At 56.5% G+C, this 56,500-nt stretch carries 56 protein-coding genes (2 of these 56 only partly in view); 21 read left to right on the forward strand and 35 right to left on the reverse strand.

Annotated features, from left to right (window positions below):
- From J0X12_RS11950 to J0X12_RS11960, 3 genes are all read left to right on the forward strand, one after another.
- Positions 1–1,045: the 3' portion of a permease gene (locus tag J0X12_RS11950; protein ID WP_207046035.1), read on the forward strand. 8 nt of this gene lie to the left of the window's left edge; the window shows 1,045 of its 1,053 coding nt (coding positions 9–1,053); its start codon lies beyond the left edge, outside the window; its stop codon occupies positions 1,043–1,045.
- Between the two features lie 217 nt (positions 1,046–1,262).
- Entirely contained in the window at positions 1,263–1,631 is a 369-nt protein-coding gene (locus J0X12_RS11955) for a hypothetical protein (RefSeq protein ID WP_207046037.1), read from the forward strand.
- A 185-nt stretch (positions 1,632–1,816) separates the two neighbouring features.
- Positions 1,817–2,200, forward strand: a complete 384-nt coding sequence (locus J0X12_RS11960) for a VOC family protein (protein ID WP_207046039.1) — start codon at positions 1,817–1,819, stop codon at positions 2,198–2,200.
- A 3-nt stretch (positions 2,201–2,203) separates the two neighbouring features.
- On the opposite strand, the gene pgmG is transcribed toward J0X12_RS11960, so the two are convergent.
- The 5 genes from pgmG to J0X12_RS11985 form a co-directional block, all read right to left on the reverse strand.
- Positions 2,204–3,583, reverse strand: a complete 1,380-nt coding sequence (gene pgmG / locus J0X12_RS11965) for a phosphoglucomutase/phosphomannomutase PgmG (protein WP_207046041.1) — start codon at positions 3,581–3,583, stop codon at positions 2,204–2,206.
- A 34-nt stretch (positions 3,584–3,617) separates the two neighbouring features.
- Positions 3,618–4,925 (reverse strand): UDP-glucose dehydrogenase family protein, encoded by a 1,308-nt coding sequence (locus tag J0X12_RS11970; protein WP_207046043.1) that lies wholly within the window; start codon positions 4,923–4,925, stop codon positions 3,618–3,620.
- A 39-nt stretch (positions 4,926–4,964) separates the two neighbouring features.
- Positions 4,965–5,846, reverse strand: a complete 882-nt coding sequence (galU, locus tag J0X12_RS11975; RefSeq protein ID WP_207046045.1) for a UTP--glucose-1-phosphate uridylyltransferase GalU — start codon at positions 5,844–5,846, stop codon at positions 4,965–4,967.
- A 71-nt stretch (positions 5,847–5,917) separates the two neighbouring features.
- Positions 5,918–6,619: a DnaJ domain-containing protein gene (locus J0X12_RS11980; protein ID WP_207046053.1), complete on the reverse strand. Its 702-nt coding sequence runs from the start codon at positions 6,617–6,619 to the stop codon at positions 5,918–5,920.
- Positions 6,620–6,622: 3 nt separating this feature from the next.
- Positions 6,623–7,330 carry a hypothetical protein gene (locus tag J0X12_RS11985; RefSeq protein ID WP_207046055.1) on the reverse strand — a complete coding sequence of 236 codons (708 nt, stop codon included), beginning with the start codon at positions 7,328–7,330 and terminating at the stop codon, positions 6,623–6,625.
- A 140-nt stretch (positions 7,331–7,470) separates the two neighbouring features.
- Between J0X12_RS11985 and J0X12_RS11990 the strand changes: the two genes are divergently transcribed.
- On the forward strand, positions 7,471–8,742 hold the full coding sequence (locus J0X12_RS11990; RefSeq protein ID WP_207046057.1) for an NAD(P)/FAD-dependent oxidoreductase: 1,272 nt from the start codon (positions 7,471–7,473) through the stop codon (positions 8,740–8,742).
- Positions 8,742–10,070 carry an MATE family efflux transporter gene (locus J0X12_RS11995; protein WP_207046059.1) on the forward strand — a complete coding sequence of 443 codons (1,329 nt, stop codon included), beginning with the start codon at positions 8,742–8,744 and terminating at the stop codon, positions 10,068–10,070. The genes J0X12_RS11990 and J0X12_RS11995 overlap by 1 nt, the downstream gene beginning before the upstream one ends.
- Positions 10,071–10,074: 4 nt before the next feature.
- Here J0X12_RS11995 and J0X12_RS12000 read toward each other — a convergent pair whose 3' ends face one another.
- From J0X12_RS12000 to J0X12_RS12025, 6 genes are all read right to left on the reverse strand, one after another.
- Positions 10,075–11,124, reverse strand: coding sequence for an AbrB family transcriptional regulator (locus J0X12_RS12000; RefSeq protein ID WP_207046061.1), 1,050 nt, complete (start codon positions 11,122–11,124; stop codon positions 10,075–10,077).
- Positions 11,125–11,856: a hypothetical protein gene (locus J0X12_RS12005; RefSeq protein WP_207046063.1), complete on the reverse strand. Its 732-nt coding sequence runs from the start codon at positions 11,854–11,856 to the stop codon at positions 11,125–11,127. It lies immediately after the preceding gene.
- A 9-nt stretch (positions 11,857–11,865) separates the two neighbouring features.
- Positions 11,866–12,633, reverse strand: coding sequence for an SDR family NAD(P)-dependent oxidoreductase (locus J0X12_RS12010; RefSeq protein ID WP_207046066.1), 768 nt, complete (start codon positions 12,631–12,633; stop codon positions 11,866–11,868).
- 86 nt (positions 12,634–12,719) lie between these two features.
- A complete protein-coding gene (locus tag J0X12_RS12015) occupies positions 12,720–13,145 on the reverse strand; it encodes a DUF6691 family protein (RefSeq protein WP_207046068.1) in 426 nt (141 codons plus the stop codon).
- 2 nt (positions 13,146–13,147) lie between these two features.
- Positions 13,148–13,591 carry a YeeE/YedE family protein gene (locus J0X12_RS12020; protein ID WP_207046071.1) on the reverse strand — a complete coding sequence of 148 codons (444 nt, stop codon included), beginning with the start codon at positions 13,589–13,591 and terminating at the stop codon, positions 13,148–13,150.
- 24 nt (positions 13,592–13,615) lie between these two features.
- Entirely contained in the window at positions 13,616–13,909 is a 294-nt protein-coding gene (locus J0X12_RS12025; protein WP_207046073.1) for an ArsR/SmtB family transcription factor, read from the reverse strand.
- Positions 13,910–14,000: 91 nt separating this feature from the next.
- On the opposite strand from J0X12_RS12025, the gene J0X12_RS12030 reads away from it, so the two are divergent.
- The gene (locus tag J0X12_RS12030; RefSeq protein WP_207046075.1) at positions 14,001–14,861 is read left to right on the forward strand and encodes an MBL fold metallo-hydrolase; all 861 of its coding nucleotides are present in this window, start codon (positions 14,001–14,003) and stop codon (positions 14,859–14,861) included.
- Between the two features lie 4 nt (positions 14,862–14,865).
- Here the strand turns inward: J0X12_RS12030 and J0X12_RS12035 are convergent, their stop codons facing one another.
- Positions 14,866–16,173, reverse strand: a complete 1,308-nt coding sequence (locus J0X12_RS12035) for a D-alanyl-D-alanine carboxypeptidase (RefSeq protein ID WP_207046077.1) — start codon at positions 16,171–16,173, stop codon at positions 14,866–14,868.
- Positions 16,174–16,511: 338 nt separating this feature from the next.
- Here J0X12_RS12035 and J0X12_RS12040 point away from each other — a divergent pair, with 338 nt between their 5' ends.
- The 4 genes from J0X12_RS12040 to clpA all read left to right on the forward strand — a co-directional run bounded on the left by J0X12_RS12040 (position 16,512) and on the right by clpA (position 20,930).
- The gene (locus J0X12_RS12040) at positions 16,512–17,198 is read left to right on the forward strand and encodes a hypothetical protein (protein ID WP_207046078.1); all 687 of its coding nucleotides are present in this window, start codon (positions 16,512–16,514) and stop codon (positions 17,196–17,198) included.
- A gap of 240 nt (positions 17,199–17,438) precedes the next feature.
- Positions 17,439–17,999 (forward strand): phasin family protein, encoded by a 561-nt coding sequence (locus J0X12_RS12045; RefSeq protein ID WP_207046080.1) that lies wholly within the window; start codon positions 17,439–17,441, stop codon positions 17,997–17,999.
- 235 nt (positions 18,000–18,234) lie between these two features.
- Complete coding sequence (clpS, locus tag J0X12_RS12050; protein WP_161316273.1) at positions 18,235–18,567, forward strand: ATP-dependent Clp protease adapter ClpS; 333 nt, start codon at positions 18,235–18,237, stop codon at positions 18,565–18,567.
- A 44-nt stretch (positions 18,568–18,611) separates the two neighbouring features.
- Positions 18,612–20,930 (forward strand): ATP-dependent Clp protease ATP-binding subunit ClpA, encoded by a 2,319-nt coding sequence (gene clpA, locus J0X12_RS12055; protein WP_237688148.1) that lies wholly within the window; start codon positions 18,612–18,614, stop codon positions 20,928–20,930.
- A gap of 69 nt (positions 20,931–20,999) precedes the next feature.
- On the opposite strand, the gene J0X12_RS12060 is transcribed toward clpA, so the two are convergent.
- The 4 genes from J0X12_RS12060 to J0X12_RS12075 all read right to left on the reverse strand — a co-directional run bounded on the left by J0X12_RS12060 (position 21,000) and on the right by J0X12_RS12075 (position 25,552).
- Entirely contained in the window at positions 21,000–22,103 is a 1,104-nt protein-coding gene (locus tag J0X12_RS12060) for a ferritin-like domain-containing protein (RefSeq protein WP_207046084.1), read from the reverse strand.
- A gap of 139 nt (positions 22,104–22,242) precedes the next feature.
- Entirely contained in the window at positions 22,243–23,397 is a 1,155-nt protein-coding gene (locus J0X12_RS12065) for a GNAT family N-acetyltransferase (protein WP_207046086.1), read from the reverse strand.
- A gap of 179 nt (positions 23,398–23,576) precedes the next feature.
- On the reverse strand, positions 23,577–24,044 hold the full coding sequence (locus J0X12_RS12070) for a RidA family protein (protein ID WP_207046088.1): 468 nt from the start codon (positions 24,042–24,044) through the stop codon (positions 23,577–23,579).
- 35 nt (positions 24,045–24,079) lie between these two features.
- On the reverse strand, positions 24,080–25,552 hold the full coding sequence (locus J0X12_RS12075) for an aldehyde dehydrogenase family protein (RefSeq protein ID WP_207046090.1): 1,473 nt from the start codon (positions 25,550–25,552) through the stop codon (positions 24,080–24,082).
- Between the two features lie 159 nt (positions 25,553–25,711).
- Between J0X12_RS12075 and J0X12_RS12080 the strand changes: the two genes are divergently transcribed.
- A complete protein-coding gene (locus J0X12_RS12080) occupies positions 25,712–26,974 on the forward strand; it encodes an adenylate/guanylate cyclase domain-containing protein (protein WP_207046092.1) in 1,263 nt (420 codons plus the stop codon).
- Positions 26,975–26,998: 24 nt separating this feature from the next.
- On the opposite strand, the gene J0X12_RS12085 is transcribed toward J0X12_RS12080, so the two are convergent.
- Positions 26,999–27,715, reverse strand: a complete 717-nt coding sequence (locus J0X12_RS12085; RefSeq protein ID WP_207046094.1) for a GGDEF domain-containing protein — start codon at positions 27,713–27,715, stop codon at positions 26,999–27,001.
- 354 nt (positions 27,716–28,069) lie between these two features.
- On the opposite strand from J0X12_RS12085, the gene J0X12_RS12090 reads away from it, so the two are divergent.
- Positions 28,070–28,876, forward strand: coding sequence for an EipB family protein (locus tag J0X12_RS12090; protein ID WP_207046095.1), 807 nt, complete (start codon positions 28,070–28,072; stop codon positions 28,874–28,876).
- Positions 28,877–28,880: 4 nt separating this feature from the next.
- Here J0X12_RS12090 and J0X12_RS12095 read toward each other — a convergent pair whose 3' ends face one another.
- Genes J0X12_RS12095 through J0X12_RS12105 form a run of 3 tightly spaced genes read right to left on the reverse strand, consistent with a single transcriptional unit; the run spans position 28,881 to position 31,123 of the window.
- Positions 28,881–30,164 (reverse strand): DNA polymerase IV, encoded by a 1,284-nt coding sequence (locus J0X12_RS12095; RefSeq protein WP_207046097.1) that lies wholly within the window; start codon positions 30,162–30,164, stop codon positions 28,881–28,883.
- Positions 30,165–30,173: 9 nt separating this feature from the next.
- Positions 30,174–30,845 (reverse strand): hypothetical protein, encoded by a 672-nt coding sequence (locus J0X12_RS12100; protein ID WP_207046099.1) that lies wholly within the window; start codon positions 30,843–30,845, stop codon positions 30,174–30,176.
- A gap of 2 nt (positions 30,846–30,847) precedes the next feature.
- Positions 30,848–31,123, reverse strand: coding sequence for a DUF3572 domain-containing protein (locus J0X12_RS12105; protein WP_207046100.1), 276 nt, complete (start codon positions 31,121–31,123; stop codon positions 30,848–30,850).
- 171 nt (positions 31,124–31,294) lie between these two features.
- Between J0X12_RS12105 and J0X12_RS12110 the strand changes: the two genes are divergently transcribed.
- Both J0X12_RS12110 and J0X12_RS12115 read left to right on the forward strand, forming a co-directional pair.
- Positions 31,295–31,657, forward strand: a complete 363-nt coding sequence (locus J0X12_RS12110; RefSeq protein ID WP_207046102.1) for a response regulator — start codon at positions 31,295–31,297, stop codon at positions 31,655–31,657.
- A gap of 4 nt (positions 31,658–31,661) precedes the next feature.
- Positions 31,662–33,071, forward strand: coding sequence for a PleD family two-component system response regulator (locus J0X12_RS12115; RefSeq protein ID WP_207046103.1), 1,410 nt, complete (start codon positions 31,662–31,664; stop codon positions 33,069–33,071).
- A gap of 68 nt (positions 33,072–33,139) precedes the next feature.
- Here J0X12_RS12115 and rpmG read toward each other — a convergent pair whose 3' ends face one another.
- The 13 genes from rpmG to ruvX all read right to left on the reverse strand — a co-directional run bounded on the left by rpmG (position 33,140) and on the right by ruvX (position 46,866).
- On the reverse strand, positions 33,140–33,307 hold the full coding sequence (gene rpmG, locus J0X12_RS12120; RefSeq protein WP_161337956.1) for a 50S ribosomal protein L33: 168 nt from the start codon (positions 33,305–33,307) through the stop codon (positions 33,140–33,142).
- Positions 33,308–33,419: 112 nt separating this feature from the next.
- Positions 33,420–34,577 (reverse strand): MFS transporter, encoded by a 1,158-nt coding sequence (locus J0X12_RS12125; protein WP_207046104.1) that lies wholly within the window; start codon positions 34,575–34,577, stop codon positions 33,420–33,422.
- Positions 34,570–35,214, reverse strand: coding sequence for an NUDIX hydrolase (locus J0X12_RS12130; protein ID WP_207046105.1), 645 nt, complete (start codon positions 35,212–35,214; stop codon positions 34,570–34,572). The genes J0X12_RS12125 and J0X12_RS12130 overlap by 8 nt, the downstream gene beginning before the upstream one ends.
- 8 nt (positions 35,215–35,222) lie before the next feature.
- Positions 35,223–35,942, reverse strand: coding sequence for an NUDIX hydrolase (locus tag J0X12_RS12135; protein WP_207046106.1), 720 nt, complete (start codon positions 35,940–35,942; stop codon positions 35,223–35,225).
- A 62-nt stretch (positions 35,943–36,004) separates the two neighbouring features.
- Positions 36,005–36,388, reverse strand: a complete 384-nt coding sequence (locus tag J0X12_RS12140) for a DUF983 domain-containing protein (protein ID WP_207046107.1) — start codon at positions 36,386–36,388, stop codon at positions 36,005–36,007.
- A gap of 97 nt (positions 36,389–36,485) precedes the next feature.
- The gene (rnr, locus tag J0X12_RS12145; RefSeq protein WP_207046109.1) at positions 36,486–38,786 is read right to left on the reverse strand and encodes a ribonuclease R; all 2,301 of its coding nucleotides are present in this window, start codon (positions 38,784–38,786) and stop codon (positions 36,486–36,488) included.
- 31 nt (positions 38,787–38,817) lie between these two features.
- Positions 38,818–41,442: a type I DNA topoisomerase gene (gene topA, locus J0X12_RS12150; protein ID WP_207046111.1), complete on the reverse strand. Its 2,625-nt coding sequence runs from the start codon at positions 41,440–41,442 to the stop codon at positions 38,818–38,820.
- Positions 41,443–41,514: 72 nt separating this feature from the next.
- A complete protein-coding gene (dprA, locus tag J0X12_RS12155; protein ID WP_207046119.1) occupies positions 41,515–42,672 on the reverse strand; it encodes a DNA-processing protein DprA in 1,158 nt (385 codons plus the stop codon).
- A gap of 37 nt (positions 42,673–42,709) precedes the next feature.
- Entirely contained in the window at positions 42,710–43,375 is a 666-nt protein-coding gene (locus J0X12_RS12160; protein ID WP_207046120.1) for a hypothetical protein, read from the reverse strand.
- A gap of 76 nt (positions 43,376–43,451) precedes the next feature.
- The gene (plsY, locus tag J0X12_RS12165; protein WP_207046122.1) at positions 43,452–44,105 is read right to left on the reverse strand and encodes a glycerol-3-phosphate 1-O-acyltransferase PlsY; all 654 of its coding nucleotides are present in this window, start codon (positions 44,103–44,105) and stop codon (positions 43,452–43,454) included.
- A 9-nt stretch (positions 44,106–44,114) separates the two neighbouring features.
- A complete protein-coding gene (gene pyrC / locus J0X12_RS12170; protein WP_207046124.1) occupies positions 44,115–45,407 on the reverse strand; it encodes a dihydroorotase in 1,293 nt (430 codons plus the stop codon).
- Positions 45,404–46,351, reverse strand: a complete 948-nt coding sequence (locus tag J0X12_RS12175; RefSeq protein ID WP_207046126.1) for an aspartate carbamoyltransferase catalytic subunit — start codon at positions 46,349–46,351, stop codon at positions 45,404–45,406. Before J0X12_RS12175 ends, pyrC begins: the two co-directional genes overlap by 4 nt.
- 56 nt (positions 46,352–46,407) lie before the next feature.
- On the reverse strand, positions 46,408–46,866 hold the full coding sequence (gene ruvX / locus J0X12_RS12180; RefSeq protein ID WP_207046128.1) for a Holliday junction resolvase RuvX: 459 nt from the start codon (positions 46,864–46,866) through the stop codon (positions 46,408–46,410).
- Positions 46,867–46,971: 105 nt separating this feature from the next.
- Between ruvX and gatC the strand changes: the two genes are divergently transcribed.
- Genes gatC through gatB form a run of 3 tightly spaced genes read left to right on the forward strand, consistent with a single transcriptional unit; the run spans position 46,972 to position 50,194 of the window.
- The gene (gene gatC / locus J0X12_RS12185) at positions 46,972–47,259 is read left to right on the forward strand and encodes an Asp-tRNA(Asn)/Glu-tRNA(Gln) amidotransferase subunit GatC (RefSeq protein ID WP_207046130.1); all 288 of its coding nucleotides are present in this window, start codon (positions 46,972–46,974) and stop codon (positions 47,257–47,259) included.
- Positions 47,259–48,737, forward strand: a complete 1,479-nt coding sequence (gene gatA / locus J0X12_RS12190) for an Asp-tRNA(Asn)/Glu-tRNA(Gln) amidotransferase subunit GatA (RefSeq protein ID WP_207046132.1) — start codon at positions 47,259–47,261, stop codon at positions 48,735–48,737. Before gatC ends, gatA begins: the two co-directional genes overlap by 1 nt.
- 2 nt (positions 48,738–48,739) lie before the next feature.
- Complete coding sequence (gatB, locus tag J0X12_RS12195; protein WP_237688134.1) at positions 48,740–50,194, forward strand: Asp-tRNA(Asn)/Glu-tRNA(Gln) amidotransferase subunit GatB; 1,455 nt, start codon at positions 48,740–48,742, stop codon at positions 50,192–50,194.
- A 306-nt stretch (positions 50,195–50,500) separates the two neighbouring features.
- On the opposite strand, the gene J0X12_RS12200 is transcribed toward gatB, so the two are convergent.
- Positions 50,501–50,818 carry a hypothetical protein gene (locus J0X12_RS12200; protein ID WP_207046134.1) on the reverse strand — a complete coding sequence of 106 codons (318 nt, stop codon included), beginning with the start codon at positions 50,816–50,818 and terminating at the stop codon, positions 50,501–50,503.
- Between the two features lie 108 nt (positions 50,819–50,926).
- On the opposite strand from J0X12_RS12200, the gene recO reads away from it, so the two are divergent.
- The 4 genes from recO (at position 50,927) to J0X12_RS12220 (ending at position 56,348) form a co-directional block, all read left to right on the forward strand.
- A complete protein-coding gene (gene recO / locus J0X12_RS12205; RefSeq protein ID WP_207046136.1) occupies positions 50,927–51,715 on the forward strand; it encodes a DNA repair protein RecO in 789 nt (262 codons plus the stop codon).
- Between the two features lie 42 nt (positions 51,716–51,757).
- Complete coding sequence (parC, locus tag J0X12_RS12210) at positions 51,758–53,986, forward strand: DNA topoisomerase IV subunit A (protein WP_207046138.1); 2,229 nt, start codon at positions 51,758–51,760, stop codon at positions 53,984–53,986.
- A 35-nt stretch (positions 53,987–54,021) separates the two neighbouring features.
- Complete coding sequence (locus J0X12_RS12215) at positions 54,022–55,635, forward strand: AMP-binding protein (protein ID WP_207046140.1); 1,614 nt, start codon at positions 54,022–54,024, stop codon at positions 55,633–55,635.
- A 116-nt stretch (positions 55,636–55,751) separates the two neighbouring features.
- Complete coding sequence (locus J0X12_RS12220) at positions 55,752–56,348, forward strand: biotin transporter BioY (RefSeq protein WP_207046142.1); 597 nt, start codon at positions 55,752–55,754, stop codon at positions 56,346–56,348.
- Between the two features lie 44 nt (positions 56,349–56,392).
- Here the strand turns inward: J0X12_RS12220 and J0X12_RS12225 are convergent, their stop codons facing one another.
- Positions 56,393–56,500, reverse strand: the end of a protein-coding gene (locus tag J0X12_RS12225; RefSeq protein WP_207046144.1) for a TRAP transporter large permease. 1,470 nt of this gene lie beyond the right edge of the window; only the last 108 of its 1,578 coding nucleotides appear in the window; its start codon lies off the right edge, out of view — the gene reads right to left on this strand; it ends in the stop codon at positions 56,393–56,395.

Raw genomic sequence — 56,500 nt, forward strand, 5'->3', positions numbered from 1 at the left:
AAACGAAGCCTTACAGAGCCTCTCCCACAACAGATCCCGTTTATGGGCCCTGTTGAGTGATCGCGTCGTACTTGCGTCGCTTGCGATCGTCTTGCTGTTGGCAATTATCGATCCGAAAAACCTCCCTGTCAGCCTTGCCTTTTTAGGGGACGCGGTGATTGGAATGGCACCTTTCTTCGCCATTGCCATCGGTCTTGCGGCCTATTTTTCGGCAACTGGTGCGGACAACCTGATTGCGCGGGCCTTCGCCGGCTCGCCGACGACGGCGATTGTCGCGGCGTCGATGGTGGGGGCATTGTCTCCCTTCTGTTCCTGCGGGGTTATCCCGTTGGTTGCCTCTCTCCTGGCCGCCGGGGTCCCGCTCGCGCCAGTGATGGCCTTCTGGATTGCCTCCCCGATCATGGATCCGGAAATATTCGTCTTAACCTCCGTCGGGATCGGCTTTGGCTTTGCGGTCGGCAAAACCGCGATCGCCGTCGCGCTCGGCCTGTTTGCCGGGTTCGCGGTGTATCTGTTGCAGCAGCGCGGGTGGGTAGTTAATCCCTTAAAAGGGGAACTATCGGGTTGCCGAAAGAAGATTTCGCTCTCCGGCCCGGTCGATGTTAAGTGGAAATTCTGGCAGGAGTCGGATCGCAGGCGTCAGTTTGCGACCGCCGCAACCTCCAATGGCTGGCTGATCGGACGCTGGCTGATCCTTGCCTTCCTGATTGAGAGCCTGATGGTGACTTACATCCCTACGAGCTTTATCGAGTCCGTTGTTGGCCAGGACAACATCTTCTCCATTCCGCTTGCCGTGCTGATTGGAATTCCGAGTTATCTGAATGGTTATGCCGCTATCCCGCTGGTCAGTGGACTAATTGACCTTGGAATGTCGCAAGGGGCCGCGATGGCCTTCATGACCGCAGGCGCCGTTTCCTCGATCCCGGCGGCAATCGCGGTCTTTGGTCTCGTCAAGAAGCCGGTATTTGCGCTGTATCTTTTCCTTGGTGTATCGGGATCGGTTGTGACCGGTATTGGCTGGCAGTTTTTGAGTGAATCTTTCTAGCGATTCACGCAACACTTTCGGCTCAATCGGACAGAAACCGCATCTTCGATATTCTTTTTATTAGAAAAATATAAAATAAAACAAGGGTCGGTCCTTTTATTAGGGCCGACTAATCGAAAATTAACCTTTCCCCGATACGCTTTTCATCATGGCGACAAGTTTCCTTATTATCCCGCAGGGACGATACAGGGACAATCTCGCAGAAAAGGAGGAGCGTATGTTAAGCTTTATTAACCATACCAGGCATTTTGTCATTCGTTATGCCGGCATGCGCTCTGTCATTTCTTTTGGACTTGCAGTGCTCTTTTCCGCAGCCACGTTGGTTTCATTCCAAGTGACAGACGCAACAGCCCAGAATGTATGCTTTGAGCGAACGGCACTACTAAAGCATTTGAACGGCAAATTTGAAGAGGCGCCGGTTGCAGCGGGTCTTGCTGCGAATGGGAGCGTGCTTGAAGTCTTTTCAAGCCCGGATGGCGTAACCTGGACAATTGTTCTGACCCAGCCAAATGGCGCAACCTGTGTGATGGCGTCTGGTGAATCCTGGGTTGGCGTGAAAAAACCCAAGAAAGGCAAAGTCAGTTAGCCGCATATACATGCTTTAGATAAGCGCGTTGCGTCAGGTAAGGCTTTGTGATGTATATGGTTGAGAAGAGCCGGGTCGGATGATCCGGCTCTTTTTCGTTTATAAATGGGGGCTGTACAGTTTTTGAAAATCTGCGTAGCTTGCGTCCGGGGCTCTCTCTCCATCAAATAAAAAAAGGAAGAAAAATGATCGGTTATATCACCCTGGGAACGAACAACCTTGAAAAGGCAACGGAATTCTATGAAGCCCTGCTCAGCGAAATCGGGGCGAAACGTGTTGTCAACGAAGACCATTTGAAAATGTGGAGTGTTGCGCGCGGTCAGCCGATGCTGGGCGTCATTAAACCTCATAACGGGGAAGCGGCTACTTTTGGCAATGGCACGATGCCCGCGCTGCTGGTTGATAGCACTGAAACAGTTTCAAAAATGCACGCCAAAGCGATTGAGCTTGGTGGAACAAACGAAGGTGCGCCGGGCCCACGTGGCGGCGGCCAGCTCTTTTTCGGGTATTTCCGGGATCCTGAAGGACACAAGATCGCTTTCTATGCGCCGAACAAGGCAAAAGACTGACGCCTAAAAAGTCGGGGCCTCGACATTCGCATTGAGGAGCGCTTGCTGAAGCTGGGATTTTAGGCGGGTCAGGCCCGCCTCATCCTTGGCTTCGCAGCGCGCGACCAGAACCGCCTGGGTATTGGATGCGCGCAATAGCCACCAGCCATCCTCGGTATTTACCCGTACCCCATCAATATCGGCGTAATCCGCACCGGCTGCCGCAAGGGCGTCCTGAATGCGGGTAACGGCGTCAAACTTCTCTTCATCGGGACAGGGAAAACGTAGCTCCGGCGTGTTGATCATTTCCGGCAGTTCATCGCGCATCTGGTCAAGGGATGATTCGCTTGCCCCGACAATATTAAGAAGGCGGAGCGCGACATAAGGCGCATCATCATAGCCGTAATAGTGGTCATTATAGAAGATGTGGCCGCTCATCTCGCCGGCAAGGGGAGCGTTGACTTCCTGCATTTTCGACTTGATCAGCGAATGACCGGTCCGCCACATGATCGGCTCTCCGCCGAGATCGCGCACCGCATCAAAGAGGATCTGGCTTGCCTTGACATCGGCGATAATCGGGGCGCCGGGGCTGTTTGCCAGAATCTCGCGCGAGAGAATAGCCAGAAGTTGATCTCCCCAGAGAATACGGCCCTGGCCGTCGACGACGCCGATCCGGTCACCATCGCCATCAAAGGCGATCCCGAGATCCGCGTTCACACCTTTTACGGTACGGATTAGGTCTTCCAGGTTTTTCGCGACCGTCGGGTCGGGATGGTGGTTCGGGAAACTGCCATCAATTTCATCAAAGAGAAGCAAATGAGTGCCGGGAAGCTTGGCGACTATCCTGCGGAGGGCTTCCCCCGTGACGCCGTTGCCGCAATCCCAGACCACACTCAGATTACGCCCAGGGACGAAATCCTGGAGGAGGCGGGCGACATAGTCTTCCATGATGGGATGATCGATAACGCGTCCCGTGCCTGTTTCAAACGGGCCGGTAGCGCTCAAGCGCCCGAGTTCCTGGATTTGCGCCCCGAAAAAGGATTTGCTGTCCAGCATCATCTTGAAGCCATTATGGCTTGGCGGATTGTGCGATCCGGTGATCATGATACCGCCGCCGGCCTTCAGCGCATAGGTGGCGTAGTAAAGCATCGGGGTCGGGCCCATGCCGATATCGAAGACGTCAATGCCTGTCGACGTCAGGCCCTTTATCAGGGCGGCTTTCAGTTTCGGTGATGTTGTGCGCCCGTCATAACCGACAGCGACGTTCTGGAAACCACCCTGTTTCAATAGCGTCCCGAAAGAACGGCCAATGGCTTCGGCGTCCGCCTCGAACAAGGTTTCATCAATGATCCCCCGAATATCATATTCACGCAAGATGGTCGGGTTAAACTCATGCTTCGTCATTTGTCGATGCTTTCCAGAATATCAATTTCCTCAACTAATTAGGGCGTCCAATACTCCGATAGGTAAACCCTTTTAGAGCCATATCACGAGGATCATAAATATTCCGTAAATCCACCATAACCGGTGTTTTCATCATGGACTTGACCCGTGCAAGATCCAACGCCCGGAATTCATTCCATTCCGTAATAATGACAAGGGCGTTGGCTCCTTCAAGAGTTGCGTAGGAACTTTTGCAAAAATCGATATTCTCCAGCAGTTTGCGCGCCTCCTCCATGCCTTCCGGGTCATAGGCGCGGATGCTTGCGCCCGCCGCGACCAGGGCGGGAAGGATATCAAGGCTCGGGCTTTCGCGCATATCGTCGGTGTCTGGCTTGAAGGTGAGGCCGAGCACGGCAATCTGCTTGCCCGACACAGAACCGCCGCAGGCATCAATGACCCGTGCCGCCATGTCCATTTTGCGTTTCTCATTAATACTGATCACGGTGTCGACAATTCGAAGCGGCGCACCTTCTTCGACAGAGGTCTGGTAAAGTGCGCGCGTGTCCTTGGGAAAACAGGAGCCGCCGAAGCCGGGACCCGGATGCAGGAATTTTGCGCCAATCCGCCGGTCAAGGCCGATCCCGCGGGCGACGTCATGAACATCCGCACCGACTTTCTCGCACAGGTCCGCCATTTCATTGATAAAGGTAATCTTGGTCGCGAGGAAGGCGTTGCCAGCATATTTCGTCAGTTCGGAGCTTTCCAGGCTGGTGAAAACGAGCGGCGTCTGGAAGAGCGAGAGGGGCCGGTAAATCGCTGACATGACCTCTTGCGCTCGCTTTTCCAAGGTGCCGACAATCACCCGATCGGGCCGCATGAAGTCCTCGATTGCGGCACCTTCGCGCAGAAATTCCGGGTTGGAGACAACATCGAAATCCGCATTGGGGTTGGTCTCGCGCAGGATGCGCTCTACCTCGCGCCCCGTTCCAACGGGCACCGTTGATTTTGTCACGACCACCGTATAGCCGGTGAGGGCGGACGCTATCTCTTTCGTGGCGGCATAGACATAGGTCAGGTCGGCCTGGCCATCTCCGCGTCGGCTTGGGGTGCCGACGGCAATAAAGACGGCGTCCGCGCCGGCAACCGCGCTTTGCAGGTCGGTTCCGAATTTGAGATAGCCCGAGCGAGCGTTTTTCTCGATCATCGCCTGAAGACCAGGTTCAAAAATCGGAATATCGCCCGCGTTGAGTTTGTCTATCTTTTCCGCATCCGTATCGATGCAAATCACGTCATGACCGAATTCCGAAAAGCAGGTACCCGAAACCAGCCCGACATAGCCAGTCCCAATTACAGCGATATGCATCGCAAAATCTCCGTTTCGTTAGTCGTGAGATATATTGTATTACAGTTTATCGGCTATTTTTTTGACAATGTTCGTTACGTCGGCCTTCATGTCTTCGCGATTGAGGGCAAAGGCAATATTCGCTTCAAGAAATCCAATTTTATCGCCGCAGTCATACCGCGTCCCTTCAAATTTCATGCCGTTAAAAGGCGCCCTGCCGAGCATGGCGGACAGGGCATCCGTCAGCTGGATCTCATTCCCGGCGCCGCGCGCCTGATTTTCCAGAAGACTGAAGATATTGGGCTCCAGGATATAGCGTCCGATGACTGCGAGATTGGACGGGGCGTTGGCTGGGCTCGGCTTTTCCACCAGGCTCTTGATCTCGATGAGGTTCTCGTGTTCCTTGCCGGGACCCAAGATACCGTAACGTGAGGTATGTTCGTTTGGTACTTCCATCACCGCCAGCATATTGCCGCCGCCAACCTTTTCCCGCGCCGCCGTCATCTGGGCGAGGCAGGGCGTGTCTGCGAGGATCAGGTCATCGGCGAGTATAACGGCGAAGGGTTCATCTCCAACGAGCCGTTTCGCGCACCACACCGCATGGCCGAGACCGAGCGGTTCCTGCTGCCGGATATAGGCGATGGAGCCGGCCTTCGGCACACTGTTCTGTATCTCTTTCAGGACATCATTTTTTTGCCGTTCGATCAGCACGCTTTCAAGTTCGTAGGATCGATCGAAATGATCCTCAATGATGGTCTTGCCGCGCCCGGTGACAAATATAAACTCTTCAATACCGGCGTCGCGCGCTTCTTCCACGGCATACTGGATAAGCGGCTTGTCAACGACGGGAAGCATCTCCTTCGGCATGGCCTTCGTTGCGGGGAGAAATCTTGTTCCGAGTCCCCCGACAGGGAACACGGCCTTACGGACTTTTTTGGGCATACTGATCTGACCTGCTGAATAAACTTTAAAATTTATGACATCTCGGCTGCCGCTAACGCAACCCCTGATTTTCAGCTTTTTAGCAGTACGTCCTTTGCCTCATTGAGTTTGGCGGCCATATAGTCGGAGCCATTATGGTCAGGATGAAACTTTTTCATCAGTCGGCGGTGGGCGGCCTTGATCTCCGAAACCGTAGCATCGCTGCCGAGTTCGAGGATTTCAAACGCCTCCTGGCGGGTCATCGGCCCGCTGCTGCTCGACGCGCGGGTACGTTCTTCCTTTGACTGGCTGTCACCGGCCTCTGTCGTAAAATCTTCATCAAAATTTCGCGCTATATAGCTTTCCAGAATGGCCATGGTCTGCTCGTCCGCCGCGCATTCCTGTTGAAAGTCACCCAACTCGGCGCGGGAGAGGGAAGAAAGTTGGCGCCCTTCGAAGCGCCCCCGCAATATTGTCGCATCCATCTCGCCGGTGTCGTGGTTGAGAGATGCCTGCAGCCAGTCCGTCTCGACATCCGATTTTTGCCCGGTGGAGGGACGGCGGGAACTGAATAACGGCTTGTTGCGGAGAAAAAAGAGTGCGGCGACAACCAGCGGCGGGGCATAGGCGAAGCGACCGGTGAGAATGAAAAAGCCGGCCAGCAAAGAGCAAATGATCACGGCGGAAATGCGCAATGCCTTGATAAGTTTTTTAGGGTCCGCCGTTGCAATGGCCTGGCTACCGACCATCAGGGCCAGCAAGAGCGATACGCCAATGATAAAATAGGCCAGCATGGTCTATTTGATCTGTTTGAGGAGCAATTGTGCCTCGCCGCCGGATTTCTTGCTGAGGTCACTGAGTGCCTTGCGGCCCCCGGCGGCATAAGCCGCGACGGCCCGGAGCAGGTTGCGCAATGTCGCCGCGCTGGCGCTGTCGAAGCGGCAATAGGCCCCGCCGGAGATCCGTGCCATCTGGCGGAAGCAATTCTCCGCGATGGCGTCAAATCCTTCCTGAAACAGGAAAATGGGAACCTTCAGCATTCCGAGCTGCCCGGCGAGGTGACAGAGCTGGTCCGCGTCCTCCTCCATGCAGTCGCCGACATAGACGAGGGCGTTGACCCGCTCTTTTTTTGTCTGTCGCAGAGCATGTTTCAGGACCTTCTCGATCTGTGTATGGCCACCCAGGCAAAACACACGTGACATCGGGCGGATCAGTGCCTGACTGTCGGTCGTCCATTTGGTGGCCTTGAATTCCCCAAACCCCCGGAAAAAAGCAACCTGTAGCTCGAGCCCGCCCATCGATGCGGCCTCTTCGAACATTTCATGCTGGAGATGTGATGCCCTGTCCCAGGTCGGCTGGCGGCTCGCGGTGGCATCTATCGAGAATATTAATCGTCCATTCTTGCCATTAGACGCCCGCACCGGGGTGGCGGCAACCTTTTTCAAAAACTCGGCAACGTCATCCTTGCCGGTTTTTTCATCTGATTTTTCGATATTTTTGGCCAATCCGCGTCTTTCCCCATTTGACGTTCCTTACACTCTAGATAGGTGGTTTTTCGGAAAAATTCAATTCATGGTCAAATAGACTTGCTCTTATGTCTGGGCCCGGCCAAAAATGGAAAAAAGAATGAAAGGAAATATTGCCGATGAAAACTGATCCTTTCTGGTGGGAGTCCGCGAAGCCAGAACCCACGGATATGGCCCTGCCGGAGAGTGTCAGCGATGTGCTGATTATCGGTGGTGGCTATACAGGTCTGTCGGCGGCTCTGACCCTTACTAAGAGGGGGCAGACAGTCACTGTGCTCGATGCGGAAATGCCGGGTTATGGTGCCAGCGGACGCAATGGCGGCATGATCGGCAATCTCCTGAAGCCCGGGCTTTCCGGACTGATCGAAGCTTACGGCGTGGAACGAGGCTGCGCGATCTATAAAGAGGCGCTGGCATCGGTTAAGTTTATTGCCGCGCGGATCGAGGAGGAGGGAATCGACTGTGATCTCGCGTTGAATGGCCGTTTTTATCCCGCGGTTCTGGAAAAGCATTACCGCGCCATGAGCGATGATTTCGCGGTACGGCAGAAGTATCTCGATATTCCCGAAGAGATGGTCGGCCCAGAAGACTATGCAGAGGATGTCGACAGCCCCGGTTACAAGGGTGGCCTCCGCCAGCACCATACAGGCGGGCTGCATCCGGCAAAATATGTGAAGGGCCTGACGCAGGCTGCTCTGCGCTCCGGCGCCCGGATAATCGCGCCGCTGCGGGCGGAGGGAATTATCAAGAGGCCGACAGGTTTCGCCGTTCAGACGGCTCGCGGGGATCTGAACGCCCGGGCGCTGCTGATCGCTACCAACGGCTACGGCGGCGGCCTCTATCCGTTCTTGCAAAAGCGTATCTTTCCTGTCGGGAGCACCATGATCGCGACAGAGGAGTTGTCCGAAAACCTGGTCGCCAGCCTGTTTCCGACAAAACGGATGATTACAGATACGCGCAAGATGCTCAGCTACTACCGTCCCTCACCGGATGGACGCAGGGTGCTGCTCGGCGCCCGCCCGTCCATCTTTCCCGCCACGCCGGAGGTTCAGGCGCGCTCCCTCAAGAAGACGCTGGATTCGATTTTCCCTGCCCTTCGACAGGCGGCGGTCAGCCATGTCTGGACGGGCAATGTCGCCTATAATTTTGCCGCCATGCCCACGATAGGAGAGCATGAAGGGGTGTACTATGCCATGGGCTATTGCGGTTCCGGCGTCGCGATCTCCGGCTATTTCGGGCATAAGGCGGCACTCAAGATTCTTGGTGACCCGGAGGGGGAAACGGCCTTTGACGGCTTGCCACTAGAGGATCGTTTCTACTATAACGGCAGGCCCTGGTTCCTGCCGGTCGCCATGATGGGCTACCGCATTCGCGATTATTTTGGTTTCTGATGACAGCCTCTGCATTTTTCTCGTTACCGAGCCATCGCGAGACATGGCGTCTGGCCTGGCCGATTATTATTTCCAACTCCTCCGTGCCGCTTCTTGGTGCGGTGGATACGGCGGTTGTCGGCCATCTGCCGGAGCCGCATTATATTGGCGCAGTTGCCATCGGCGCGCTTATATTCAGCTTCCTCTATTGGGGCTTCGGGTTTCTCCGCATGGGAACGACGGGATTTGTCGCCCAGGCCTCCGGTGAGGGAGATGCGACAGAAGTCCGTTCGGTGCTTGCCCGCGCGCTCATCATTTCGGCTGTCATTGCGGCAGGTGTTCTGATCATACAGCCTGTCGTTTTGTGGCTCGCCTTGTTGATGATCGACGGGTCGTCCCTCGTTGAGGGTGGGGCAGCGGATTATTTTTATGTGCGTATCTGGGGCGCGCCAGCGGTCCTTGCCAATTATGCGTTGATGGGTTTCTTTATCGGTATCCGCAATACGAAAGCGGCGCTCACCGTACAGATATTCATGAACGGCCTGAATATCATTCTCGACCTGATCTTTGTTATCGGGTTCGGCTGGGACGTCATCGGCGTCGCGGCAGCGACCGCCATATCCGAGACGCTGGCCCTGATACTTGGGCTATTCCTCGTTCGGCGGGAACTGTTGCGGCTCGGCGGGGTGTGGCAACGATCGGCGATTCTTTCCCTGGCAAAGATGACGCGTCTTCTTGCAGTTAACTTCGATATTTTTATTCGCACCATCCTGTTGATTTTCGCCTTTGCCTATTTCACGGCCCAGGCTGCGAAAGAGGGGGATGTCACGCTGGCGGCGGTCGCGGTATTGATGAATTTTATTCATTTCATGGCGTTCGGCCTGGACGGGTTTGCCTTCGCGGCGGAAGGGATGATCGGTACAGCCATCGGGGCGAAGCGGCCCGATAAGCTGCGGGAGATAGTCTATGTCACCGGATTTTGGGCGCTGATCGTTGCTTGCCTGTATGCGCTGGTTTATCTGATTTTCGGTCCCGCCATCATTGATCTACTGACCGGGATCGATGAGGTGAGGGCGCGCGCGACTGAGTTTCTTCCTTGGCTCATTTTCATGCCGCTGGTTGCCATCTGGTCCTATCAGATCGACGGTATCTTCATCGGCGCGGTGCAGTCGAAGGAAATGCGCAATGGCATGATCATTTCCTTCATTGCCTATATGGCGGCGATGCATATTTTTGGGGAGCTGTGGGGGACGCAGGGGCTTTGGGGGGCGCTGGTCGTGTTCTTCGTTGTTCGGGCGGTGACGCTGGCCGTCGTCTATCCGCGCGTGGAACGGCGGGCGAGGGCTTGATAGGCTATTTCGCCTGTTTCGTGAGGATACGTTCAATACCGGTGAAAGCCATCGGCACAAGCGCGATGATCAGGCTGATGCGGATCACATGCATGGTGGAGACGAAAGCGACATCGATCCCGAGGGCGAGGGCAACCAGCGACATCTCCGCAAGCCCCCCCGGACTGAGCGCGAGAATAATCCCGGCGACACTGACACCAATTGTTTCCGCAAAGAAATAAGCAAAGACAGCGGCGATCAGCACCATTAGTGTCGTGGAGACAAAGCTGAGGCCGATAACACGGCGAATGTCGCGAAATCGGGTGCCAAGAAAGCGGGCACCAATCGCTGTACCAATCACTAACTGGGACGCGTAAACCAGAATCATCGGTGGTGAGACGTCTGTGATCCCCGCCATTTGAACGACCGCGGTTGCCAGCAGCGGTCCCATCAGGTGATAGGCAGGCAGGCGGCAGAGATATCCGCCCACATACCCAATCAGGGCGGCAAGCAGGAGCCAGCCGTCCCCCGCAATATCCTGAATTGAGCCGAACAGGGAAACTGTTTGATCCGCGCCAACGAAGCCGACGCCATAACGGAAAATCAAGGGAACGGTCATCACCAGGATCAGGATGCGTGAGGCATGGATCAGGGCGATCGTCGGCCCATGGCCGCCCTTCGCCTCTCCGACCTCATACATCACGTTGAGACCCCCGGGCGCTGCAGAAAAATATGCTGTGACGGGATCGAACTTGCCGATCCGGCGATAGAACAGATAGACAATCCCCATGGACAGGGCGACGCTGACAAGAAGCAGCAGCAGGCCGCCGCTCCATCGTCCCATGGCTGCAAAGGTATCCGTTGAAAACCCGCTGCCGAGCATGACGCCGAGGATGGCGGTCATAATTTTGCGTAAGGTTCCATTGACGGCGAGGTTGACGCCCCGCAACGCGGCAACAGTGGAGAACACCATCGAGCCCAGCATCCAGGCAAGGGGGAGATCGGCGATGAAAAAGAGGGCTCCTCCGATCCCGCCGACGATGAGCGCTAGAATGGTCCGTTTCGTGTCTTGCATTTAGATTGCCTGGTCGAGGAGTGTTGTTATTCCGGGGTGGTCAAAAACCTGCGCGTGGCGGGCAAGGCGGTTGGTTCTTTCCGCCCTTAATTTCGCATCGGTTATATTTTGCCGGATAAAATCATGAAGGTCCATCCCGGGCGCGAAAGTATCGCGAAGGCGCGACTGAATGGCCTGCTGGTCCAGGACCGGGAAGGGGGCGCCCGAGCAGTCAATGCCGCCGAGTGCGACGGGCCTGCCGTCCAGCAAGAGGCTGCCGCGCAGGCTGAGATAGGCATGGACGGTGTCAATCGCGCCATGTTCCGCGCAATGGAGCCCGACCCCCTCCATCCTGACGAAGCGGTAGTTCTGGCCGATGGCTTCAGTCTCATGCATGCGCATAAGCTCTCTCTCGTTCAGCCAGGTGATATGGACATGGGTGACAGCACCCGAAGCTGGGTGCAGGGCCGCGGCGACCGATCCGTAGCCGGAAAAATGCGCGGAGTAGCTACAGCAGATATCATAGAGCTTTGCTGCCGTCACCGGAATGCGATAATCCGGGGACGTGCCGAATTTGCGGAGCAGCTGTACCGGCGATCCGTTGGAGCCGCAGGCAAGCACCGGAATTCTCCCGTCGAAGTCTGTCTCCGGCGGCAGGGCCTGTGCCGCGCCGCCGGAAAAGAGGAAGGAGCCCGCGGGCCTCGGATAGGGATAACCGAGGGCGCGGGCGATATCGTCGGGAAGAGGGGACACTGCCGCTGATCAGGCGCCCAGATGCATGCCGCCATCGACAATGACAATTTCGCCGGTAATCATGTGGCCGCCTTCGGTGAAGCAAAGAACGGCGTCAGCGATATCCTCCGGCTGGCAGACGGCTTTCAGTGGCACATCGCGGACCAGCCTCTTTTTATAGGCGTCATACTTATCCTCGCCATAACCCTGCAAGAGCCAACGGGTTTCGATAAAGCCGGGGCAGATGGAGTTGACCCGGATTTCCGGGCCCATCGTCCGCGCAAGCGCCTTGGTCATTGAGTTGAGCGCCCCCTTGGAGGCAACATAGGCAATACTGGAACCGATACCGTTCGTTCCCGCGACGGAGGAAATCATAACGATGGAGCCCTTGCCGGTTTTCTTCATATAGGGAGCGACGGCGCGGGACATCTGGAACGGACCGATCGTATTGACGCTGTAGATATCATGAAAATCATCGGCGCTCAGTCCGTCGAGATCGCTATGCGCGACGAATTTCGTCTTTCCGGCATTATTGACCAGCACATCGACGCGGCCCCATTTATCCATCGCCGCCTTGGCCATGGCACGGCAGTCGTCGTCCTTCGAAACGTCTCCCTGAAACAAAAGGGTCTCGACGCCTTTGGCGGCACAGGCCGCTTCGGTTTCTTCCGCTTCCTTCAGGCTTTTCGTGTAGTTAATGACGACATTATAGCCTTTTTCGGCGAGGGCGAGGGCAATTGCGGCGCCCGCACCTGTGGCGGACCCGGTAATGATGGCGACTTTATTGGATGATGGCATGATATTTCCCGTTGTTTTTATTTATATCCTGCCGACAGACTAGCCAAGTTTGGCGGTGATATAAATGAGAAAATATCTCCCGCCCGCTAAGCCTCTTTCCTGAAGGTTCCTGTCAGGATCTTGGCGATGACAATGCCCGCCACCATCGCGCCGACGAAAACGAAGATTTTGGGGTTGCCATAAGCAAGGGAGCTTAGCGCCGGACCCGGGCACAGGCCGCCAAGACCCCAACCAAGTCCAAAAAGTACGGCGCCCGAGATCAGGTGTTTGTCAATGTCGTTCCTGGTCGGCAGCTTGAATTCCCTCCCGAAGACGGGCGTCGGTCGCTTCAGGATATATCGGAAACTGATAACACTGACGAGTACGCCGCCGCCCATGACGAAGGCGAGGCTCGGGTCCCAGTTGCCGGTTAAATCCAGAAAACCAATAACCTTTCCGGGGCTGACCATACCGGAAAGTGCAAGGCCGAAGCCGAAGAGAAGGCCGGATATCAGGCTGATGATGTTGAACATGGTTAGCCTCCCAAAACGGTGCGCATGATGAAAACGGTCACAATGGCGACAGCCATGAATATCATTACGGCGGTGAGGGACCGCAACGACAGTCGGCCAAGTCCGCAGATGCCATGGCCGCTGGTGCAGCCTGCCCCGATATACGTGCCACCGCCAACCAGCAGCCCGGCAATAACCAACAGTACAAAATGGGCGTTGTCCGAAAGCTGGTATGGGTTGACATCCAAGAACGTCATGTCACCCCCAAAGACGGGATAGGCAGCGGCCCCGATGAGGAGTCCGGCAATAAACAGGACCCGCCACATGGTGTCGTCTGTTTGCGGTGGAATAAGGTTGGAGAGGATTCCGCTGATGCCGGCGATGCGGCCGGCCATGAGCAGCAGGGTGGAGGCGATCCCGAGAATTATGCCGCCGATCAGTGAACTATAGGGCGTAAAATTTTCCATATTCAAGTCGTCCTTGATCTAATCTTATTTGCAATATAGCGCGTAAAGAACGGAAATGACCTGCTGCGCCTCCTCACCGTGAAGAGAGTAAAAAATCGTCTGTCCCTCCCGCCGTGTTTTGACCAGCCCATCCTTACGAAGCAGGGAAAGCTGCTGCGAAACAGAGGAGGGACGCATGGCCAGCATCTCCGCGAGTTCTGTGACGGAGGCTTCTCCTTCGCTCATCCGGCAAAGCAGCAACAGCCGGGTTTCACTTGAGAGGGCTTTCATCAAGTTGCTCGCCCGTGCGGCGGACGCTTTCATATTTTTTATGTTCATACTTGTATATCTACGAATATATAGATATATTGTCAAGTAGCATGAAAAGTCATAAATATCGACTACGAACACTTCTGCGGGGGCGCGATAAATGAATCCAGATGTAAAAGCCTTTTTCCATAAGCCGACATTCACGGTTAGCTATGTCGTTTCCGACCCAGGCAGCCGGAAGGCCCTCATTATTGACAGCGTGCTGGACTATGCAAATAACTCAGGGCGGACGTCGACGACAGCCGCTGACGAAATTATCGACTTTATTCGGGCGGAAAATCTGGAAGTTGAATGGATCCTAGAAACCCATGTTCATGCAGATCACCTGACGGCGGCCCCCTACCTGCAGGAGAAGCTGGGAGGCGTGATCGGCATTGGCGGCGTGGTGACGTCAATCCAGTCGACATTCAAGAAGGTTTATAATTTCGGGGATGATGTGCCCGAGGACGGCTCGCAGTTTCAGCGTCTTTTTAAGGACGGGGAGACGATCAATGTTGGCGGTATGACTTTGGAAATACTGGAGACGCCGGGCCATACGCCGGCCTGTGTCTCCTATAAAATCGGGGATGCCGTGTTTGTCGGCGATACGTTGTTTATGCCCGACTACGGGACGGCCCGCTGCGATTTTCCGGGGGGCGACGCCCGTACCCTTTATCGCTCGATTAGGAAAATACTCGCCTTTCCGCCGGAAACACGCCTTTTCATGTGCCACGACTACGGACCGAATAACCGCGATTTCGCCTGGGAGACAACAGTCGCGGAGCAGCGTGCAACCAACATCCATATACATGACGGTATTGGCGAAGAGGAATTCGTCAAGATGCGGACGGAACGCGACGCCACGCTATCCATGCCGGTCCTGATTATCCCCTCCATTCAGGTGAATATGCAGGCCGGGCATATGCCCAAGGCGGAAGGGAACGGAGTTTCCTACCTGAAGGTGCCGTTAAACGCCCTGTAAGGGATCAGGAGTTGCTGTTTTGCGCGATATAGTTTGGAAGTCTCAAGTCCGGCGCCACGACAAAGCAGGAGAAGCGACGCTCAGCAAGATTGCTGCAGGCCTCGCGGGCTTCCGCTTCCTCAAATCCAGTGAGCTGAGCCCGGTAGAAGGGCTTGCCGTCGGAGATCGCCTTCTCGATATTAACGCGGCGCCCCACCAGAATGCTGCCAGCCTGAGCGGCGGCCTTGTAGACCTGGTCGCGGGCCGTGGTCATCAGGCTGTAGGCACCGATCTGTATGGCCCAGTCGGTTTTGCCGGTTTGATCCATCTTGTAGGCAGACGGATCAGCGCGCGCGCCCTTGACGACATCAACTGAGCGAACAGGCGAGGAGGAGGTTGCGGCCAATTCTTTTACGATTGGCAGCGGCGCGGGGGCTGCTGAAGCCACCTTGATTTCCGCGGGCTGGCTGTGAGAGGTGCCAAGCGCGATCTGCTGTGGCCTGTCAAGCGGCAGGGGAACGACTGAAGGGTGAATTTGTTCAATCTGGCTAAAGCCTTTATCAAGGAGCGCCGCCATATGAATATCGCGGCTTTTCGCCGAACGGCCGCCGAAGACGACGCCGACCAACCGGTTGCTGCCGCGCTTGGCGGAGGCGACCAGATTGAATCCCGACGCCCGGATATATCCGGTTTTGATGCCGTCCGCACCCTTGTATTTCTTCAAAAGATTGTTGTGGTTCTTAAAGGCCTTGCCTTTGTAGTCAAACTCTTCCAGTGACAGGAAGTGATAATATTGCGGGAAATCATGGATCAGCGCCGCGCCCAGAATGGCCATGTCGCGGGCCGTGCTTTTCTGCCCGCGATTGGGAAGGCCGCTGGCGTTGCGAAAGCTGGTCCGTCTCATGCCGAGACGTTTCGCCTTCTCCGTCATGTCGCGTGCAAAGGCGGCTTCACTTTCGGCCATGCTTTCGGCAAGGACAGTTGCCGCGTCATTCGCCGATTTCGTGATCAGGCCGAACATGGCGTCCTGCACCGTGATCCGGTCCCCTTTTTTGAGGCCGAGCTTTGTTGGTGTCTGCCCTGCCGCACGGGCAGAGACCGGCAGTTTCTGGTCCAGCCGGAGCTTGCCGCGCTTAAGCGCGTCGAAGGTCATGTACAGGGTCATGATCTTGGTCAGGGAGGCAGGATAAAGCCGGTCATCGGCGTTGCGTGCATACAGCACCTCACCGGTGCGGCTGTCCATGACAATCGCGGCGTACCGGGCATGTGCCGCGTCCGGCAATGTCACCATGACTGTGAGGAGAAGGAGGAGACCGCCAACCAGGTGGGACATGGCGCGTCCTGTCGCTAGGGCAAGCAATTTTGTCCGGAAGTTATCCGGGCCGGCACTTGACGTCGCTCTTGTTGAACACTGTACCAACGGCTTACCTATACTACTAACATTACGAATAAGATTACGCGCGAAATTCCCCGCTCCGGAAGGAGTGTAAAAAATTTCGCGAATCATGTCTATCAAATTCCCGATAATTTTTTTGTCTCCGCATCTCAACAAAATAACTTATCCTCTTGAAGTTCGTAACTTATCGCGATTTCGTGTTTTCTGCTTTTATCTTACAGGCGGATGGTTAATATCTGGTAACTTTCGAAATTAAAATTAAACGGAGAGGGTCGATGAACGTCATATCCTCAAGCCTGCGGATCATGTGCCTGTCTATTTTGCTCACCGCCTGTACGGCGGACGGCGGAACAAATAACCCGGTCTTCCGGCCCTTTCAGTGGTATTCCTATGCCAACGGAGATGATATCCGTGCCAACTGCGCGCCAGGGCGCAATGCCCGCTATCGGCTGATCTATAATGCGATTTATGACGAGCAGGTGCGCACCTATGACATTCTCCAGATCGTGACATCGGACTCGGCGACACAGACAACACGCGTATTTCGGGGAGGTATCAGCGTGAACTGGTTGCTGGGGGCGGGAGGATCCGGTCCGGCAGCGACCCATGAAAGCAAGGAGGTTATCAGCCTCAAGGACCTGATCGCGATTGAACAGGCGCTGATCAAGTCCGGATTTGAGAAGCCGGCGATCAAGGGGCAGATCCTCCATTCCGATGAGTTCTACTGGATTGCCATGGTGTGCCGCGACGGGAACTTTAAGTATTACGCCTGGACCGATGACAACGCGGACATCGCCAAGCTGCCGTTCCGCGAGGTCCTTTCGAGAGGGGATAAAACCGGTGTGCCGTTCCAGGAACCCTATGTGCCCGTCGTCTTCGGCCGGTCGTCGCGCTACTATAACGGCGGACGGGACAGCACATACTTCAAGTTGCAGATCGGCGATAACGGCCTGGACCTCTAAAAACGCCCGTCTGGGCCCCATTTATATGTGAAATTTTTGTTGCATTCGCAGAATTCCGCGGAAGAAAACGCCTGAATATTTAAAATATTATATTAAAATCAAATAGTTAAATTATTTCTTCGTTTTTGTTGCAGTGCACAAAAAAGTCATTGACATCCATCAGGTCCTTATTATATACAGGTGACATTGTTGCAGTGCAGCAAATGAAATTTTAAGACGCTAATCAGAAAGGTTAAGTCTATGACTAAGAAAGCAACGACAAACGCAACCGTTGACCCGGCTGTCGTTACGAAGGAAATCGAAGAAATGGTCGCAACCGGCCGCAAGACACTTCAGGATGCCTTCATCAATGGAACTGAAGCTGCCGAAAAGGCATTCAAGTCCAACACAGAAACATTCAAGACCAATTACGAAAAGGCAGTTGCCGAAGGTAAGACCGGTTTTGAAAAAGCTATCAAGAATCTTGAAGGTTCTCAGTTCTATGACAAGAACAGCGCAGAAGCTTTCGTAAAAGCAAGCAACGCAGCCGTCGAGAAAAGCGAAAAAATTGGCGCTGCGATGATCGAATTCGGCACCGACCGTCTGCAGGAAGTTTTCAATGTAACGAAAACGATTGCTGAAACGGAAGATGTAACGAAAGTTGTCGAAATTCAGACTGAGTATGCTCGCAATTCCCTGCAGAGCTACGTGTCTGAAATGGGCAAGTTCAACTCTCTTGTTGCAGATGCTGCTAAGTCAGTTTTCGAGCCTTTTGGTGCACAGTATGCGACCAACCTCGATATATTTTCTAAGCAGGCTTAACGTCAGCTGAGTTATAAAGCGTCTAGAAAAGGCTCGGATTTTTCCGGGCCTTTTTTCGTGTCCAATCGCCTGCCGATCACTTTTTGATAAATTTTTATCTTCGGTAATAATATTTTTTGAATTTCCTGTTAAGATATATACTTAAATAGGTGGGCGTGGCGTTGAACTAAGGCCAGACTGGCGTAGCAAGATGGAGTGACAGAACATTATCATATCTGGTTGGGCAAAAATGAAGATGAGTGGCGACGACAAAAAAGACAATGACGATCAGGGAACGGGGACGGGCCTTGTCACCAAAACAAAGCCCAAAACCAAAAAACCGTCTCTGTGGCGTGTGTTGTTGTTGAACGATGATTATACGCCGATGGAGTTCGTGGTATATGTACTCCAGAAGTTCTTCAATATGGATGAGCAGACCGCTGTACAGGTGATGCTGCATGTTCATCAGAAGGGTGTCGGCAATTGCGGTGTGTTCCCGTATGAGATCGCTGAAACCAAGGTGGCGCAGGTCATTGACTATGCGCGCGAAAATCAACACCCCTTACAATGTACGATGGAGAAAGAATAGTGCCGGGATTTTCCAACTCACTTGAAGAGACTCTACATCGTGCAATGGCGTTGGCGACATCGCGTCGTCATGAATTCGCGATGCTGGAGCATTTGCTGTTTTCTCTGACCGAGGATCAGGACGCGGCCGCCGTGATGCGCGCCTGTAACGTGGATGTTGATCTGCTGCGCCGGGACCTGGAGACATTTATTACCGATGAACTGGATGACCTCGTCATGGACGGGTTCGTTGAGGCGCGCCCGACATTGAGTTTCCAGCGGGTCGTCCAGCGGGCACTGATCAATGTGGAAAGCTCCGGTCGGGAGGAAGTGACAGGCGCCAATGTGCTGGTTGCGATCTTTTCCGAGCGGGAAAGCCACGCAGCCTATTTCCTGCAAAAGCAGGAGATGACCCGCCTCGACGCCATCAGCTATATCAGCCATGGCGTCGCCAAGGCACCGGGCAAGGAAACCGCCCGCGCCATTCGCGGCGTGGACGGGGAGTATAAGGCCGAAAAGGACAATACGCCGCCGCCCGAAGAAAAGGTCGAAAACCTGGAGGCATTGGATGCCTATTGCGTCAATCTGAACGAGAAAGCCGCTGCGGGCAAGATTGACCCGCTGATCGGCCGTACGGAGGAAGTTGAGCGGACAATCCAGGTGCTCTGCCGTCGGTCGAAAAACAATCCGCTGTATGTCGGCGACCCCGGTGTCGGTAAGACCGCCATCGCAGAGGGGCTAGCCCGCCGGATTGTGCATGGCGAAGTGCCAAGCGTGCTGCTGCCCGCCGTTATCTACTCCCTCGACATGGGATCGCTCCTTGCCGGGACGCGGTACCGTGGTGATTTTGAGGAACGGTTGAAAGCGGTGATTTCCGAATTGCAGGGCCTGGATAATGCCATCCTCTTTATCGACGAAATCCATACCATCGTCGGGGCGGGTGCAACAAGTGGTGGGGCGATGGATGCCTCCAACCTCTTGAAGCCGGCACTCGCGAGTGGCGATGTCCGCTGCATCGGGTCGACGACCTACAAGGAATTCCGCAGTCATTTCGAGAAGGACCGCGCCCTGTTGCGCCGGTTCCAGAAAATTGATGTGCGCGAACCCACAGTCGAGGACAGCATCAAAATCCTGAAGGGCCTGAAACCCTATTTCGAGGAGTATCACAAGATCCGCTATACGGCGGAGGCCATCCGCTCGGCCGTGGAACTTTCCGCGCGCTATATCAATGACCGCAAGTTGCCGGACAAGGCGATTGACGTGATCGACGAGGTCGGCGCAGCGCAGATGCTGAAGGCGGAAAGCAAGCGCAAGAAGACCATCGGCGTCAAGGATGTCGAGGCCGTGGTTGCCAAGATCGCGCGCATTCCCCCGAAATCCGTCTCCAAGGAAGATACCGTCAACCTGCGCAAGCTAGATGTTGATCTCCGCCGCGTAGTGTTCGGTCAGGATGCGGCGATTGATGCGCTGGCAAGTTCCATTAAGCTGGCACGTGCGGGCCTTCGCGAGCCTGAAAAGCCCATTGGTTCCTATCTTTTCTCCGGCCCGACCGGCGTCGGCAAGACAGAGGTGGCGCGCCAACTGGCCTCCATTATGGGGCTCAACCTGGTGCGCTTCGATATGTCGGAATATATGGAACGGCATACGGTCAGCCGCCTGATCGGCGCGCCTCCGGGCTATGTCGGCTTTGATCAGGGCGGACTGCTTACGGACGCCATCGATCAGCAGCCGCATTCGGTCCTCCTGCTCGACGAAATCGAGAAGGCCCATCCGGACCTGTTCAACATCCTTCTGCAGGTCATGGATCATGGCAAGCTGACAGATAACAACGGCAAGCAGGTGGACTTCCGCAATGTGGTTCTGATCATGACGACCAATGCGGGCGCTCATGAAATGACCAAACAGGCCATCGGCTTCGGCAATGATGTACGGGAGGGCGAGGATGAAGAGGCGATCAAACGTCTCTTTACGCCGGAATTCCGCAACCGCCTGGATGCGACCATTCCTTTTGCACCGTTACCGCCGGAAATAGTCTCCCGCGTTGTCGAGAAGTTCGTGCTGCAGCTAGAAACACAGTTGCAGGATCGTAACGTCACGATTTCCCTGACGGACACAGCCGCAACCTGGCTGGCCAAGAAGGGGTATGACGTCAACTATGGCGCCCGGCCGCTCGCAAGGGTTATTCAGGAAAGCATCAAGAAGCCGCTGTCCGAAGAACTGCTCTTTGGCAAGCTGGCGAAGGGCGGCCATGTGTCCGTCGGCGTGAAGGCCGGGGAACTAACCTTCAAGATCGAGAGCGCCGCAGAGTCGAACCGGAAGGACGACGCGGACAAAAAGACGAAAAGGAAGGGCTCCAAAAAAGATACGGAGCTGGCCGAGAAGTAGGCGGCTTCACCGGAAACAGGAAAAGGCGGGAATGTTTTCCCGCCTTTTTTGTTTGTTTTACTTATCAGGTTACTTTTGGCCGATGACCCGGCGGCCCGCATTCAGGGTTCGCAGATATTCGATCCCTTCATCGGCAATGGCGTAGCCGACCATATCCTCATTCTCACCGGCCATTTCCTCCATATCCACCCAATGCGAATAGATCGGGCGGGTGCGGTCGGTGATGATCCCCGACTTCAGGAGCGTCTTCACGAGAACACGGAAGATGTTGGTGGATTCCTTTAAGGTGTCGCGGCGGTCTTCATCGGTAAACACTTCGCGGCAGGCATCGCGCACCCACTGCCAGTCGAGCCCGAACTGTTCGTAAATGACTTGCTTCTGGCGGATATTGATGAGGTTGAACAGAACTGTCTCGAAACATTGCGCCGCCCAATCCTCGACGCGGTTATGTTCTTCCGTGTCCAGTTTGGGGATGGTTTTGTCGGCCCAGATCTTGCCGAATTTGTGATGAAAAGCCTCGTCCGTCATCACCAGCTGGGTCAGCCTTTTCAGAAGGGGGTCGTTTGTTTTCGCATGGATATTCGCGAATGCGCCCATGGCGAGTCCCTCGACCAGCATCTGCATGCCGACAAGCTTCTTGTAGACTTCCTCTGCACCGACCAGCTCTTCAAGCAGGTTGCCAAGCGCTTCGCCAACGGGGTAGGGGCGACCCCAGCGGGTGCCGATATAGCGGCTGAAGGCGGTGACGTGGCGGGCTTCCTCGCGGGTCTGGTTGGAGGCATACTCCTGGGCCCCCGGGTCAACCATGATATGGCAAAGGCTGGCGCTCAAGCTGAGCGCGCCCTGTTCCCCATGGAGAATGCTGGAGAGGCTCCAGCGGGTGCTCTCGTTGGCGAGCTTGATTTTCTGCCCTTCATCCAGCTTGTCAGCAACGGCGCTTTGCAGTTCCGGAATGGTTTCCGGCGGCATCAAATATTCCTTGGTGATATCGAAGGGGCTCGAAAAATCGAGATAGGTGGCATCCATCGGGTCCCAGAAATGATCATGCGTCGCGGAGATAATGCCATCGAAGGCGTCCGTGCGCGTCCCATAGCGGTTGACGTCCAGCATGGCCGGAAAGTCGTCACGGCTTACGGTTTCGTAAATCGGGTCACGCGTAATATGGTCGGTCATGTTTGCTCCCTTGCTCCTGTTGTCGGAGGCAGCGTCTTGGCGGCTGTCCTTTACGTTTACGTAAACGTAAATTTGATATACATCAAATCTCGGAAATTTTCAATATTAGATTTCAATTGCCAACGACCTGGACAGGCGACTAGCAGGAAGTCTCGCGACGAAAAGGGGAGTGGCCGGCAAGATAGTTGATCTCGGCTTCAACCTGTTTGGTCTCTGCTTTCAGGTAATCGGCGACCGCGTCATGAAAGCCGGGATCACGCAGCCAGTGGGCGGAGTAGGTCTCCGTCGGCAGATAGCCGCGAGCGAGTTTGTGTGGTCCTTGCGCGCCAGCCTCGACCCGCTTGATGCCATACTGGATTGCATAGTCGATGGCGCGGTAGTAGCAGGTTTCGAAATGCAGGAACCGGTGGTCCTCGATACAGCCCCAATAGCGGCCATAGAGGCAGTCACGGCTTTTCAGGTTTAGGGCCCCGGCAATGTAGCGGCCATCTCGGCTGACGAGGAAGAGGACGACGGCCTCGCCAAGCTGTTCTCCCAGCAGGCTGAAAAACTTGCGGTTCAGATAAGGCGTGCCCCATTTGCGGCTGCCTGTGTCGATATAGAAATTGTAAAAGGCGTCCCAGTGCGCTTCGCCGATATCGTCTCCGGTCAGGATCTCGAACTCCAGGTCGTTATCTGTCGCCCCTTTGCGTTCCTTGCGGATGGCCTTGCGCTTTCGGGACGAAAGCTGGGCGAGGAAATCATCAAAAGTTTCATAACGATCATTCACCCAGTGGAATTGCTCCCCCGTACGGATAAGAAATCCCTCCTGCTCCATTAGTTCATGTTCCGCCGGCTCCAGAAAAGTTGCATGCACGGAGGAGAGGTTGAGCTTCTCGGCGACCTGTTTGGTGCCTTGCAGCAGCAGGCGCTGGTGGGTTTGCCGTTCCGGCCCGTCCGGCACCAGAAGGCGCGGACCTGTAACGGGGGAGAAGGGCACCGAAAGCTGAAGCTTGGGATAATAGCGGCCACCCGCCCGCTCATATGCATGGGCCCAGCTATGGTCGAAGACATATTCTCCCTGGCTGTGGCCTTTCACATACATCGGGGCGACCCCGGCAATCTTGCCCTCAATCTCCAGCGCGAGGTGATACGGCATCCAGCCGCTATCGGCGGATACAGACCCGCTATCCTCCAGCGCTTTCAGGAATTGGTGGGTAACGAAAGGATGATCCGTTGTCAGGCAGGCGTTCCAGTCGGCCTCACTTATCTCGGCGATGGACTGCAGGGTTTTAATCAAGGGTGTGTCAGACATACGGCCCGGAAAACTGTAGTAATAGCGCCACTTCCTACTTTAACAGATATCTTTTTGCGGTGCGGGAAGAATTCAAGGTTTTTCTTGAAGCCTTTCATTTTGAGGGTCCGCCCGCCAGCTGAATTCCGTCTTTGGGCGGACCAATGGGGGAGCGTGTCGTGGGCGCCCCCCAAACCGGGTCAGCTGATTTCAAAGACCGCGTCGACCTCAACGGCGACATTCATCGGCAGGGCATTGGTGCCGACGGCGAAGCGGGCATGACGGCCCTTGTCGCCGAAAACCTCTACCATCAGGTCGGAAGCACCGTTGACGACCTTCGGCTGTTCACCAAAGCCGTCGATGCAATTCACAAACGCGCCCAGCTTGACGCAGCGCACCACCTTGTCGAGATCGCCACCACAGGCGTCTTTCACCTGGGAAATGATATTGAGTGCGCATACCCGCGCGCAGGCCATGGCTTCTTCCGTCGTGAAATCCTTGCCGACCTTGCCCTGAAAGGCGATTTTGCCATCGACAAACGGAACCTGTCCCGAGACAAAGACCAGATTTCCGGTTTTTACGTACGGTACATAATTCGCCGCGGGAGCCGATGCCGCCGGAATTTCGATGCCGAGATCCGCCAGATGTGCGTCAATTTTGCCTGTCATTTTCTACCTCTGTTTTACTGGGTTGGTAACTTGGGTCATCCACCGGGACGACCACCGCCGCCACCGGTAATCCGAATGCCGACATTTTTTGTCTGGACATAATTCAGGAGCGCTTCCTGGCCCTTTTCCCGCCCGTAGCCGGACCGTTTCATGCCGCCGAAGGGCGTCTCGATGCCACCGGCGAACCATTCATTGACAAACACCTGTCCGGCGATCAGGTGATCCGCCGCCCAATGGGCAGTCGCGAGGTCCTTCGTGTAGACGCCGGCACAGAGGCCGTAATCCGTGCCATTGGCGAGCGCAATTGCCTCTTCCGGATCGTCATAGGTGAGGACGGAAAGGACGGGCCCGAAAACCTCTTCGCGCGCAATTGTCATGTCCGGCGTAACATTGGTAAAAACCGTCGGCTCGATAAAATGCCCGGGAAGATCGCTGCATTTGCGCCCGCCGGCCGCGGCTTCCGCCCCGGCCTGTGAGGCAGCGAGGCACATCCCCTCGATCTTGTCGGCTTGTGTGCCGGAGATCACCGGCGTCAGGTCGTGCCCGTCGATACCCGGCCCGATGGAAAGCGATTTCGCCTTCGCGGCCATCTTCTCAACGACTTCCGCCTGAAGTGACGTCGGCACGATCAGCCGCGACTGGGCGGAACAAACCTGTCCGGCATGGCTGAAAATTCCGCTCGCCGTGGAGTTGATGGCCTGATCGATGTCGGCGTCCTTGAACAGGATGCCCGCGGATTTGCCGCCAAGTTCCATGACGCAGGGGATCACCCGTTCTGCCGCCGCGCGGAGGATCGATTGTCCTGTCGCGACCGAGCCGGTAAAGACGATATGGTCGATATCCGGATGGGAGACCAGCGCGGCGCCGCAATCATGCCCATACCCACAGAGTATATTGACGGCGCCTTTCGGGATGCCGGCGCGGTGACAGGCCTCGGCAATGAAATAGGTGGAAACTGGCGAAAGCTCCGGCGATTTCAGGACTACCGTATTGGCGGTCGCGAGGGCACAGGCGACGGATCGCGCGGCAATCTGTAACGGAAAGTTCCAGGGAACGATCTGTGCCGACACGCCGAAGGGGGAGGGGATGGTGTAATCCACATAGTCGGCGCCAAGCGGGATCATCCGTCCTTCCAGCTTGTCGGCAAGGCCGCCGTAATAGGTGAAATAACGCGCTGCGGCCATTGCTTCATTCTTGCCGCCGGCGAGCGTCTTCCCGTTATCAAGGCATTCCGCAAGCGCGATTTCATCCGCCATTTCCGTCATGTGGCGGGCAATTTCAAACATCAGCGCGCCCCGATTCGTCGGGCGCATGTTATAGAGCTCGCGGCTTTCAAAACAGGCGCGTGCGGCGGCAACGGCTTTATCTATATCAGCTTGTTGAGCCCGCGCGACCTCGGCGATGATCTGGCCGGTTGCCGGGTTTTCAATCTCGATCCGCCCGCCCTCCTGGGCGTCGACCCATTCCCCGTTAATGTAGTTCTGCCAGTATTTTTTTATCTCGCTCATGGTCTGCTTTCCTGCAAAAGGCTGTAGGCGATTTCTATCACGGGGATACGCCAAGGGCCAGCCCGGGAGCGCCGTCTCGATAATTTTTTCGCGTTCTACTTTTATCAGTATAAAATTAGCCTATATCAACGGGACCATTCCAACCAGCCAGGTGTATCGATGGGTATTGTAGATAACGTCAGTTTCGAAAATCGCTGTGGCCATTTCAGGGCAGATGATGAAAACGGGGAACTGTTTGCCTGGCTGATTGATGCCGGGTTGACGGGAACCCGCGTTCGGGATCTCTTCACGGAATTCTGTGAACGACTCAATAAGCGCGGGGTTCGGCTCAAGCGGGGAAATATTGCTCTCAGCGCCATCCATCCGCAGGTCAGCGCTTTCATGTATACTTGGCGACGCGGTGAAGGCCTGGTGACCAATACGAACTTCCTGCATTCAGACATTCCGGGGGAGGGTTGGTTCGCCAGCCCCTTCTTCTTCATGCTGACGAACAAGATCCCATTCCTGCACCGGCCTTTGACACAGGGAAGTGAGCTTGATTTTCCGGTATTGGTGGAATTTCGGGATGAGGGGATGACAGACTGGTTCTGTCAAATTTTCGATTTCGGCTGGGGATTTGAAAACCAGAGCCTGGAAACTTCTGCTGGACTGATCACCAGTTGGGCGTCTGACCGGCCCGGAGGCTTCACTGAGGAAGAGTTTCGTATTCTGAGCAAGGCGATCCCGGTTTTCGGACTTGCGGCAAAAGGCATTGCCTCCTTCCGGACCGCCCGTTCGATGCTGGAAACCTATATCGGGCGGGATACCGCGGGTAAGGTCCTCTCCGGCCAGGTTCGGCGCGGCTCCGTTGATAGTATTAATGCTGTGCTTCTTTATGCCGATCTTAAGGGGTTCACAACACTGTCCGATACAATCGAACGAGTAGAGCTTGTAGAAATGCTGGATAGTTATCTGGATCATATGGCGAGCCCGATTGAGGCCGTCGGCGGAGAAATCCTCAAATTTATGGGGGACGGCATTCTCGCGACGTTCGAGCTGACCACGGCGGACGAGCGGTCGGTGCAGGAAATATGCAAAACCGCCCTCGATGTGACCGAGAAGATGAAGGAAGGTGTTGACCGCCTCAATGTAAAGCGGCGTGACATAAGCAAGCCAACGATGGAGCTCGACATCGCCCTGCATGTGGGCGAGGTGATGTATGGCAATGTGGGGTCGGAAACACGTCTCGATTTCACGGTTATCGGACCGGCGGTGAATGAGGTAAGCCGGATTGAAGCGCTTTGTGATGACCTGGGGGCCAACCTGGTCGCGTCGGGTGACTTTGTCCGGACATGTGCAGACGCGGCCGCTTCGCTTCGTTCTTGCGGATTTCACGAGTTGCGCGGCGTCCGCGAACCGATCGAGCTGTTCCGCCGGGATTAATCGGCGAGGCAAAGTTTCACGGGATCAGGAAACCCGCGTTGTCTTTTTATTCGCCTTCTTGTTTTCATACATGGCGTTATCGGCGGCACCTATCAGGTCGCAAAAAGTACTGTCCCCGTTATAGGGAACGACACCCATGCTGGCCTTCAGGGAAATTTTCCGACCGCGCGCCGAAATGGATGTGGCGCTGATTTCACGCTGTATGGCAAGGGCTCGGGCCCGACCGTTTTCGGCATTTGTCCGGGTTAGGACAAAGACGAACTCGTCGCCGCCAATGCGGGCAACGAAATCCGAACCACGGAGGTTCCGCTGGATATTCTCGGCGAATTGCCGGAGCGCAGTGTCCCCGGTGTCATGACCGTACCGGTCGTTGATTTCCTTGAAATCATTAAGGTCGAGGAAGGCAACGATTCCCTCTTCGCCGTGGCGACGTGCCATGGCAAGGGTGCGGGTCATGAAGTCATTCAGGCCGCGGCGGTTATGCAGGCCGGTCAGCTCGTCCGTTGTGGAGAGAGCCTCCAACTCCTGGATCCGTTGCTGCTGCTCGGATATGTGCTGCTCCGCGCTGGCGGCGTAGGCGATGACGCGATTGATCAATTGCCAGTGTTTTGCGGGCGCCTGACGTCTCAGGCTTGTCCTGAGTACCGTGGAGAGATCTTCTAGCTGTGCGCCGATTTCCGCCTCAAAACCCAGCGGATGACCAGTCTGAACTGACGATATATTCGTCATGGGCGATGACATTAATTTATTCTCCTCACTTAAGCCGTTCTGGTCATTCGTTTGCTTTGCAATTCTTCACGACCTGACCGACACAATCCTATTGTTGAAGACTGATGCAGCTAACGTGCCAAAAATTGAGAATTAAAAAATCAATACAAAACAATGGGTTAAATTGGATTATAAAGGTTTTGTTCACATTTTAGGTAAAATTGAGGGGAATTTTATGCCTTTCAGACTGGAATAATTGACCCATATGAACAGAATATTCTGATGTTCCGCGATAAACCTTCACAGTTGTAAATTAGAGGTATATTACTGGTTTCCAGGGACTTTAAGCGGTCTGCGTCACTCCGTTAATATAGGTTAATAGTAAAAATGAATTGGTCAAAAGTTGTACTAGGTCTCTTTGGTATCTGCCTGATCGGCATTGCCGGTATATCTTCTGCTGCGCCGCTGCAATTGACCTCTCATCAAGCCGTATATGACCTGCGTCTGGAAGAACTGAGTGACAATAGCGGCATAGAAGGCGTGCGCGGGCGCATTGTCATGAAGATAGAGCAACAATGCGACGGCCTGATCGTCAATCAACGCATGGTCCTGGAAATGATCAATTTTGAAGGCAACGTCATTGTCTCCGATTACAGCCAGTCGACCTGGGAAGACAACAGCGGCCGCATGATGCGCTTCGATATGTCCAATATGCTGAACGGCCAACTAATCGAAAAATATAGCGGCGTTGCCGAGCACCGTGAAAATGGCACGATTGTCGAATTCAGCGACCCAGATCAGCCCAACATGGAATTGCCGAACGATGTTATCTTTCCGGGCGAACACACCCGCCAGGTCCTGAAGGCTGCCGCCACGGGGAAAAACCTTCTGTCCGCGAAAGTCTATGACGGCAATGGGGAGGATGGGCTGTCTGATACCCTTGCAGTGATTGGCAAGGCGCAGACACTTCTTGCGCCGCCGAAATCGGAAAAGGGTCTGAAAGGGCAGACGTTCTGGCCCCTGCAAATCTCCTTTTTCGATCTGAGTCAGCAGCAGACGGAGCCCGACTATAAAATTGCCATGAAGATCTTCGGCAATGGCGTGGCGACCGACCTGCATCTTGATTACAGCGATTTCTCGCTGCGGGGCGATATCGCGGAATTGACGTTCCTGGCGCCGGAAAAATGTTCCTGATCCTTTAGGGGTCCGTTTTTCGTGTGAGACCGCGGCCCTTGATAATGACCGCGTCACCGAATTTGTCTCTCAGCTTGTCGATCGCGGCCTCAACGTCCTTGTCATGACTGATATTGCCGCTCAGCAGATCCGGCCTGTCTGCGTCGTCCAGGTCACCGAAACTGCTGATGCCGACCCCGATCAGGCGAAAATTATTGCCCGGTGCCGCCTTTTGCAGGAGGGGCGTTACCGCGCGGTAGAGTGTCTCAGCAAGCTGCGTCGGTGAGGACAGGGTGTGGCTGCGGGTCAGGGTCTTGAAGCTCCCTGTTTTTAGCTTGAGGGTGATGGTTTTGCCTGCCTTGTTCGATTTTTTAAGGCGTTTTGAGACCTTTTCGCAGAGGGGCCAGAGCCGGGCCAGCAAAATATCAATATCCGAGATATCCGTACTGAACGTCGTTTCCGCAGAGATGCTTTTGGCGCGGAGGTCGGACTTGACGCGCCGGTCATCCTCACCGCGGGAAAGATGGTAGAGGCGACCCCCCATAACCCCGTAGCGGGCAACCAGTTCCGCTTTTTCCCGGTGTTGTAATTGCCCGATAGTGGTGATGCCCTCCGCGGTGAGTTTGCGCTCCAGGGCCTTGCCGACGCCCCAGATATCGCTGACCGGGCGCGTTCTAAGAAATTCCAGGGCTTCCGACCGGCCGATGACGGCAAATCCGTTTGGCTTATCGAGGTCCGAGGCGAGTTTGGCGAGATACTTGTTGTAGCTGAGTCCGACTGACACCGTAATCCCGATTTTCTGTTCAATCTCCCGGGCGAGCCAGGCCATGGATTGCGCCGCGTTGCGGTGATGCAGTCGTTCGGTGCCGGAGAGGTTGAGGAAGGCCTCGTCAAGGGAAAGCGGCTCCACATCCGGCGTCAGCATATCGAATAGCCCGCGTATCTCGCGGCTGACAGCAGCATATTTTGGGATATCCGGCGGGATAATCAGGGCTTGCGGACAAAGCCCTTTTGCCTTGAAAAGCGGCATAGCGGAGCGCACGCCAGACATGCGGGCGAGGTAGCAGCAGGTGGAAACAACGGCCCGCGGACTGTCATGGCAAATGATGATCGGCTTGGCCTTGAGATCGGGATTATCCCGCTTCTCCACGGCCGCATAAAAGGCATCGCAATCGACATGGGCGATGAAGAGATCGAACAATTCAGCATGGTGGAGTATTCTCGGCGACCGGCAGCCGGGGCAACGCGCCTTGTCGCCAGGTCTGTTATCCTCCAGGATCGTCAGGCAATGGCGACAAAGGCTGGCCATGGCACCCTGTCAGTACTCGCCGGTTTCGATATGCCGGATAATATGGGCGCTGATTTCCGGCCAGTTATAGAGGCGGCTATGACTATGTTCCGCGGGCCCCAGAAGATCGGACAGGCGAGGGTCGGCGATATAATGCAGCCGATGCACATGCGCGGCATGCTCGTTGACCGAACTGTGGTTATGGGGAATATCGTCAATAAAATAGGCCGGGGCTTTCAGCCCTTCGGTCAGGTATCTGACGACCTGTCCCTTGCTGCCGACATTGGCAATTAGAGGGAAATCCATCCCCTTGTCAGACAGGCTGCTTCGCCGCTTGTCGGCATATTTGGGCGGAACATTGCTAAGAACCACAATCTGCGCATGTTCGCTGAGGCTGGCCAGTCCTTCGGCCGCGCCGTCTACAGCGGGAAGAACGGCGCAGCGCTGATCAAAGAAATCGGCCAGAAGCGCCCCGACTTCCGCCGCTTCGATTGGTTCCCTATCGCTGGTGCGACGGATATTGCCGGTCAGCGCGAAAGAGGACCAGTCGAAATAAAGTTCGAGGGATTTGAGGAAGTCCTCAAGGCCGATCATGAAATTAAACAGGACCTCATCGGCATCAGTAATAACCAGCGGACGATCGCGATCGATAGTCAAACCCTGTAACTGGGGACGGACCTCATCGTGGATACCTGTAAACATGCTTAATAGTCCTCTACCGGGGCGCCGGGCAAAAACTGCCGTGCACGCACCGGACTGGTGGCACTCAGGCTTTCCTGGTTGCAAAAATCAATAAGTATTTCTTCGTGGGATAGTAAAAAATCGAGAACACCGGCCAGAATTTCGGGATTATCAGCCGACTGGGCCAGCGTCCCCTGATCTATCCCGGTTTCCGCCAGCATCCAGCCCATTATTTTTTCCTGCCCGGCGATAAATGTCAGCGCCTGTAGCGCAATAATTTCAGATTCTTCGCGATTCATAAGTTTTCTGTGCCTGAAACCATATATGGTAAGAGAAAATTAAACATATATCTGTTTATTGATAAGGAATGATAGTCTCATGTGTTGCAAATTGGAATTCGGAAGCTCTTTTTGAGTCTATTTTAGCCGTCTCACCATGGCGTTTGTACTAGTAAATTGGACGTACTGAAAATGAAGACAGTGTTGATTGTCGAAGATAACGACTTAAATATGAAGCTATTCCATGATCTTCTGGATGCGCATGGTTACAACACCATCCAGACCAAAGATGGAATGGAGGCTTTGAGTCTCGCGCGGGAGCATATGCCGGACCTGATCCTGATGGATATCCAGCTGCCCGAGGTTTCAGGGCTGGAAGTGACGAAATGGATTAAAGAGGATGAGGCGCTGAAGTCAATTCCTGTTATCGCCGTCACCGCTTTTGCAATGAAGGGGGACGAAGAAAAAATTCGCGAGGGGGGGTGTGAGGCCTATGTCGCCAAGCCGATTTCCGTTGAGAATTTCCTGAACACAGTTAAAGAATTTTTGAGCTAGATATATGTCTGCACGCATCCTAGTTGTCGATGATGTTATCCCGAATGTCAAAATACTCGAGGCAAAACTGTCCGTCGAATATTATGACGTGGTGACAGCTAGTAACGGCCCGGATGCGCTGAAAATTGCGCTCGAGGAACAGCCGGACCTCATCCTTCTGGATGTTATGATGCCGCAGATGGACGGATTCGAAGTCTGTCAGCGGTTGAAAGCCGACAAGCTGACGGCGCATATCCCGGTAGTGATGGTCACAGCGCTCAGCGAAGCTGCCGACCGGGTCCAGGGACTGGAATCCGGGGCGGATGACTTCCTGACGAAACCGGTTGACGATCTCGCCCTGTTCGCACGGGTGAAATCGCTCCTGCGCCTGAAAATGATGATGGATGAATTCCGCCTGCGGGAGGAAACCAGCTCGGAAATGGGCGTGATCAGCATGTCCGACCGTAAGGAAGAGGCTATTCAGCGCGCCCGGATCCTGGTCATTGACGATAACGAATATTCCGTCCGCATGATGAAGGAAATCTACGCGGAAACATACGATATCACGCTTGAGCCGAATATGGAGGAAGCGCAGGTTCTGTTGCGCGGCGGTGATTATGATCTCGCCGTTATCAGCCTGGATTCTGCGACGCACGATCCGCTGCGCCTGTGCTCCAAGATCAGGAGCCTGGAAGAGACACGGCAGCTACCGATCCTGACCCTGGTGGATGATTCGGATAAGGACAAGCTCATCAAGGGCATGGATATCGGCATCAATGACTATGTCATGCGTCCGATCGATGCGAATGAGTTGATCGTCCGGACCCGGACTCAGATCCTTCGCAAGCAATATCAGGACCGGCTTCGCCACAATTTCCATCGCAGCATGGAGCTGGCGGTGACCGACAGCCTGACCGGACTCTATAACCGGCGCTATATGTCCAATCACCTTGATGCCATGCTGCAGCGGGCGAAACTGGACTATAAGCCCGTTTGCGCCCTGATCATGGACATCGATTTCTTCAAGCGGGTCAATGATGCGCATGGCCATGATGTCGGGGATGATGTCATCAAGGAATTTTCGAACCGCATTGGCACCAGCGTGCGCGGAATCGACCTTGCCTGCCGGTACGGCGGGGAGGAGTTTGTCGTGATCATGCCGGATACGGATCTTTCCGTCGCAGCGTCTGTCTCCGAACGTCTCCGTCGACAGATAGCGGAGAAGCCGGTCTCCGTGAGAAAGGGATCCCTAGACCTCGAGCTTACCTGTTCTATCGGCGTAACCGTGTCGAAAAAGGGCGAGGAATCTGACAGCCTGCTCAAGCGGGCCGATGAGGCGCTGTACAAGGCGAAAAGGGATGGTCGTAATCGTGTGGTTGTCTCGCCCCCGAGCATCGATCTATTTGAAAGCCAGCCGGGCGTCGCTGCGCGTTAAGAATACCGATTTCCCAACAAAAAAGGCCGCAACAACTTGCGGCCTGTTTTCATTCAGCGTGCAGAAGCCTATTTGATCTTGGCTTCCTTGAATTCCACATGCTTGCGGGCAACGGGATCGTATTTGCGTACGACCATCTTTTCCGTCAGCGTGCGCGGGTTTTTCTTGGTTACATAAAAGAAACCAGTATCCGCGGTGCTTACCAGCCTTATTTTCAATGTTGTCGGCTTAGCCATGTCCGAAACTCCAGTCGTTCCCGCGTCAGGGCGGGCAAAAATAATAATCGAAGCCCGGAAAATACGGATTTAATCAGCGAAGTCAAGCACGCGCTTGGAAAATTCGATTTTTTTAGCCTTTGCGCAACCGGCGCAGGTGATTGGCAGCCACAAAGACGAACAGGAGGCAGGCGGCGGCGAATGTCAGAGGCATGCCGTGTGGCTCGAACATCTCCATCGCCAGGCCTGCGAGAACCGGCCCGAACAGGCTGCCAAGGCCCCAAAGCATGCCGACTGCGGCCGTTGCCATGACCAGGTCGCCACCCTTGAATTGCTGCCCCATGATAACAAGGGCGATGGTGTAGGTGCCGACGACCCCGCCGCCCCAGATGATAAGGAGCGGCCAGAGCAGATAGGGGCTTAACATGACAAGAGGCAGGATCAGCGCGCCGAGCACGCCGATAAGGCCGCAGCCGAGAATCACCTTAGTCCGGTCAAATCGGTCCGCGAGCCAGCCGATCGGGACCTGCAGCAGGATATTGCCGGCAAGCAGGGCGCTGGTCATCAGGACGGCCATTTCAAGCGTCTGCCCGTTCTTGACGCCATAAACGGGCAGCAAAGTCAGTACGGAGCCGTCGAAGAAGGCCACAAGCAAGGTCGCCGCGCTAATCATCGGGGCGATCTTTACGAAGGAGAAGATGGAATAGCTGCTTTTCTCGCCAAGGTCAGGAAACCGGTCGCCGACGATGAAGAATGCAAACCCGGCACTCAGGACGATCAGGCTGGAAACAATGAAGGGCAGGCTTCCTTCCGCGCCAAGGACGTTAATCAGCACCGGTCCAAAGGCGAAACCGCAGGTCATGGCAGAAACGTAGATGGCGATAGTCCGCCCGCGGGTTTTCTCCCGGGCAATCTTGTTCAACCAGGTTTCGCTGATCAGGAACAGCACGGCCATCGACAGGCCGATCATCAGCCGCAGGAAGAACCAGAAATAGATATTGTCCGAGAGGGCGAGGGCCCAGATGGACGCTGCGGCAAGCAGGAGCCCGCCCCACAGCATCTTGCCCGATCCGACAACACGTGTGCAGGCAGGAACGACAGGGGACGCCAGCAGGAAGGAGAGGGCGGGCAGGGCGCCCATCAGGCCGATGATGTCGCTGCCATAGCCCCGCTTCTCCATCAGCAGCGAGACCAGGGGGATAGACAGGCTGAGAGAGACTGCCATGGCCGTTACGGCGGCAATCACGGCAATCAGGGCGCGCCGGTTATCAACCAGCGCGTCGTCAACCATTGTCGTGATTGCGGATGAACGGCTTGCCCCTGTAATAGGTGAAGATCGGGACCGTGCCGGTTTGTCGCGGCAATGGTGCCGCAGCCCGCTTGATTTTCCGGTCGATCTCGTCGAGGACGAATTCCGTCACATCGATGAGCGGGACACGATGGGTTTCGGATAAGGGGATCCAGTGCAGGTCGATCAACTCGCCGGAGCCGCCAAGGTCGCCGCCGGTTATATATTTCGCATCGAGCGTGAGAAAGCGTGTGTTGAACCGGATCGGGCTTTTCGGCGGGGTAATCGCCCGTGCCAGGAAATCCAGCTTGGACAGGTCCGGTACCAGCTGGTCGCCCTGAAGATCACCGATGACAAGGCCGGTTTCCTCATGGGTTTCCCGCACAGCGGCCGTTGCCACCGCATGGGCCATATCGGAGGGGCGGGAGAGCATCTTTTCGATATCCGGCGCCAGTGGGGCGAGCGGGGCCATATCCGCATCGGCCCGGTCCACGCGCCCTCCCGGAAAAACATAGACATCGGGCAGGAACTTGTGGCTCTTGGCGCGGCGGCCCATCAGGACATAAAGGTCATCGGCGCGTTGCTCGTAAATGACAAGGCTGGCGGCATGCCGGGGGGTGACCGGTCGCGTAGAAGGCATCAGATTTGTCATTCTTCACCATAGATTCGTTTGCCATGGCGCATCATGAACATGGGAACGGGCACCGTCGGGTCTTCTGGCGGGCGGTTTTTCAGAAACTTCTCCGCATAGCCGAGAATCTTCTCGGTAATGACAGGAATATTCAGTTGGAGCGCGTCCTCGATCGTCACCCAGCGCAGGTCGAGGAGCTCGCCCGAACCCTTGATATCGCCTTCCAGAGTCTCGGCATCGGCGACAAAGAACCGGGTGTTGAAGCGCTTCTTTCGCGATGGCGGCGTGACTGCCCGCGCAATGTAATCGAGTTTTGAGAGGTCGGGACCGCAGGTCGTCGTGCCGAAGTCGTTCCAGACGGCGACGCGGGATTTTCTCGGCCGGGCGTAGTTCCCGGCAAGGCGCAGTCCCGTTTCCTCGAATGTTTCACGGATCGCGGCAATGGCAAGGGCGCGGGCGCGGGCCGGGGTGCATCCGCCGCGAAGGAGGCGGGCCATCACATCCTCGCGCAGGTCCTCAGCCGGCGGAATGCGGCTGTCGCTGGCATCCACGCGTCCACCCGGGAAAACGTAGGTATTCGGCATAAAACTGTGCCGCCCGCTCCGCTCTCCCATCAGAATTTCGATGTTTTTGCTGCTCTGCCGATAGAGGATCAGGGTAGAGGCATCTTTGGGTCGCGGGGCTTTACTCCCGTCAGTGCGACTTTCGGCGACGGATCTGTTTGGTTTTGTACTCATAATCGTTGGACTTCCATTTTTTGTCCAACTATGCACCTGCGGGCTGGTCAAGTCCAGTCAGTTTAGGTGAAGTCACCTCCAAAGCCATGCATCTGGCGGGCCCATTGAATGCCGATCAGCGCGCCTTTGACCCGCGGCAGCAGCCACAACGCAGAGAGCAGGGAAATCGGCATCCAGATGGTAAGCTGCACCCAAGTTTCCGGACTATAGACCTGTTCAACGGTCAACATGCCGGAGAGCACAAAATGCAACACGATCAGCATTGTGAAATAAGGCGGCGCATCGTCAGCCCGCTGATGATGCAGCTCCAGGCCGCAGGTATCGCAAGTGTGGTTGACCTTGATGTAGCTTTTGAAAACCTGGCCCTTGCCGCAATCCGGGCAGCGACGACGAAGACCATGCTTGAAAGCCTGGGCCACAGATCTCGTATTTTGAGTAATGTTCATCCGGTGCCTATTTATCAATATTCCATGGGTGAATGTTACCACCACTTATACATGAAATGTATGAAGAAAAAGGCTTTGCGACACTGTGCCGCAGCGATCAGCTTGTTTCCTGACGGCGGCGTGCCCACTTTTTCCCCTTGGGCAGGGTGCGCTTTTTCTTCTTGACCGGTTTTCGTGCCGGAGGTTTCGTCCCACCTCTCATTTTCCGGTTCGGATCCGGTCGGCGCACGGGAGTGGAACCGCCGTCGCGCCCGTCCTCAATCTCGACAATCATGCTGCCGGTCACAATATCGACCTCCCGCAAGCGCACGGCGAGCCGGTCCGCGAGACGGAAAACCCGCCCGGTCCGCTTGCCGACCAGCATATGCTTTTCGGGATCGAAATTGAAGAAATCGTTGCCGAGGGTGGAAATCGGTGCGAGCGCGTCGGCGCCGCTGTCGTCGAGGGAGAGAAACAGGCCGGCGCGGGTGACGCCAGAGACCTTCGCCTGGAAGATCTCCCCGACCTTGTTAGCGAGGAAGACTGCGGTAAACCGGTCCGTCGTTTCGCGTTCCGCCACCATGGCACGTCGTTCTGTGGCCGAAATCTGGGTGCCGATCTCTCTGAACTCGAACGCCTCTTCATCCTTCAGGCCGCCATCGCCGAGCTTGAGGGCAGAGATCAGGCTGCGATGGACCATCAAGTCCGCATAGCGCCGTATGGGCGAGGTGAAATGCGCATAATTCTGGAGATGCAATCCGAAATGATGGAGATTGTCCGGGCTGTAGACCGCCTGTGACTGACTTCGCAGCACCAGCGAGCTGACCAGCTCCCGATCTATGTCATTGTCGGCCTGGGCGAGGATACGGTTGAAGGTCTCCGTGGTGACAACCTGCCCCTTGGCGTAGCGGATATTCATGTCCGCGAGCGTTTCCTGCAGGCCGATCATCTTGTCCGTGGTTGGCGGTTCATGGACACGGAACATACAGGGCTGTTTCATCTTGACCAGCGTTTCCGCCGCCGAGACGTTGGCCTGGATCATGAACTCCTCGACCAGCATATGCGCCTCGAACCGCTCCCGTTTATGCACGGCCTTGATAAAGCCGTCCACACCAAACTCGATTCGCCTCTCCGGCAGGTCAAGGTCGAGCGGCTGGCGCTTGGTCCTGGCTTTCTTGAGCGCAGCGTAGGCCCCGAACAGCGGTTCTATCACCTCCGTGGCCAACATTTCCGTCTTGTCGTCGGTTTTCCCCTCATGGGCATCCTGTGCCTGCCGGTAGGTGAGCGAGGCAATGGAGCGGATCAGGCCGCGCATGAATTTATGGCGTAGCTTGTTACCCTCCGAATCAAACCACATCTGCACCGCCATCACCGGCCGGTCGACATTTTCATGCAGGGAGCAGAGGTCGCTGGAGAGTTCATGCGGCAGCATCGGCACCACGCGGTCGGGGAAATAGACGCTGTTGCCGCGCTCCTTTGCCGCCTTATCAAGCGCGGAACCGTGGGTCACATAATGGGCGACATCGGCAATGGCAACGATCGCCTGCCAGCCGCCCTTGTTTTTCGGGTCATCATCTGGTGCGGCCCAGACCGCATCATCCCGGTCCCGGGCATCCGCCGGATCGATGGTCAGGAGCGGCAGGCCCCGGAGGTCTGTACGCTTGCCAAGCGAGACGGGCTTTGCCGCCAGGGCTTCCTTGATCGCCGCCTTGTCGAACTCATCCGGGATGCCATGGGCATGGATGGCAATCAGGCTTAACGAGGCCGCGTCGCCCATCGGGCCGACACGCTGCGTTACCCGACCTTCGGGCAGGGCATAAGTCTTGCCCGGCAGGATGTCACACAGTACGACTTCGCCGCTCTGGGCGCCCATGGAGTTTTCCTCGCGGACCACAATCTCTTTCTTCAGCTTGCGGTTGGTGGGCTGCACACGCCCGTCCTTGCCGATCTTCGTATAGACGCCAAGGGTCGGCCCGACAGAGGGTTCCAGCCGGCGAATAACACGCGCCTCGTAAGTGCCGTCCTTCTGGCGGGCCAGACGGGCGAGCAGACGGTCCCTGACGCCCGGCGCCTGTGTCCGGCCGGGCTGCAGCACATAGATAACGGGCGGCTTGCCGTCCTCCTGCCAGCTGACGGGGCGGGCAATGGCCTCTCCGTCCTTGTCGATCCGGTCCACCTCGATCACTGCAACGGAGGGAAGCGCGCCTGCCGGGGCGAGTTCCTGCTTGCGACCCTTTTCAAGATGACCTTCGTCGATCAGCTCCTTCAGGATCTTTTTCAGGTAGATCCGGTCGGCCCCCTTTATATTGAAGGCACGGGCGATTTCCCGCTTGCCGACGGGCGTCTCGCTTTCATCGATAAAGCTGCGCACCTGTTCCTTGGTCGGCAGATGTTCGCTCTGTTGGCTTTTTGGAGTCAAGATATCCTATTTTCTATTGTCAAAGGCCGTCTCATTCCGCCGCGGCCGCGGATTTCTTGGGGGCGGCCTTTTTCTTCGCCGGGGCTTTCTTTTTCGCGGGTGCTTTTTTCTTCGCCGTCCCTGCCTTTTTCGCAAGTTTCGGCTTCTTTCCGCTCTTCTCCGCCCGCTCGGCCAGCAGTTTTACCGCCTCTTCCAGCGTGATCGTCAGGGGGTCGGCATCCTTCGGGATCGTCGCATTGATCCCGCCATGGGTGACATAGGCGCCGTAACGTCCGTCCTTCACGTTAATGTCAGCGCCATCCGTCGGATGCTGCCCGACGACCCGCAGGGGTGCCGTCGTCCGTCCACCGCCACGCGTTTTCGCCGCCGCCAGCAGTTCGACCGCGCGGTTCATCCCGACGGTCAGCACTTCCATGCTGTTCGAGAGCTTACCGTATTTCCGGTCGCTTTCCACATAGGGGCCATAGCGGCCGAGCCCGGCCGTAATCATGGACCCGGTCTCCGGATGCGGACCAATCTCCCGCGGGAGTCCGATCAGCTGGACCGCGAGATCGAAATCGATTTCATCCAGTGGAATATCCTTCGGGATGGAAACGCGTTTGGGCTTTTTCTTGGGCTCCGGCTCACCAAGTTGAAGATAGGGGCCGTAAGGGCCCTTGCGGAGCGTGATCATCAGGCCGCTGGCAGGATCGAGACCGATCTCCTTGGGCCCTTCATCGGCCGTCTCATTGGCGTCGTCCGCACTTTCGCCCAGCTTGCGCGTAAATCGGCAGTCGGGATAGTTCGAACAGCCAATAAAAGCGCCGAACCGACCGGTTTTCAGACTCAGCCGGCCATCGTCGCATTTCGGGCAGGTGCGTGGATCCTTGCCATCTTCCGTCGGCGGGAAAACATGCGGTGCAAGAACGCGGTTCAGTTCCTCCAGCACGTCAGTGACGCGAAGTTCGGCTGTTCCCTCAACGAGAAGGTTAAAATCATACCAGAAGTCGCGCAGAACCTGTTTCCAATCAATCTTTGCCGCCGACACATCGTCGAGCTTCTCCTCCAGCTGCGCGGTGAAGTCATACTCCACATAGCGCGTGAAGAAGGAGGCGAGGAAGGCCGTTACCAGCTGTCCCTTATCCTCGGGGATAAAGCGTTTCTGGTCAATCCGGACATAATCCCGGTCCTGCAGGACGGAGATGATGGAGGCATAGGTGGACGGGCGGCCGATGCCAAGTTCTTCCAGTTTCTTGACCAGGCTTGCCTCGGAATAACGGGGCGGCGGCTCGGTGAAATGCTGGTCCTCGGTGACCTTGTCCGTCGCGACATTTTCCCCGGCCTTGACGGCGGGCAGTCGATTGCCGTTTTCGTCATCAGCGACATCATCGCGGCCTTCCTCATAAAGCTTGAGGAAGCCGGGGAAGCGTACAACGCTGCCGGTGGCGCGCAAGGTCTGGCCGTCGCCATCACTGAAATCGATGGTGGTGCGTTCGAGCTGTGCACTTTCCATCTGACTGGCGATTGTCCGTTTCCAGATCAGTTCGTAAAGCCGTAAATGCTCCTGATCGAGATATTTTGCGACCATTGCAGGGGTGCGGGACAGGTCTGTCGGGCGGATGGCCTCATGGGCCTCCTGTGCATTCTTAGACTTCGATTTATAGAATCGCGGCTTTTCCGGCACATATTCCTTGCCATATTCACTCGCGATCACGTCCCGCGCACTATGCATCGCCTCCATCGCCAGGCTGACACCGTCTGTTCGCATATAGGTGATCAGGCCTTGCGTCTCGCCGCCGAGATTGAACCCCTCATAGAGCTTCTGCGCGACCATCATGGTCCGCTTCGCCCCAAATCCCAGCTTACGGGAGGCTTCCTGCTGCAGGGTTGAGGTGGTGAAGGGCGGGGAGGGGTTGCGCTTGGCGGGTTTTTGGGTGACATCGGCAATGGAAAAGCTGCCGGCGCGCAATTTTTCCGCCGCGGCTTTTGCCGTCTCCGCATTGGGAAGCGAGAATTTGTCGAGTTTCTTGTTTGCGAGATGGGTCAGCCGCGCGGTGATCTTGTCCTTTTTCTCGGTCAGGAAATCCGCGTCGATCGTCCAATATTCCTCGGCCTTGAAAGCGTCGATCTCAAGCTCGCGCTCGCAGATCAGGCGAAGGGCGACGGATTGCACCCGGCCAGCGGATTTTGCGCCGGGCAATTTCCGCCAAAGGACCGGCGATAATGTGAAGCCGACAAGATAATCGAGGGCGCGGCGCGCCTGTTGCGCATTCACGAGGTTCATATCCAGCTCACGCGGATGGGCGATTCCCTCCAGCACGGCACGTTTGGTGATCTCGTTGAAGACGACGCGGCTGACTTTCGCGCCCTTCAGTTTTTTCTTCTCCTCCATCACTTTCAGCACATGCCAGGCGATGGCTTCCCCTTCGCGATCCGGGTCAGTGGCGAGGTAGAGATTCTCGGCGCCTTGAAGCGCATCGGCGATAGCCTTGATATGTTTTGCGGATTTCGCATCATTTTGATAATGCATGGCAAAATCCTCATCCGGCTCGACCGATCCATCCTTCGATGGCAGGTCGCGGATATGCCCGTAGGATGCCAGAACCGTATAGTCCTTGCCCAGATACTTATTAATCGTCTTGGCTTTTGCAGGGGATTCGACAACAACAACGTTCATATCAATACCGCAGGCTTTCTACTTGTTTTCAAGGTCTCTCTAATCCGCGTCATGCCGTGATATATAAAGACGCTATTCGACGATTGAAACCCTGTTCCCGAAATGGCGTTCTATTCTGCCTGCCAGTTCCAGTTCAAGTAAAATCGTTAAAATCGTTGCGGCGGGGTGTCCGGTCAGGCGGATCAGCTCGTCGATTTCAACGGGCGTCGGGCTGAGATAGGTGATGATATCGGGGCGCAGGCGGTCCAGCTCCTGCTCGTCGGGCTGAACCGGATCGAGGAAGGGGAGGCGCGGCTGGTCGGGTTCCTTTAGCGGCCGTCGACGTATGCTTTCCAGCGCATCGATAATATCCGCTGCCTCCTCTACCAGTGTCGCGCCGTTTCGGATCAGGTTGTTGGTGCCCTTGGCGCGCGGATCCATGGGGGAGCCCGGGACGGCAAAGACCTCGCGTCCCTGCTCAAGGGCCATGCGTGCCGTAATGAGCGAACCGGAGCGGGGCGAGGCTTCCATCACCAACACCCCGAGTGCCAGCCCGGAGATAATCCGGTTGCGGCGGGGAAAGTGGCGGGCCTGGGGCACCGTACCCATGGGTTGCTCGGCGATAACGCAGCCGCGCTCGTATATTTCCTCTTGCAAGGCCTCGTTTTCGCGCGGATAGGGATAATCGAGACCGCCCCCGACAACCGCGATCGTCCCGCCCTCCAGCGATGCCCGATGCGCCGATGTATCAATCCCGCGGGCGAGCCCGGAGGCGACAATAATATTCTCGCGAGATATCCCGCCGGCGATCTGCCCGGTCAGGCGCAGCGCCACGGCAGAGGCATTGCGGGCGCCAACAATGGCGAGAATATCCCTGTTCAGCAGGTGGGCATGGCCACGCAGGGAAATCACAGGTGGTGGGTCGGCGATCATGCTGAGGGCTTTCGGGTAATCCGGCTCCGAGGCGGCGATCATCCGTCCGCCAAACGCGAGAAGCGCCTCCATCTCCCGCGATGCCTCCCCCGCCGGGCAAACCCGGATCGGCTTTTTCCGGCCGCCTTTTCGCGCAAGGTCCGGCAGGGCCTCAAGCGCTTTCGACGCGGTACCAAACCGGCCCAGCAACTGAAAAAAGGTGATCGGTCCGACATTCTCGGACCTGATCAGGCGAAGCCAGGCGAGCCTTTCTTCCGGCGACAATTCGCGTTGCTGTTCCATTTGGGGAAGATGGCAGAAGTCTATTAATCGCGTCAATTGAATTCTGGCTATCTATTTGCGCGCTTAATAGTAGCTATGTCTCGTTGTCCTCGTTCCCGATATCGCGAAACCGCGGCGACAGGTCGAAGATATTTGTAAGGGAAAACCCGTCTGCCTTTCCCTTTACATCTGCCGGAGAGGACAGGGGTGCCGCCTCGGGCGGGATGGGCTCGGCCGGGGGTGGAGGCGCTGGTTCCGGTTTTAACTGCTGCCGCATTTTCTCGAATTTCTCGATTTCCATCAGGACTTTCATTTCTTCTGCGGCGTTGGATGTCAGAGGCTGTTGCGGTGAGATCGATATCTTTTTCATGGTATCTGGCGGCGTCTCCCTTGGTTGTACGGGCGCAGCGGGTGAGGCATCGCGAATAGCTGTCCGGCACCCTCGTAGTTTGCGAAGGCGTCGGCGTTCCGCCCTTTGCTCGCGTCGTTTCAATATTGGGTCGGGACTGGCCGGGTCCGGTTGAAGAGCAGACGGGGCTGGCCCAGGTTCTTCCGGCGGTGCGGCAACGATGTCTTCCCCGATATCCCGGATGTTCTTTCCAAGAATGGAAAATTTTTCCTTGAAATAGCTGTGTCGCCGCGCGATTTCGGCCTTGTGCCGGGCGACATGCGCGGTGAAGGCCTGACCGGCGGCGTCCTGCAAGGCCTGCAGGCGGCGGACATTGGCATCCTTGACATGGTATGTTGCGCCGGCATCCATCGGCCCATCCCTTGATTTTACAGGCGTCAAATTTCCCTTTTAAGTAAGTATAAAAAGGAAGCTGTTCAACCCGAAGTCAGGATTTCTTTTTGCCGATGCGTGGTTCTTCGCCTTTTAGCAGGCGGCTAATATTCTCGCGGTGGCGTATAAAGATGAGAACGGCCATCAGCGCGGCGAATTCAATGCGCTGGGTATCGCCGTAATAGGTGTCGCCAAGCGGAGAGAGGGTTTGAAGAATATAGATATACACAGGTGCGAGCGCGGCAGCGACCAGGGCGGAGAGAGAGGAAATCCGGAAGATCAGGGCAGTCAGCAGCCAGGTGAGCGCAACGCCGAGACCAGCAGGCCAGCTGATCGCGAGCATTACGCCAATAAAGGTCGCGACGCCCTTGCCGCCCTTGAATTTCAGCCAGACCGGGAATAGATGGCCGAGAAAAGCCCCGCCGCCCGCCAGTACGGCGTAATCCTGTGTCAGGAAACTGTTGGCGAGGATGACGACAATCGCACCCTTGCCGCCATCAAGCAGGAGTGTGGCGAGCGCGAGGCCCTTGTTGCCGGTGCGCAGCACATTTGTCGCCCCGATATTGCCCGAGCCGATTTTCCGCACATCGCCAAGCCCGGCCATTTTGGTCAGCACCAGCCCAAAGGGGATCGATCCAATGAGGTAGCCGATTGCGGCGGCGGCATAGAAGGGCCAGGTAAAGCTGATATCGCCTAGGGGATCGGGCATGGAAGCCTCCTAAAGCTCAAAAACGGGTTTGCCGCGCACGAAGGTTTTAAGAACGCGGCCCTGCAGCAGATGGCCGTCAAACGGGGTGTTCTTCGACTTTGAGAGCAGCTTGTCGCCGTCCACCTGCCAGGGCCTCTCGGTATCGAACAGGATGAGGTCCGCGTCGCCACCTTTTCTGATCGCCCCGGCGTCGAGACCGAGCAGCTTCGCCGGCGCGACAGTCATGGTATGGAGCAAGCGAAGCAGGTCGACATCGCCATTGTGGTAGAGCCGCAAACTGACCGGCAGCATGGTCTCCAGCCCGATCACGCCGGGCTTGGCCTGTGCGAAGGGAAGGCGCTTGCTGTCTGCACTCTGGGGCAGATGCTGCGAGGAGATGATATCTATCGTGCCGTCCTTGATCCCCTCGATCACCGCACGGCGCTCATCTTCCTCCCTGAGTGGCGGCGAGACGCGAGCAAAGGTCCTGTACTCCCCGAGTTCCAGGTCATTCAGCGCATGATAGTGCGGCGCGGTGCCGGCCGTGACCTTCAGTCCGTCATTCTTCGCCCGGCGCATGGTATCAAGGGCGTCCTTCGTGCTGAGATGTGCCGCATGCCATCGTGCACCGGTCATCTTGACCAGGCGGATATCGCGCTCCACCAGAATGGCTTCCGCGCAGGAGGGTACGGATTTGAGGCCCATGAAGGTGGCGGTGCGACCGCCGGTCATCACGCCGCCGGTGGCAAGACCGGGGTCTTCCGCATGAACGATCACCGGCAAGTCAAACATGGTGGAATAAGCAAGTGCCCGCCGCATCAGGTTAATTGCCTGAATGGCGAACTGGCCATCGCTGACGGCGACGACACCTGCCTCGGAGAGAAGGCCCATTTCTGCCATTTCCTCGCCGAGAAGTCCTTTCGTCAACGCGCCAGTAATGCAGACCTTAACCGCGCAGGTGTTTTTTGCGCGTCGCAGCACCATTTCCACGATCGCCGGATCGTCAATGACAGGCTCAGTCGCGGGAAACGCGTTGATGGTGGTCACTCCGCCTGCAGCGGCGGCCATTCCGGCGGTTGTCATGGTTTCGCGATGTTCCTTGCCCGGCTCGCAGAGGTAGGCATGGGCATCGACGAGGCCCGGACTCAGGCAATATCCCTGGCAGTCCTCTATTATTGCGCCGTCGGGAAGGGTGCCCTTTTTGATATGGGCGCCCCAGTCGAGAACTTTGCCCTTCTCAATCAGGACACCACCCAGGGTATCCGTGTTTGTTGCCGGGTCGAGCAGGCGGGCGTTGATAAGGGCGTGGATCGGATTGCTCATGCCGCGGACTCCCGTGTGAGAAGGTCAAGGCAGGCCATCCGGACGGCGACGCCCATCTCCACCTGTTCTGAGATGGCGCTGATATTGAGGTCGTCGGCAATCTCAGAGTCAATCTCGACACCCCGGTTCATCGGACCTGGATGCATGATCAAGGCGTCTGGCTTGGCGACAGAGAGCTTTTCCGCATTCAGGCCGAAAAAGTGGAAATATTCGCGGATCGATGGCACGAAGGAGCCCTGCATCCGCTCTGTCTGCAGACGCAGCATCATGACGATATCCGCATCCTTCAGTCCTTCTGACATTTTATTGTAAACCTCGACGCCCATTTTCGCGGCGTTCGACGGGATCAGCGTTGTCGGCCCGACAATGCGCACTCTTGCGCCCATAATGTTGAGCAGGGCGATGTTGGACCGGGCGACGCGGCTGTGCTGGATATCGCCGCAGATGGCGACGATCAGCCCTTCCAGCCGTCCCTTGCGGCGGCGGATGGTCAGCGCATCGAGGAGTGCTTGCGTCGGATGCTCATGGCTGCCGTCTCCGCCATTGATGACGGCGCAATCAACCTTCTGGGAGAGCAGGTGCGGCGCGCCCGAATCACCGTGGCGGATCACCAGCACATCCGGATGCATGGCGTTCAGGGTCATCGCCGTGTCGATCAGTGTCTCGCCCTTTTTGACCGAGCTGGACCCGACCGACATATTGATCACATCCGCGCCAAGGCGTTTGCCCGCCAGCTCGAAGGAGGTGCGCGTGCGGGTGGAATTCTCAAAGAAGAGGTTGATCTGGGTCTTGCCGCGCAGCAGGTCACGCTTTTTATCGGGCGTGCGGGCGATCTCTGCGTAATGTTCGGCTAAAGAAAGGATTTGGTTGATATCGGATGCATCAAGCCGTGCGATATCAAGGAGATGCCTATGGGCAAATCGTATGGAATCTGTGTTTGTCATTAAAAGCCGACTGTATAGCGGCCTAACGGAAAAGCGACAAGCGCAAGTTGATATTTTTATCGCATTGAATCGAGGGCACCCTGGAGGATATAGGCGGCGGCCATTTTATCGACCGCTTTTGCCCGTTTCTGGCGGGATGCGTCGGCGTCGATCATGCTGCGGGTCATGGCCGCGGTGGACAGGCGTTCATCCCAGAAGCACATGGGCAGGTCGAAAAATTCCTCGAGATTTTTCTGAAACTGGCGAATCGACTGGCAGCGAGGCCCTTCGCTTCCGTCCATATTGATTGGCAGCCCGATAACGAAACCGCCTATAGACCATTTCTCGATAATTTTGCGGATTTCTTCCGCATCCGCCTTGAACTTTGTCCGCTTGATTGTCATAAGAGGCGTGCCTATTTTCAAGCCGGGGTCGGAAATGGCCAGTCCAATGGTTTTTGTGCCTGGATCCATGCCGAGCAGCCGCTTGTCGAGGGGCAACAGATGTTTCAAATGGGTGGGGTTGTCGAGAAGCATTGGTTACGCTAGTTTGCAGCCAATGTCGGCTTGGCGTCCGTTTTTAAGTTGGAAACAGTCCGGGCCGACCCTCCGGATAGCTTCTTTTATAGCAAAGGGTGACAGATGTCGCTTGATAAAGCCACTGTGGCTAAAGTAGCCAATCTGGCCCGCATCAAGATCGAGGAAAAAGACCTCGAACCGATGGCGGCCGAACTTAATAATATACTGGGCTGGGTAGAACAGCTTGGCGAAGTAGATACCGACAATGTGGAGCCGATGACCTCGGTCGCCGAGATGCGCCTGCGCTGGCGCGCCGACGAGGTGACGGACGGAGGCTATGTCGAGGATGTCGTCGCCAACGCGCCGGGCGGTGAAGACGGTTATTTTGCCGTACCGAAGGTGATCGAATAATGAGTGACCTGACCAAGTTGACAATCGCGGCGGCCCGCGACGGCCTTGCCAAGGGCGATTTTTCCTCGCGCGAGCTGACTGCCGCCCATATCACGGCGATGACGGCCTCGAAGCCGCTCAATGCCTATATCACGGAAACACCGGAGCAGGCAGTTGATGCCGCTACGGCCTCCGATGCGCGCCGCGCAAAAGGGGAGGCGGGCAAGCTCGAGGGAATTCCGCTCGCCATCAAGGACCTCTTCTGCACCAAGGGCGTGCTGACCACTGCGGCGTCTCATATTCTCGATGGCTTCACGCCACATTATGAAAGCACCGTCACCGCCAATCTCTGGGGCGCGGGCGCAGTGATGCTGGGCAAGGTCAATCTTGACGAATTCGCCATGGGCTCCTCCAACGAGACCAGCTATTACGGCAATGTGGTCAATCCCTGGCGGCGCGACGGCGACGATACTGCGCTCGTGCCGGGCGGTTCGTCAGGTGGTTCGGCGAGTGCGGTTGCCTCGTTCAGTGCCATGGGCGCGACGGGCACAGACACTGGCGGCTCGATCCGTCAGCCGGCTTCCTTCACCGGCATTGTCGGCATGAAGCCGACTTACGGGCGATGCTCGCGCTGGGGAGTGGTGGCCTTTGCCTCCAGCCTCGACCAGCCGGGACCGATGGCGCGCACAGTGCGCGATACCGCGATCATGCTGGAATCCATGGCAGGGTTCGATGCGAAGGACAGTACCAGCGTGAATATGCCGGTGCCGAATTTTGAGGACGCACTGACCGGCGATATCAAGGGCCTCAGGATTGGCATTCCGAAGGAATACCGCATTGACGGCCTGAGCGATGAAATTGACGCGCTCTGGCAAAAGGGCATCGACTGGCTGAAGGACGCCGGCGCGGAAATCGTCGACATCAGCCTGCCACACACCAAATACGCCCTTCCGGCCTATTACATCATCGCACCGGCGGAGGCATCCTCCAATCTCGCGCGTTATGACGGGGTTCGTTTCGGTCTCCGGGTGGAGGGCAAGGACCTCAACGATATGTATGCGAGCACCCGGGCCGAAGGGTTCGGCGACGAGGTGAAGCGCCGCCTGTTGATCGGGACCTATGCGCTTTCCGCCGGATATTATGATGCCTATTATTTGAAGGCACAGAAGGTCCGCGCCCGCATCGCCGAGGATTTCAAGCAGGCGTATCTCTCCGTGGATGCAATCCTCACCCCGACGGCACCCTCCGCCGCCTTTGGCTTCGGCGAGAAGGGGGATGACCCGCTCGAGATGTATCTCAATGACGTGTTTACGGTACCTGCAAGTCTTGCGGGATTGCCGGGTATTTCGGTTCCGGCGGGTCTGTCGAAAGAGAGTCTCCCGCTTGGCCTGCAACTGCTGGGCAAGCCGTTTGATGAGGAAACCGTGTTCCGCGTAGCCGGCGTTCTGGAAGAGGCTGCGGGCTTTACCGCCAAACCGACTGACTGGTGGAGAGGATAACAATGGGAATGATTATTCAGGGTGCCACCGGGGATTGGGAGGTCGTGATCGGCCTTGAAGTCCATGCACAGGTCACCACCAAATCTAAGCTCTTTTCCGGCGCATCCGCTGAATATGGTGCAGATCCAAACAGCCAGGTCTCCTTCGTCGATGCGGCCATGCCCGGCATGCTGCCCGTTATCAACGAGATGGCGGTGGAACAGGCAGTGCGGACGGGTCTTGGCCTGAACGCGAAGATCAACAAATTTTCCGTCTTCGACCGGAAGAACTATTTCTACGCCGACCTGCCGCAGGGCTACCAGATCAGCCAGTTTCTCCAGCCCATCGTCGGCGAGGGAAAAATCATTATCGACCTGAAAGACGGCGAGACCCGGGAAATCGGCATCACCCGCCTGCATCTGGAGCAGGATGCGGGAAAAAGCCTGCATGACCAGCACCCGAGCCAGACCTTCGTCGACCTGAACCGCTCCGGTGTGCCGCTGATGGAAATTGTGTCCGAGCCGGACATGCGCTCGCCGGAGGAGGCCGCAGCCTATGTCAAGAAGCTGCGCAGTATTGTCCGCTATCTCGGCACCTGCGATGGCAATATGGAGGAAGGCTCCATGCGGGCCGACGTCAATGTGTCCGTGCGCAAACCCGGCGACGCGTATGGCACGCGCTGCGAGATGAAGAACATCAACTCCGTACGTTTCATGCAGCAGGCGATCATCTATGAAGCGAACCGCCAGGTCGATATCCTGGAAGCGGGTGGCACGGTCGATCAAGAAACCCGGCTTTACGATCCGGACAAGGGGGAGACCCGGTCCATGCGCTCCAAGGAAGAGGCGCATGACTACCGCTATTTCCCCGATCCGGACCTTTTGCCGCTCGAATTCGATGATGCCTTTATCAAGCGGATCAGCGAGACCCTGCCGGAGCTGCCGGACGATAAAAAAGCACGCTTTATCAGTGAACTGGGGCTTTCCGCCTATGACGCTGGCGTGCTGGTCACGGAAAAGGAAGTCGCCGATTATTTCGAGGCGGTGGCCGAAGGGCGCGACGCCAAGCTTGCTGCAAACTGGGTCATTGGTGAATTGTTCGGTAACCTGAACCGGACCGGCAAGGACCTGTCGGAAAGCCCGGTCGGGGCAAATGCGCTGGGTGAGTTGATCGACCTGATCAAGGACGGCACAATCTCCAACCGGATCGCGAAAGAAGTCTTTGAGGAGATGTTCGATACCGGTAAGGCGGCAGGTGACATTGTCGAGGAAAAGGGCCTGAAACAGGTCTCCGATACCGGTGCGATCGAGGCGGCTATCGACGCGGTGATCGCCGCCAACCCGGACAAGGTTGCGGAATATCGCGACGGCAAGGACAAGCTATTCGGCTTCTTCATGGGGCAGGTGATGAAGGCAACGCAGGGAAAAGCGAATCCCGGTGTCGTCACCCAAATTCTGAAACCGAAGCTGGATCAGTAAATAGCGGAACAGAAACAGAGAGTGCGGTCGCCGGTGCGACCGCATTTTTTTACCTTACGCGTAAGAATTTATCGCCCAAAGCAGAATGAAAACGGGGAAGGCAAAGATATAGGCAGCTTCACGGAGCCTGCCGATCAATTTGTCGCGGCCATTGGTCTTGCGTGAGGACATCTGTTTTTCCTTTAAATACATAATACAATTGAATTCCTGCGCGGCAGACTAAGATGTTTCACAATTGCAACATTGATCCCAGTCAATGTCCCGAGGAAATACCGTGCATCGTAACGGGTTCGTCCACTCTGGTTGCTAGATCAGGACGATTTCAAGCCGGTAGGGAGTGTTATCGGTGATCTGGATAATCTCCATGTCATGATAGGTTGGCGTTGATTTCCGGTAGGACACCCCCCAGGCCGTCACATCGATGCGGCAGATCAGCCCGTCATACTTAAGGGCGATCTGATAACCTGACGTCGGCCCGCTGCAGAGACAGCGATGATATTTGAACGGGGTGAGGATATCAGGCGGGGAGGACAGCCACTCGATTCCCTCGGTCTCCAGCTCATGGTAACGGAGATATTTATCCTTGATGGTGCTGATCAGTGCGATATGGGCTTCCAGGGGCATTGTACCTTCCTCTGTTTCCCCTTTGGGACGCCTCTCGGTCACGGCTTGTGAGAAAAAAGCGGTCCGAATTCTGTTCGGAATGACCGCGTGATCTGGTAGGCTCGGAAAATGCAATGGAACGATAGCGGCCTTATCCTCAGCATCCGAAAACATGGGGAAAACAGCGTGATTATTCATGCCTTTACCCGTGAGCATGGTCGCTGTGCCGGACTGGTGCGCGGCGGCGTCGGGCGCCGCCTGCGCGGCATCCTGCAACCGGGTAATGAAGTCGATCTTGGCTGGCGGAGCCGTCTGGCCGAGCAGCTCGGCACCTTTACCGTGGAACTTCGGAAATCCCGTGCAAGCGGACTCTTCGATAGCGCGGATGCGCTGGCTGGCGCGAGTTCCGCGCTGGCGCTGCTGGATATTGTCCTGCCCGAGCGGGAGCCGCATGGCGCCCTTTATGACGCGACCTTGCTGCTGTTCGATGCGCTCAATGACCAGCCGGAAATCTGGCCACTCCTGCTGGCGCGTTGGGAACTCGGGCTCCTGAGCGAGATCGGCTATGGCCTCGATCTGAGCCACTGCGCTGCGACCGGGATGACGACGGATCTTATTTATGTCTCACCCAAGTCCGGGCGGGCTGTCAGCGCTGGCGCCGGGGCACCCTATCGGGAAAAGTTGCTGCGCCTGCCGGCCTTTCTGGGGGCCCGGTCGCTCGATCCGGACGCCGCGGAGGAAGCGACGTCAGCCGATATTCTTGGCGGGCTGGAGCTTACTGGCTATTTCATCGGGAAATTTATCAGCGAGCATCACCCGAGGGTTCAACTCTCCGCGCGGGAGCGGATGCTGGCCGCACTCAGGCGCCGTCACGCCCCGGATTCCGGGAAAAAAATAACGGAAAATGACGAGGCCTAATTTTTCCCTCCCCAAAGCAAAATCAGGTGGTATATAGGGGGCATGAGTGACCATTCCCCTATCTCCCCCGGCGAGATCGTTCCGACCTCGCTGAAAGACGCCATAAGCGAGCGTTACCTCGCCTATGCGATGTCCACAATCATGTCCCGTTCTCTTCCAGATGTGCGCGACGGGCTGAAACCGGTTCACCGACGTCTCCTCTATGCGATGCGGCTGCTGAAGCTCGATCCGGGGTCGGGGTTTAAGAAATGCGCCCGTGTCGTCGGTGACGTGATCGGTAAATATCACCCGCATGGTGATCAGTCGGTTTATGACGCGTTGGTTCGGCTCGCGCAGGAATTCGCGCAGCGTTACACGCTGGTGGAAGGGCAGGGGAATTTCGGCAATATCGACGGCGATAACGCGGCAGCCATGCGGTATACCGAGGCGCGCCTGACGGTCATTGCCGAGATGCTGCTCCGGGATATCGATCAGGATACGGTTGATTTTCGCCCGACCTATGACGGCGAGGACAAGGAGCCGGTGGTGCTCCCGTCCGCCTTCCCGAATCTGCTTGCCAATGGCTCCGCCGGGATTGCCGTCGGCATGGCAACCTCCATCCCGCCGCATAATGCGACCGAGCTTGCGAATGCGCTGCTGCATCTGATCAAGTTCCCGAATGCTGGCATTGACAAGCTGGTCGAGTTTATTCCGGGTCCTGATTTCCCGACCGGCGGGGAGTTGGTGGAGAAACCGGAAAATATCCGAGAAGCCTATCTGACCGGCCGCGGCAGCTTCCGTCAGCGGGCGACCTGGGCAGTGGAGGATCTGGGACGCGGTACCTACCAGATTGTCGTCACCGAGATTCCCTACCAGGTGCAGAAAAGTAAGCTGATCGAGCGGATTGCAGACCTGATCCAGACCCGGAAACTGCCGTTCCTGGCTGATGTACGGGATGAATCGGCCGAGGATGTCCGGCTGGTGCTGGAGCCGCGCAGCAAGAATGTCGAGGCGGAGATGCTGATGCAGGGGCTGTTCCGCCTCAGTGATCTGGAGACGCGATTCTCGCTCAACATGAATGTGCTGGACGCGACACAGACGCCCCGGGTGATGAGCCTCAGGGAAGTGCTGCTCGCCTTCCTCGATCATCGCTTCGAGGTTCTGATCCGTCGTTCCAAATTCCGTCTTGGCAAGATCGAGGCGCGGCTGGAAGTGCTGGAGGGCTATCTGATCGTCTTCCTCAATCTTGACGAGGTGATCCGCATCATCCGCGAGGAGGACCATCCGAAGCAAAGCCTGATCGACACCTTCAAGCTGACCGACAATCAGGCGGAAGCGATCCTCAATATGCGGCTGCGGTCTTTACGCAAGCTGGAGGAAATGGAACTGCGCACTGAGCATGACACCCTGAGCGCGGAAAAGGCTGACCTTGAGGCCTTGCTGGAGAGCGAGGATCTCCGGAAGGAAGCCATTGCGGAAGAGATTCGCGAGATGAAGAAGGCGCTGCAAAAGCTGCCGGCAATCTCCGAGCGCCGGACCCGTATCGGAGAAGCTCAGGAGTTGCCCGATATCCCGCTTGAAGCAATGATCGAGAAAGAACCGATTACCGTTATCTGCTCCGACAAGGGCTGGATCCGGGCCCTGAAGGGCCATATGGACGAGAACGGGGCCGAGAAATACAAGGACGGTGACAAGGGCCGGTTCTGGATCAAGGCGGAAACAACGGACAAGCTGGTGCTTTTCGCGACCAACGGACGGTTCTACACCATTGGCTGCGACAAGCTCCCGCGCGGACGCGGGCATGGGGAACCGGTGCGGCTGATGATCGATCTCGGGAATGATCAGGATATTGTCGCGCTGTTCGTCCACAAGCCGGATCGGAAGCTTCTGGTTGCCTCCAGTGATGGGCGCGGCTTTGTCGTCGATGAGAACAGTGTCATTGCCCAGACCCGTAACGGCAAGCAGGTGCTCAATGTCTCCGGCGATGTTGAGGCGGCGTTCTGCATTGACGTGGAAGGGGACAGCGTTGCCGTGATCGGGGATAACCGCAAGCTCAACTGCTTCGCGCTGGAGGAACTCGCCGAGATGACCCGTGGCCGGGGTGTGACCCTGCAGCGGTACAAGGACGGCGGGCTTTCGGACATCAAGACCTTCACGCGTGACGAGGGGCTTACCTGGAAATCCGGCGAGCGTACCCGGACGGAGACCGACCTGACCGGCTGGTATACCCGACGTGGCAATGCGGGCCGGCTTCCACCGCGCGGCTTTAACAAGAGCAACAAGTTCAGCTAGTCGATTTTCGGTTTTGTCAGCAGGATGAGGGGATAATGACGACAGTTTATGAGGCCTTTTGCACAACCGTCGCGAAATATCCTGATAACCCGTTTCTCTGTGTGCCGGCCTACGACAAGCGAAGCTATCATCCCGATGGCGTTGAGATCACCTATGCGGAGGCAGCCGGGGAGGTCGAGCGACTGAGATCGACTTACCGGGGGGCGGGTTTCTCCCATGGAAACCGCGTCGCTTTCCTTCTTGAGAACCGGCCGGACTATCTTCTGCACCTGCTGGCCGCAAATTCGCTCGGTGTGTCCTGCGTGCCGATCAATCCCGACTATCTCGATGATGAAATGCTTTACCTGCTGGATCATTCCGATGTTGATCTGGTAGTGACGATCGAGGCGCGGGCGACGGATGTCCAGAAAGTTGCGCTGCAACGGTCAAGGCCGCTCCCGGTCGTGATTTTCGAAAAATTCGCGGGTCACATACCGCGGCCCCGTCCGGCACCCTATCCCGCCGCCACAATCGGTCTTATGTCGGAGGTCAGCCTGCTGTATACCTCCGGCACCACCGGGCGGCCGAAGGGCTGCATCCTGACCAACGAGTATTTCCTGACGGCGGGACAGACCTATCTGGATCTCGGCGGCGTTGCGCAAATCCGCGAGGGGCAGGAGCGGCTCTATAATCCGTTGCCACTGTTTCACATGAATGCGGGCGCGGTCTCTTTTGTCTGCATGATCCTGTCCGGTGGTTGCCTGGTCATCCCGGACCGTTTTCATCCCACCACCTGGTGGCAGGAGCTTATTGAGACCAAAGCTAGCATTATCCATTATCTCGGCATCGTACCGCCGCTTCTGCTGAACCAGCCAAAGCGGGCGACTGATACGGCGCATAACGTCCGCTTCGGCGTCGGCGCCGGTGTTGAACCCGAACTGCATGAGGTGTTCGAGAAACGTTTCGGCTTTCCGCTGGTCGAGGTTTGGGGCATGACGGAAACCGGTCGCATCTTCGCCGATTGTATTGAGCCCCGGCAAATTCATACCCGTGCCTTTGGCCGTCCGACCGGGGATATGCTGGCCCGCGTCGTCGATGAGAAGGATCAGGATGTGCCCGCCGGCACCGAAGGGGAACTGCTGGTCAAATGCGCGGGCAATGATCCGCGGCGTGGCTTTTTTGCCGGATATCTCAAAAATGACGACGCGACTGAAGAGGCCTGGAAGGGCGGCTGGTTCCATACCGGCGACACGGTGCGCCAGGACGGGAGCGGGATGCTCTATTTCGTCGACCGCAAGAAGAACATCATCCGCCGCTCCGGCGAGAATATTGCCGCCGCCGAGGTCGAGGCCGTGCTGCAAACCCATGACGATATTGCGAAAGTCGCGGTGATTGCCGTGAAGGATGAACTTCGCGAAGAAGAGGTGATGGCCTGCATCGTCCTGATGGACGGTGTCCCGGATTCAGAGGAAAAGGCGGAAGAAATCTTCACCTACGCCAATGACAGGCTCGCCTATTTCAAGACGCCGGGGTGGATCCTGTTCCTGGATGATCTGCCGACGACAGGGACCCAGAAAATTCAGAAAACCCGGATTTTCGGCCCTGATGTTGATCCACGCACTGAGGCGGGCGCCTTCGATTTCAAGGATCGCAAGAAAAAGTCCCGGTAATTTTCCAAATAAATTTATAAGCTTACGTTAAATTACGGGTTGAATAACAAACGTTCGTTTGGTAAACATTCACTTTATTCTTGGCCCGTTCGGGCGAGTTAGTGAAAGGAACCAAAATGGCTTCATCTGAGACATCTTCCACCCTGATCGGCGCTCTGTGGAGCGTGGATGCGGGGACGACGCGTCTGGAAAAATTACTCCGGATTACCGTTCTTGCCTTGGCGGGAACCGCGCTTCTGGCGATTTCCGCCCAGATTTCCGTGCCGATGTGGCCCGTGCCCATGACCATGCAGACATTTGCCGTTGTCCTGATCGGCGCCGCTTACGGTTGGCGTCTCGGGGGCGCAACGGTGGCCCTTTATCTTGCAGAAGGAGCGATGGGCCTGCCGGTCTTCGCGAATGCGGGCAGCGTTGCCTCTCTCGTCGGGCCGACGGCAGGGTATCTCTTTGCCTTCGTGGCCGCTGCTGCTGCAGTCGGCGCACTGGTTGAAAAAGGCTGGGGCCGCTCTCTTTTCAAGACGACACTGGCCATGACCCTCGGTACCGCCATGATCTTCGCGGGCGGCGTTGCCTGGCTCTCCACCTTCACCGGTGTTGAAAAGGCCCTGGTTGTCGGCATGTATCCGTTCCTCGTTGGCGGCGCAGTCAAGATTGCGCTGGCGGTTGCGGTCCTGCCGATGGCGTGGAAGCTGGTCGGTAAAATCCGCAAGTAATCAACGGGCAGGCGGGGCGCAGACGATGCGTTCCGCCTGTTTCCCTAGTAGCTCGCGCCGCTGATAAAGTGCGGCAGCCAGGTCGCGAGTGCCGGAATGGCCGCTAGCAGGCCAAGCGCCACCAGCTGCAGAAAGACGAATGGGATCACCCC

The organism is Sneathiella sedimenti, from assembly GCF_017313765.1.
In the GTDB taxonomy this organism is placed as follows: domain Bacteria; phylum Pseudomonadota; class Alphaproteobacteria; order Sneathiellales; family Sneathiellaceae; genus Sneathiella; species Sneathiella sedimenti.

Bases quoted from the DNA above. Each gene is read 5' to 3' on its own strand.
- J0X12_RS11955 (WP_207046037.1), top strand. From the start codon at position 1,263: ATGTTAAGCTTTATTAACCATACCAGGCATTTTGTCATTCGTTATGCC.
- J0X12_RS11960 (WP_207046039.1), top strand. From the start codon at position 1,817: ATGATCGGTTATATCACCCTGGGAACGAACAACCTTGAAAAGGCAACG.
- pgmG (WP_207046041.1), bottom strand. From the start codon at position 3,583: ATGACGAAGCATGAGTTTAACCCGACCATCTTGCGTGAATATGATATT.
- J0X12_RS11970 (WP_207046043.1), bottom strand. From the start codon at position 4,925: ATGCATATCGCTGTAATTGGGACTGGCTATGTCGGGCTGGTTTCGGGT.
- galU (WP_207046045.1), bottom strand. From the start codon at position 5,846: ATGCCCAAAAAAGTCCGTAAGGCCGTGTTCCCTGTCGGGGGACTCGGA.
- J0X12_RS11980 (WP_207046053.1), bottom strand. From the start codon at position 6,619: ATGCTGGCCTATTTTATCATTGGCGTATCGCTCTTGCTGGCCCTGATG.
- J0X12_RS11990 (WP_207046057.1), top strand. From the start codon at position 7,471: ATGAAAACTGATCCTTTCTGGTGGGAGTCCGCGAAGCCAGAACCCACG.
- J0X12_RS11995 (WP_207046059.1), top strand. From the start codon at position 8,742: ATGACAGCCTCTGCATTTTTCTCGTTACCGAGCCATCGCGAGACATGG.
- J0X12_RS12000 (WP_207046061.1), bottom strand. From the start codon at position 11,124: ATGCAAGACACGAAACGGACCATTCTAGCGCTCATCGTCGGCGGGATC.
- J0X12_RS12010 (WP_207046066.1), bottom strand. From the start codon at position 12,633: ATGCCATCATCCAATAAAGTCGCCATCATTACCGGGTCCGCCACAGGT.
- J0X12_RS12015 (WP_207046068.1), bottom strand. From the start codon at position 13,145: ATGTTCAACATCATCAGCCTGATATCCGGCCTTCTCTTCGGCTTCGGC.
- J0X12_RS12020 (WP_207046071.1), bottom strand. From the start codon at position 13,591: ATGGAAAATTTTACGCCCTATAGTTCACTGATCGGCGGCATAATTCTC.
- J0X12_RS12025 (WP_207046073.1), bottom strand. From the start codon at position 13,909: ATGAACATAAAAAATATGAAAGCGTCCGCCGCACGGGCGAGCAACTTG.
- J0X12_RS12030 (WP_207046075.1), top strand. From the start codon at position 14,001: ATGAATCCAGATGTAAAAGCCTTTTTCCATAAGCCGACATTCACGGTT.
- J0X12_RS12035 (WP_207046077.1), bottom strand. From the start codon at position 16,173: ATGTCCCACCTGGTTGGCGGTCTCCTCCTTCTCCTCACAGTCATGGTG.
- J0X12_RS12040 (WP_207046078.1), top strand. From the start codon at position 16,512: ATGAACGTCATATCCTCAAGCCTGCGGATCATGTGCCTGTCTATTTTG.
- J0X12_RS12045 (WP_207046080.1), top strand. From the start codon at position 17,439: ATGACTAAGAAAGCAACGACAAACGCAACCGTTGACCCGGCTGTCGTT.
- clpS (WP_161316273.1), top strand. From the start codon at position 18,235: ATGAGTGGCGACGACAAAAAAGACAATGACGATCAGGGAACGGGGACG.
- clpA (WP_237688148.1), top strand. From the start codon at position 18,612: ATGGCGTTGGCGACATCGCGTCGTCATGAATTCGCGATGCTGGAGCAT.
- J0X12_RS12060 (WP_207046084.1), bottom strand. From the start codon at position 22,103: ATGACCGACCATATTACGCGTGACCCGATTTACGAAACCGTAAGCCGT.
- J0X12_RS12065 (WP_207046086.1), bottom strand. From the start codon at position 23,397: ATGTCTGACACACCCTTGATTAAAACCCTGCAGTCCATCGCCGAGATA.
- J0X12_RS12070 (WP_207046088.1), bottom strand. From the start codon at position 24,044: ATGACAGGCAAAATTGACGCACATCTGGCGGATCTCGGCATCGAAATT.
- J0X12_RS12075 (WP_207046090.1), bottom strand. From the start codon at position 25,552: ATGAGCGAGATAAAAAAATACTGGCAGAACTACATTAACGGGGAATGG.
- J0X12_RS12080 (WP_207046092.1), top strand. From the start codon at position 25,712: ATGGGTATTGTAGATAACGTCAGTTTCGAAAATCGCTGTGGCCATTTC.
- J0X12_RS12085 (WP_207046094.1), bottom strand. From the start codon at position 27,715: ATGTCATCGCCCATGACGAATATATCGTCAGTTCAGACTGGTCATCCG.
- J0X12_RS12090 (WP_207046095.1), top strand. From the start codon at position 28,070: ATGAATTGGTCAAAAGTTGTACTAGGTCTCTTTGGTATCTGCCTGATC.
- J0X12_RS12095 (WP_207046097.1), bottom strand. From the start codon at position 30,164: ATGGCCAGCCTTTGTCGCCATTGCCTGACGATCCTGGAGGATAACAGA.
- J0X12_RS12100 (WP_207046099.1), bottom strand. From the start codon at position 30,845: ATGTTTACAGGTATCCACGATGAGGTCCGTCCCCAGTTACAGGGTTTG.
- J0X12_RS12105 (WP_207046100.1), bottom strand. From the start codon at position 31,123: ATGAATCGCGAAGAATCTGAAATTATTGCGCTACAGGCGCTGACATTT.
- J0X12_RS12110 (WP_207046102.1), top strand. From the start codon at position 31,295: ATGAAGACAGTGTTGATTGTCGAAGATAACGACTTAAATATGAAGCTA.
- J0X12_RS12115 (WP_207046103.1), top strand. From the start codon at position 31,662: ATGTCTGCACGCATCCTAGTTGTCGATGATGTTATCCCGAATGTCAAA.
- rpmG (WP_161337956.1), bottom strand. From the start codon at position 33,307: ATGGCTAAGCCGACAACATTGAAAATAAGGCTGGTAAGCACCGCGGAT.
- J0X12_RS12125 (WP_207046104.1), bottom strand. From the start codon at position 34,577: ATGGTTGACGACGCGCTGGTTGATAACCGGCGCGCCCTGATTGCCGTG.
- J0X12_RS12130 (WP_207046105.1), bottom strand. From the start codon at position 35,214: ATGCCTTCTACGCGACCGGTCACCCCCCGGCATGCCGCCAGCCTTGTC.
- J0X12_RS12135 (WP_207046106.1), bottom strand. From the start codon at position 35,942: ATGAGTACAAAACCAAACAGATCCGTCGCCGAAAGTCGCACTGACGGG.
- J0X12_RS12140 (WP_207046107.1), bottom strand. From the start codon at position 36,388: ATGAACATTACTCAAAATACGAGATCTGTGGCCCAGGCTTTCAAGCAT.
- topA (WP_207046111.1), bottom strand. From the start codon at position 41,442: ATGAACGTTGTTGTTGTCGAATCCCCTGCAAAAGCCAAGACGATTAAT.
- J0X12_RS12160 (WP_207046120.1), bottom strand. From the start codon at position 43,375: ATGGATGCCGGCGCAACATACCATGTCAAGGATGCCAATGTCCGCCGC.
- plsY (WP_207046122.1), bottom strand. From the start codon at position 44,105: ATGCCCGATCCCCTAGGCGATATCAGCTTTACCTGGCCCTTCTATGCC.
- pyrC (WP_207046124.1), bottom strand. From the start codon at position 45,407: ATGAGCAATCCGATCCACGCCCTTATCAACGCCCGCCTGCTCGACCCG.
- J0X12_RS12175 (WP_207046126.1), bottom strand. From the start codon at position 46,351: ATGACAAACACAGATTCCATACGATTTGCCCATAGGCATCTCCTTGAT.
- ruvX (WP_207046128.1), bottom strand. From the start codon at position 46,866: ATGCTTCTCGACAACCCCACCCATTTGAAACATCTGTTGCCCCTCGAC.
- gatC (WP_207046130.1), top strand. From the start codon at position 46,972: ATGTCGCTTGATAAAGCCACTGTGGCTAAAGTAGCCAATCTGGCCCGC.
- gatA (WP_207046132.1), top strand. From the start codon at position 47,259: ATGAGTGACCTGACCAAGTTGACAATCGCGGCGGCCCGCGACGGCCTT.
- gatB (WP_237688134.1), top strand. From the start codon at position 48,740: ATGGGAATGATTATTCAGGGTGCCACCGGGGATTGGGAGGTCGTGATC.
- J0X12_RS12200 (WP_207046134.1), bottom strand. From the start codon at position 50,818: ATGCCCCTGGAAGCCCATATCGCACTGATCAGCACCATCAAGGATAAA.
- recO (WP_207046136.1), top strand. From the start codon at position 50,927: ATGCAATGGAACGATAGCGGCCTTATCCTCAGCATCCGAAAACATGGG.
- parC (WP_207046138.1), top strand. From the start codon at position 51,758: ATGAGTGACCATTCCCCTATCTCCCCCGGCGAGATCGTTCCGACCTCG.
- J0X12_RS12215 (WP_207046140.1), top strand. From the start codon at position 54,022: ATGACGACAGTTTATGAGGCCTTTTGCACAACCGTCGCGAAATATCCT.
- J0X12_RS12220 (WP_207046142.1), top strand. From the start codon at position 55,752: ATGGCTTCATCTGAGACATCTTCCACCCTGATCGGCGCTCTGTGGAGC.